This is a genomic window from Mucilaginibacter sp. (assembly GCF_025362475.1).
Lineage (GTDB): Bacteria > Bacteroidota > Bacteroidia > Sphingobacteriales > Sphingobacteriaceae > Mucilaginibacter.
Genome location: NZ_JANYGH010000058.1, coordinates 288356 through 346026 on the forward strand (window position 1 = coordinate 288356; position 57671 = coordinate 346026).

The following is a 57671-nucleotide window of genomic DNA, read 5'->3' on the forward strand; positions in this document are numbered from 1 at the left end:
TCTGTGGATATTTGGTTTTGATCTCATCCAGGATCCGTACATAATCCCACTGTAAACCAGTGTACACGTGTCCGTCGCCATTAAAGGGCATCTCTTCTATAAATCTTACACTTACGGGCAAATCTTTGGTCATTTCAACCAACGGAATAATATCCTGTGTGTTTTTACCATCCATTACCACAGCATTTATTTTCACCTCCATATCATGTTGCAGCAATGCATCCAAACCTGCCATTACATTGGCAAACTCGTCGCGGCGGGTAATGGCAAAAAAGCGATTGGCATCCAGTGTATCCAAACTTAGGTTTACAGAGCGTACACCTATTTTTTTAAGTTCGGGTACGTAAGGTGCCGTTAATACTCCATTTGTAGTGATACTGAGATCCTGTAAACCATCCAGTTGTGAAATAGAGCTGAGCAAAGTCATGATATCTTTACGTACAAAGGGCTCGCCACCGGTAATACGGATTTTTTGAATACCCATTTTTACTAAAAGGGCACAGCTTTGCAGCATTTCCTCGTAACTCATCAGTTCCTTACGCGACAGCCAGTTAAGGCCATCCTCGGGCATACAATAAAAACAGCGCAAATTGCACCTGTCCGTCACCGCAAGGCGAAGGTAATTGATCTTTCGGCCGTGATTATCTATCAGCAATTTATAAAATTTACGATGTATACAATTTAATTAACAAATTTGAGGTTTTTAAGTTTAATGATCGTTACTGTAAAAATAAAAATTACAAATTTGACCATTGTGGTTTAAATGTACTTTTTATAGCTTAGAATTGAGAATATTAGTCTATTCAAGAATATTATCGAATTTACTACGTGAAAGAATTAAAAGACATCGTGAACGCCTTTGATAAGGCAGATAAAATTGGCTTACAAACAGCATTGGCCACGGTTGTGCACGTGGAAGGCTCCTCATACCGCCGGGCCGGCGCCCGTATGCTGATCACTGAGGATGGGCAGCTTACCGGAGCCATAAGTGGTGGTTGCCTTGAAGGCGATGCCCTGCGCAAAGCCCGCCTGGTAATGGCCCAAAACAAGCCTATGCTGGTTACTTATGATACTACCGACGATGATGATGCTAAATTGGGTGTGGGCCTGGGCTGTAACGGCATTATCCATATTTTGATTGAACCTATTTTTTCCAAAAAACAGGATAACCCGATCAACCTTTTTAAGTTGTTTTTGAGCAAACGCGAGCCTGTTGTGCTCGTTACCCTTTTTACCATGAACAACAAACAGGCAGCACAACCCGGCACCTGTTTACTGCTTAATAAGGATGAACGGATAATTGGAGAGTTTCCTGACGATGAGATTAAAGATGCATTACTTACGGATGCAAAAAATGTACTGGTAAACGGCAACTCGGTAACCAAAACTTATTTATATGGCGATAAGTTCACCTGCTTTATTGAATTGATGCAACCTGCGGTTTCATTAGTGATATTTGGCGCAGGTAATGATGCTATACCATTAGTACAAATAGCGGCTACACTGGGCTGGCTGATATATATGGTTGATGGCCGGTCAAACTACGCCATTCCTGAAAGGTTTCCGCTTGCGGAAAAGATTATCATATCAAAACCAGAAAACGTGTTGCCACAGATTATTATTGATGAACGTACTGTAATTATGCTGATGACACACAACTATAATTACGATCAGTGCGTATTAAAGCAGCTGCTATCGCTCAGCATCTCTTACATAGGGATATTGGGACCAAAAAAACGCTTGCAAAGAATGCTGGATGAGTTTGCCGATGAAGGCGTAAAAATTACTTCAGAACAATTAGAAAGCGTATTTGGACCGGCAGGTTTAGATATTGGGTCAGAAAATGCTGATGAAATTGCGCTATCCATCATTGCCGAAATGCAGGCAGTTTTAAAGAAAAGAGCAGGTACATCGTTACGTTACAAAACCAATATCCATAACCGCGAACCGGAACAAATTATACGGCAGCCTATGCTATAACCGATAACCAATTAAGCCAATGACCGGGATAATTATACTCGCTGCGGGCTCTTCAAGCCGCTTTGGATCGCCTAAACAGAACCTTATCTACCAGGGGAAAACTTTACTGCAGCGAGCTATCCAAACTGCAATCACTTCTGCCAGCTGTGAATCGGTACTGGTAGTACTGGGAGCCAACGAAGACGAGATAAGACCCCATATATCTGACCAACAGGTGAATATCGTTTACAACCCCCAATGGCAGGAAGGTATGGCCTCATCTATCAGATTAGGGATATCAGAACTTCAAAGGCTTGAACCCTTAACAACATCAGTTTTGTTAATGTTATGCGACCAGCCATTTGTAGACCCCTTACTTATTTACCAGCTAACCGAACGAAAAACAGAAAACGATAGTGGTATTGTAGCGTGCGAATACAAAAGCACTTTTGGTGTGCCTGCTTTATTTGATGAAAAATATTTCCCTCACCTTAAAAGTTTAACAGGGAATGAAGGAGCAAAAAAACTGATCAATTCATATCCCGAAGATGTAGTATCGGTACCTTTTGCCCTGGGAGCTATTGATATCGATACTATTGAAGATTATGAACGATTAAATAACCGGTAACTACGCTGTAGCCACCAGTTTATTTACGCTTCTGTAAACGTACTCGTTATAGATATGCCTACGGGCAAACCTTCCAGGCGAATCGGCATTAATCAGTTTTATATAAACTGCCTTAGGTACATCAAAGTATTCATAGGCATTGCCATCTAAAAAAGTAATTTTTAACACCTGCGATTTATATTCAAAATCAGCAATATTTGATGAAGAAGTTGTAAGCGTGTATTCGTTTAACGATTGACCGCGGGTTTCTGGCGCAATACTTACCAAAAAGTGGTATGCTTCGATGATGGTTTTACTTTTCTCCTCAGCCTCAATCCTGCTTTCATCCTGGAATTTATCCGGATGCCAGGTTTTCATCATGTTGCGGTAGTTGGTTTTTAATTCCTGTAGTTCGGCAGCTTCGTTTACGCCCAAAAGTTTCCTGTAGTCGACAATTTTTTTCATGCTATTAATTTAATTTTATTGTCGTTGAAGCAGAAAGCGTAAAAATTAAGTGCTTTGTTTTCAAGAAAATAATGGCGCAAAGATACACTTTTAAAATAATAATTTATAGGCTGCGTTGCGAAATGATTTTAACTTGTTTTGAGGTTAATATTTAGGTTACATTAATGCTGCCGGGAGAAGTGCACAATTGCGTTTCCTGCTTGCAAATTCAACAGCTCCCCTATCGTCTCTGTACAGTTGGAGACGCAAATATGCGTCTCTACTATTTAAACAAACAAGTTGAGATTCCCCCTTAATAGAAAATGTTATTTATCCTGCTGTTTTAAAGCTACATTAATCAACAAAAAACACAAGGAGTGACATATAAAATCAAACTTTCCTGAAATAGATCATGGAGGGTAGTTTCCCAAATACATATTCAGTCACTTCGCACAGCCACATTTCCTGATTCAATATTTCGCCGTTGTATTCTTTTAACAGGTAGATGCCACCACCTATTTGCTGCGAATAATCGTGGATCAGTTGAAGCGTGTCTGCTCCATCAAAAGATTCTTCAGCCAATAAAAGTTCAACCTCATTGCTCCCACTACCAACATAGTCGAGCATAGTATCTGCGCCCTCCACCATTTCCAGGTCGGCATGTTGGCCTTGCCAGTCGGGGATATCGATGTACCATCTGTTGGTGGGTTCTTTGATAAATTTGTAGGAGGTTTGGGACATGGGGATAAAATTAATTAATAGGGGTTGAAAAACAAATTTTTTTTATGTTCAATCCGACTCACAGTAAAACAAAAAAGGTTCCACCCAACGGCAGAACCTTTTTAAGATCTAAAAAGCTATCAGCTTATTTAACTACCGAAAACTTGTATAGTGATTGTGTTTTGTAAGTTTCGCCAGTCTTCAATTCGGTTGATGGAAATTGAGGTTGGTTTGGCGAATCTGGATAATGCTGGGTTTCCATAGCAAATGAGGTACGGAACTCATCTTTTAAACCGCGTTTCATGGCATTTTTGGCTTGCATAAAGTTACCGCTGTAAAACTGTAAACCTGGCTCCTCGGTATATACTTCCATTTTTATACCGCTTTTATCGCCAATTACTGTAGCTATCGGAGTTGTAATATCGTGTTTGTTCAGTACATAGTTATGATCATAACCTTTGCCATTTTTCAACTGCTCGTTATTATCATTTATCCTTTTGCCAATAGTTTCGGCGCTGGTGAAATCAAACGGGGTGCCTTTTACACTTTCAATTTTCCCGGTAGGGATCAAACCCGCATCAACGGGAATATAGTTATCAGCATTAACCTGTACCAGGTGGTTTAATATGGTACCGCTGCCTTCGCCATTAAGGTTAAAAAACGCGTGATTAGTTAGGTTAACTACAGTATTTTTATCAGTATGCGCTTCGTAAACGCATTTAAACTCATTATTATCAGTTAAGCTGTATATAACTTTTACAGTTAAGTTGCCGGGAAAACCTTCTTCCATATCTTTAGACAAGTAACTAAGTTCCAATGTTGATGAATCAATCTGTTTGGCATCCCAAACTACACTCTGGTAACCATTTTTACCGCCATGCAGGGTATTTGGCGGATTGTTGATAGATGATTGATAATCCTTACCATCTAACTTAAAATGGCCTTTGGCAATACGGTTACCATAACGGCCAATAGTTGCACCATAATAAGGCTCGGTTGAATTTACAAAACCATCCACACTCTCAAATCCCAAAACAACATCAGTAAGCTTACCTGTTTTATCGGGCACTAATAAACTAACTATACGACCACCATAATTGGTGAAAGTGGCAGTTATCCCATTTTTGTTTTTAAGGGTATATAAGTGGGTTTGTTTTCCATCGATTGTTTTTTCAAATGCTGCAGCGGTGGTTTTGGTACTATCCGTCATGTCGTTTGTTTTCTTTTGGGTTGAAGTTTGATTACAGGCGGCCAAAGATAAACAGGCCGGCAACATTATTAATGATAGATTTTTAAATAAATGATTCATAAGTAGGTTTTTTATGGTTGGTTTAAAATTAGTATTTTTTGCTTATCCTTTAACCTTATAATGCACTTCACTCAAATTCCTTAATCTCTCGGCGGCATACTCAGCTGTGATATCACGTTGAGGATTAGCCAGCATTTCGTAACCAACCATGAATTTTTTTACCGTTGCAGATCGTAACAAAGGCGGATAAAAATGCATGTGCCAATGCCAGTAAGGGTGTTCGCCCATATTTACCGGCGATTGATGCATCCCGGCAGAGTACGGAAATGATGTTTCAAACATATTATCATACCTAACCGTTAGTCTTTTAATAGCATCAGCAAGGGCTGTTTTTTCCTCATCCGTAAAATAAACAATGCTGGTAATGTGCCTTTTGCTTACTATCATGGTTTCATAAGGCCAAACCGCCCAAAAAGGAACTAATATCACAAAGTGTTCATTTTCGAAAATAACGCGTTCCTGGCGTTTTAGTTCCAATGCAATATAATCGCCAAGCAGGCTGCGGCCTTTTTGTTCGAAATGATTTTTCTGCTGCTGGGTTTCTTTAGCTACCTCTACAGGGATACTATTTTGAGCCCAGATCTGGCCGTGTGGGTGCGGATTGCTACAGCCCATAATATCACCTTTGTTTTCAAATATCTGGATGTGTTTTATCCATGGGTATGATGAAAGATCCTCAAATTCAGATTGCCAAACATCAACAACCTTCCTGATCGCGGCTGTTTCCATCTGCGGCAAAGTAAGATCATGCCTGGGCGAAAAACTGATAACCCTGCAAATTCCCTTTTGGCTATTAGCCACTAATAACTCGTCATCATTTAAACCACCATCTGGTGTGTTCAGCAATAATGACGAATAGTCGTTTGTAAAAACAAAGCTTGCTTTGTAATCGGGATTTTCACTACCATCGGCCCGTTTGTTTGTGGGGCAAAGGTAACATTGCGCATCATACTGAGGTCTTTCATCGGCTTGCGTTGCCTCCACCTTACCCTGCCATGGGCGTTTGGTACGATGAGGCGATACTAAAATCCAGTCACCGGTTAAAATATTTAAACGGCTATGCGGATGCTCTTTCAGATCAAAACTGTTATTGTCCATTGTATTTTTGTACAGGTTTTATTGGCCACGGGTAATTGGTTTGTACCCTTTACGTTTCAAAAGTAAAAAAATAAATGTAAACCTTACATTTAAAATAAAAAAGTTGAAAAAATCTTCTGCCTGCACCTGTTAAATGCTAAGAACACATCAAAAAGCTAAGTAAGCAAAAGATTACTTACCAATAAAAAAAGCGTCGAATGTTCATCCAACGCTTTTCCTTATATATAATTAACAAAGCTTATTTAGTTGTACTGGTCTTTTTCTTAACGGCGGTTGCAGCTTTGGCTGCCACTGCTTTTTTAGCGCCTTTAATGTCGGCTTCTGCTTTGGCAGTAATAGCTTTTGCTTTGGTTTCTGCTTTCGCTTTAACATCAGCTGCTGCTTTTTTAGCTATTGCAGTTTCAGTTTTAGCTTCCTGAACAATTGCCTTAGCTTTTTCGGCAGCTTTAGTTTTCAAGTCGGTAGCCGCTACCTTAGCCTTATCAGCAGTTGCGGTAACTTTTGCTGTTATTGATGCTTTTTCATCTGAAACCTTTTTGCTGGCCGTCGCTTTTTTTGAGATTACTTTCTCTTTCAAATCTTCCAGTTTCTCCTCGGCTGCTTCTTTTACATCCTCTGCTGTGTCTTTGGTGCCATCCCAAAGACTTTCTATAGTTTCTTTAACCTTTTCAAAAAATCCCTTTTCTTCAGGTTTGGTTGCGTTGGTACTCATGATGTTTTTATAGATAAAAGGTAAATATTAATTTGTTATTTAATAATAACCGTTATAATTAAACTTTGTTTTACAGTGAATTAACAAATGATGATTCAATAAGCTGATACTGTGATAACTGTTTAAATTATAAACCGTACTTTTGCCGGCTATATATAAAATATGAAATTTCCGAAGTTTGCCGATCTGATACTGTTTGAGAATGATGATGTGATTGTAGTTAACAAGCCTCCTTTTTTAAGTTCGCTTGATGAACGCGAAGGAGGCGAGGTAAATTTACTAAGGTTGGCAAAAGGCTATTGGGAAGATGCCCAGATTTGTCACCGTTTAGATAAGGAGACTTCCGGCGCTTTGATCATCGCTAAAAATCCCGAAGCTTACCGGATGGTGAGCATGCAGTTTGAAAAACGGCAGGTAAAAAAAGTATACCATGCTATTATTGATGGCACTCATACTTTTGATAATTTACTGATAGATCTGCCTATATTAAATGTGGGCAAAGGCAATGTGACCATTAGTCGCCAAGAAGGCAAACGTGCTGAAACCTGGTTTCAGTCATTAAAATATTTTAAACACTATACATTAGTAGAATGCCGCCCGGTAACCGGCCGCATGCACCAGATAAGGATACACCTGGCAACTCAAAGGGCTTCAATAGCCGGGGACGAAATGTACAAAGGCGAGCCTGTTTTTCTATCCAAAATAAAAAGGAAATACCGTTTAGGTAAGGATCAGGAGGAGTTACCGATTATGAAACGCTTTGCTCTGCACGCTTACGAGGTAACATTTAAAATTAATCCTGAGACAGAGGTCACTATACATGCCCCCTATCCCAAGGATTTTGAAACACTTTTAAAACTACTGGAGAAATTTGATAGTTAGTTTCCCCATAATTTTATCCGCTTTGTTTTGCTACTACTCAGTAATTGTGTCTTTCCTGACAGTTAACCTTTCAGTAATTGTATCTCTCTTTAGAGATAATTCCTTCTTAATTGTAGTTTTTGAAGGAGCAGGAGCTGCATTGTCTTTTTTGCAGGAAAAGTAGCCTGTGGCAATAACTGCCATTAATAGAAATGTAAATTTTTTCATAATTTTAAAAAAACGGATAGTATTTAGTACAATAGTAATTATAATAAACGCCTCAATCAAATATTACGAAAAAAAAGATAACCACGGGGATAGTTTTAACCAACCGATAAGCAATATTAAATTATAGTTAATCGAATTAATTCATTTGCGCTGATTTTGAGGTAGATACCAGTAAAAAGCTTAATTAATATTTTTCTCTCAAACTTAATTGCGCTATACTTGGTGTTGCAAACACAAATTAAATATTGTTGCATATTATTGTAAATATTTGATAACTAACCCGTTAATTTTTATTATATGTTTGGTTTTATCACCGGCGAGTGTATTTTTATCCTAAATTGCTTCCACTTTGAAAAAAATTAGTCTTGCTATAATAATCTTATTACTGTGCTCATTTAAAGCGACTTTTGCCCAGCCCTCTGTTAAAAAAGACAGCCTGGCTGATTACATTTTACTGAAGGATCAGGAGAAACGGGAAAGAAAAGTAATCATGTACATTAAAACTTTTTTTCAAAACTCACCGCTGGATCAACTTGATGCTAAAAAGAAAGCCATCACCGATACTTTTACGAAATATAATTTCGAGCACAGGGAATCAATATCATACTTTATGGAAAGTATATATCAGAGACGGCTTGAAAACCTCCAGGAATCACAAAACGCCTTAATAAAAGCCATAGATGAGGCACACAAAAGCAGCGACCACCTGCTTCTTTTTGATTATTTTACCCATCTCGCCTTTTTACAAACCGACGAAGGAAATTCCATTGGAGCAGTATCAAGCTATGGGCTGGCAAAGAATGAAGTAAAAAAATTAAATGATCCTTATTTAGAGGCATTGTTAGATGTCAATATATCTGATATATATTATAAGAGTGGTCTTTACGGCCAGTCGCTATCCTACCTTAACCAGGCGCAACGCATTATTGACGAAAACAAGATCAATCGCCTTAACGCTTTGAGTCTGATAACGTATAATAAAGCCGAGAACTATTTCAGGACCAGAAATTACGATTCTTTAAGGCTTTGTCATGAAAAACTATTTGGTCCCAAAAACCGAACGTACAAATTACATACCTATCAAAAACGTACCAGCTACTATCTTGATTTATTAAAACACAACTATAAAGGCGCCATAAAGAAAATTAATACATTATTAAAAGATAGCCTTTATGTAAAAAGCGACCTGGAGGAGCAAATGCTTGCTGATGCCTATTATAGTAACGGACAAATAGATTCGGCCCAATACATGACCGAAAAGCAACTGGCTAAACCATCTCAAAAAAACCATCCCGAAATAAAATACCACCTATATGAAGTACTTGGCCAAATAGCCGAGCTTAAAAACGACGAAAAGCTTGCCGCCTACAACTTTAAACTGGCATTGGGAGAATTAAAACAAAACATCAACAACCTATTGCAGGTAGGTGATAAATCCTCCCAGATAAAAATCAATGAAGTGCAAAGCCTCTATTATGTAAACCTACTCAAATATGAGCGGGAGCGCTTATGGATGCTATTTGCTATTGCACTGGCAGTTTTAGCAGTTATAGTTGTTGCTATATTTTACCGCAACAGCCGACAGAAAAGAGATTACGAGCAATTGCTATTTGCAGCAAAAAAACAGGAACTGGCTTCTATAAACTCCCATGAGGTACGTAACCACCTGTCAAATATCTTAGGCCTGCTTGATTTGATGAAGGATAGTGAAACAAAAGAAGAATTGCTTAAAACACGCAAGTATTTATTGTATTCGGCCGAAGAGTTGGATAAAAATCTAAAAAACGTATCTCAAAAGCTAAGTGAAAAGGATTAATTAACTAAAAAAAGAATAGTTCTATCCGCATAAACAGCCCTTTTTGGCTTAAATGGCCAATACTTTACACTTTTCGTAAAAAACCACGATTTAAGAAATACAAAAATATAAAATTGCTAAAAAAGCCATTTATCGGGTTAATTATTATGTATTTGTAGTTAATTAATAGTGTTTGTTGAAAAAAATTATAAAAAAATCATTAAATCGTAGTGATTTTTGTAAAAATAATTTAAATTCGCCTTATTAATTGGCGAGATTAATACAAAAACTATCAATAGAACCCCAACTTTACAAATTAATTAAAAATGGCAACTAAACTCGAGTACATTTGGCTTGATGGGTACAAACCAACACAAAGCCTGCGTAGCAAAACAAAGATTGAAAAAGATTTCAGCGGTAAATTAGAAGATTGTCCGCTATGGAGCTTTGATGGTTCTTCAACCGAACAGGCACCAGGTGGTTCGTCTGATTGTGTATTAAAGCCTGTTTTTATATGTCCTGATCCTCAAAGAAAAGACGCGTACCTTGTTATGTGCGAAGTTTTGGATTCAAAAGGTGAGCCTCATGAATCAAACGGACGTGCACACATCATGGATGATGATAACGATTTTTGGTTTGGTTTTGAACAGGAATACTTTTTATGGGATCCTAAAACAAACAAACCTCTTGGTTTCCCGGCTGGTGGTTACCCAGGTCCACAAGGTCCTTACTATTGCTCAGTAGGCGCAAACAACGCATATGGTCGTGAAATTGTTGAAGAGCACTTAGACGTATGTTTAGATGCTGGCTTAAATGTTGAAGGCATAAATGCTGAGGTAGCTGCAGGTCAGTGGGAATTCCAGATCTTTGCTAAAGGTGCAAAAGAAGCTGGTGACCAAATCTGGGTAGCACGTTATTTATTAGAAAGAATTGGTGAAAGCTATGGCGTTTCTATCAACTGGCATTGCAAACCGTTAGGTGAATTGGATTGGAATGGTTCTGGTATGCACGCTAACTTCTCAAACACTACTTTACGTACTGCAAACAGCAAAGAAACTTTCACAGCTATCTGCGAAGCTTTCCGCCCTGCGGTTGCTGAGTGTGTTGCCGTATATGGTGCTCATAACGAATTACGTTTAACAGGTAAACACGAAACTGCATCTATTAATGATTTCAGCTATGGTGTTTCTGATCGTGGTGCTTCTATCCGTATCCCATTGTATACAGTGGATCATAACTGGAGTGGTTACCTTGAAGATCGTCGTCCTAACTCGGCTGCCGATCCTTACAAAGTTGCCGCGGTGATTATCAAAACTGTAAAATCAGCTAAAGTTTAATCCCCCACATATATAATTTTCTAAAATCCCCTGATCTTAAAAGAATCAGGGGATTTTTTTTGAACCCATTTATTTGGTTTTGGTATTGATGTATTGTACATAGTTGCCACCGGCAATTCGTTTAAGCCTGTTCTCCGGCCAGTTATATAAGTAAGCCCAGCAGGTAATTACTTCATCATCCTTTATAACCTTAATCAACTCCCTTGTATATTCATGTGGATGCAGTTCGTTTGCGCCAATACCCTCATATCTGTCAATTACATCCAAAACCTTTTGGGGATTGTCAATTAAATATATCCTGCCGTAAACATATTGGTTTGTGCTTGCATCGGCAATAGCGCCCGGATATTCACCGGCATTATAAAGCCTACCTTTAAATTTGCCTTGCCCAAGTAGTTTACAATGCGCTTGCAAATAATCGGCAAACTCATTTCCGCTCATGAGCAGCGTTCCGTAAACAAATAAATACTGGTTAATTGTTGCCATAAATAAAACCTACCTCAAACAAAGGTAAGGCCTAATTCGTATGAATGGATATAACATCCGGAGCAGTTTTTTTATGTTTACATCATAATGGCTATCTTGCTAAATTGAAACCGGCCGTATATTTTATACCATGAATCCAGAACAGATCAAAACATATTTAGAAGAAAATAACATCCAAAAAATAAAATTTGCCTTTGCCGATATTGATGGCGTTTTACGCGGTAAGGTGATCCACCCCAAAAAATTTCTCGAAGGCCTGCAAAGTGGTTATGGTTTTTGCGATGTAGTTTTTGGATGGGATAGCAATGATGTTTGTTATGATAACGTAAAGCTTACCGGTTGGCATACCGGCTATCCGGATAAACTTTGCCGTATCGATTTAAATACCCTTCGTAACATACCGTGGCAGGATAATATACCTTTCTTTTTAGCCGACTACAACGACCCTAATGGCACCGCATTGCCGGCATGCCCCCGCAGTTTATTAAAAAAGATAGTAAAGGAATGTGAAGACCTGGGTTACCATGCCGAATTTGCGCAGGAATTTGAGTGGTTCAACTTCAGGGAAACACCGCAATCTATCAACGATAAGGATTTCACCAATATCAATACCCTTACACCGGGAATGTTTGGTTACTCTATACTGCGCACCTCACAAAACAGTGATTTTTACTATGACCTGTTTAACCTGCTTACCCAATTTAATATCCCAATTGAAGGCTTACATACCGAAACAGGTCCGGGTGTTTATGAAGCTGCTATTGCCCATGATGAAGTTTTAGCCGCTGCCGATAAAGCGGTGCTTTTTAAAACCGCCGTTAAGGAAATTGCCTATAAACACGGCATTATGGCATCGTTCATGGCTAAATGGAATGAGAATTTACCAGGCTGCAGCGGCCATATCCACCAAAGCCTATGGAGTAAGGATAAGGCCGACAACCTTTTCTACAATGCCGATGACCCGAATAAAATGAGTGATCTGCATAAGCACTATCTTGCCGGCCAGCTGTACTGCATGCCGCACCTGTTGCCTATGTATGCACCAACCGTAAACAGTTATAAGCGACTGGTTGAGGGTGCCTGGGCGCCAACAACCATTACCTGGGGAGTAGATAACCGCACCACGGCACTGCGTGTTATAAACACCACACCCGGCTACACCCGGCTGGAAACCCGCATACCTGGTTCAGATACCAATCCTTACCTGGCTATTGCAGCCGCGCTTGCTTCTGGCTTATACGGCATAAAAAACAAATTGCCTTTAAACATACAACCTACTGTAGGCAATGGCTACCAGGATAAAAGCAATGGTGTGCTTGCCCAAAACCTGTATGAGGCTGCTACAGATATGAAAAACTCGCAGATAGCCAAAGAACTTTTTGGTGAAGGCTTTGTGGAGCACTTTACCCAAACCCGGCTGTGGGAACACCGCCAATATGCTAAACATGTTACAGATTGGGAGCTGAAGAGGTATTTTGAAATCATATAATGTTAGTCTGAACCGGGATTTGTGAAATTTATTGAATTAGCAGAATTTTAAAAGCGACTGGAAATTCTACCAATTCAATCAATTCGTTTAATTCCGGTTCAGATAAAAATTCCAGTTCATACAATTTGATTATTATTGCGCACATTTGCCCCCGCAAAATTCCAATTATAAACCAACGTTAAAAAAATGGATTATTCCATCATTGTTAAAAAAGCATGGGAAGGCTATGATGCCTCAAAAACCATCAAGCTCATTGAAGATATCAGCGCAATGGTATCTACTAATCATGTATACCGCATCACTTTTGATGATGATGATATCATCATAGCTAAACTATCTTATTTTGGTAAGTTTGAAAACTTTAAAGAAGATCATCGTATCATTCAAACTTTAGCCAACAACCTGCTCTACCCGTTTGAAAATTTACTGGCCCGTTCCCTGTTAAAAAATAACAGAGTATATATTTACCATTATAAGCACGGCAAAACAGATGCCTGGGTGGTTTTTTACAACCCGACTCGAATACTTAACAGGCTCCCGCGCAGGCTTGATGACAATCAGATTAAAAAGCTGGGCCAGCAAGTGGGCAAGTTTCATAAGGCTTGCTCAAGGGTAAAAAATGTATTACCTAAATCATCAAAAACCCTGCGTACTGATATTTCGGCCTTGATGAATCAGCTGGAGACTAACGAGCAACAGTTTGGCACTGCCATGCAAGCTGATTTCTTGAAATACCATTGCGAAACCTTTATGAAGAACCGCTCGAAATACAACATGAGCTCATTCGAGATCATCCCGGTATTTATCGACTGGAATATTGGCAACTTTTCGGTAACCCCAAGCCTGGAACTTTATTCCCGTTGGGATTATGATTGGTTCAGGATGAGTTACCGGGTGCTTGATTTTTATTTCTTCAGCCGCGTGGTATCTGATGTTGGCGATCGTACGGTGTTCAGCTATGTGATCAATACGATGATGGAAGACAGGTTCATCCTGTTTTTAAAAGAATATCACAAGATAAATCCCCTTACTGCAGACGAGATCAGGTTTATGAAGGAGGCTTACCGGTTTTTTATTTTAAACTACGTGATCAAAGATGGCAAGCACTTTTTTAGCGAACAGTATGCGCAGAAATTACAATCAGAGGCCTTTAATATCTACCTTCCATCGGTCGACAGGGATTTTGACGCGGAAAAAATTATTGAAGCACTTAAATTAAAATAGGCAATACTTTAATATTTAAGCATATTGCACCCTAATAACTACATTAAACTCAAGCATGAAAAAAATAGAAAACTTTAAATCCATTATTGACAGGTATAAGGTTATTTTTTTTGATGCATTTGGCGTATTAAAAACCTATAAGGGCCTGCTGCCGGGTATAGAGCGAACCTTTGATTACCTGGAACAGCAAAATAAAGAATATTACATCGTTACCAATGATGCTTCCAGGAGCCCCGCGCAACTGGCAGAATCATATAATACAAAAGGCCTGCTCGCCGTAACTCCTAACAGAATCATATCATCGGGCATGCTTACTAAGGATTATCTTGACCTAAAAGTGAACGACGGCATTGTAGCCTATTTGGGCACTCCCGATTCGGCGCATTATATTGATAGCTCGGGCTTGCACACGCTACCCGTAAGCCTTATAAACGAGGATAATATTGATAAGGTAAACGCCCTTGTATTTTTAGACGATGAGGGTTTTGACTGGTTTGATGATTTGAATAAGGCCGTAAATATTTTGCGCAAAAGAACCATACCGGCAATTGTTGCCAATACAGACCGGGCCTATCCACGAACCAAGCATGATGTATCCATAGCGGTTGGTGGTTTGGCCAGTATGATTGAGGCAATTGTTGGGAAAGAGTTTATCCGTTTTGGTAAGCCCGATTCGCAAATGTTCATGTTTGCTTATGATCTGCTGCGCGAGCAAGGCCCCATCAGTAAAAAAGATATAGTGATGGTTGGCGATACCCTGCAAACTGATATTTTAGGTGCCAATAAATTTGGGCTCGATACTGTTTTGGTACTATCGGGCAACACCCAGCCGCTTGATGCCGAAAACAGGATAATAGCAACAGGGATTGTACCAACTTATATTTGCGATTCGGCGGTTATAGAACGTGGCGAGCTGGGATTTTAAATCCCCGACCTACTTATAGCGCAGCGGCGTATGCCTGCAAACGCCAACATATCTATTATTTATATAATGCGCCAGGGCTATTGTTAACCCACCCAAAGGCACAATAATCGCTTCGGCTATATTGTTTAAGATAGCATGCCCCAGCATTATTATCACAAAGCCTGCAAGCAATAAAATTAAAGGTAGCGCCTTGCGATGGCTGCGCAGGTAAGATAACCCTATTGAATATCCACCTATCATCAGCGCTAAAACAATCATTCCCCACTCTACCCATGGTGTTGCTAAAAACCCAAGACCAATTAATGGCAAACTGGTAAGCAACAGTGGCACTACCGCACAATGAATGGCGCATATTGTTGAAGCCGTTATGCCAATACCATCCAACCTGGAAGATGTTTTATGAAGATGCATGCCGCAAATATAAAACAAATGCAACATAATTGCTTTTAAAATTTTATTATCTTAATTAAATACATTAACATTGATGTAACATATTTTTAATACAAGCGTCAATAATTACTTTTGCAAACTATTACTATGATTGAACTGTGACACTGATAGCTTTATATAGAATAAAACTTAACTGGCAAAACGCATTCGACACGAGTTTAAAACGCGTTAAGCTTATTATAGGCACGATGCTTATTGTAGCTATAATTAATATTATGCCTTCTTTTTTCAGGAGTATTGAACAAAGGAATGGTGTTGTATTAAATGATTGGGTTCTGGCTCATTTACCAGCCGTCGACGTGTCTGTCCCCATTTTCGCCATTATATGGGGTATGGGTATACTTATGATGGTAAGGGCCTTATATAAACCCGCCATCGGCATGACCTATCTTTGGACACTTATATTTGTTTGTATAGCCCGGTTTCTAACATTAAGTTTCGTAAAACTCGATCCCCCGATAGGGTTAATCCCGTTGGTCGATCCGCTTACCGGGTACTTTTACGGTCACGCTGCTATCACTAAAGATCTTTTCTTCTCTGGCCACACCGCATCCCTGGTTTTAATATATCTCCATCTGGAACGGAAAAACGATAAGCGCATTGCTCTTGCAGCCATGCTAATTGTGATGATGCTATTACTGGTGCAGCATATTCACTATACTATGGATATACTGGCCGCGCCGGTTATAGTTTATTGTTGTTACCGCTTTACCCGCGCGCTTGGCTTTAGATAAAACAGAATATTCAATAATTTAAATTTTATTTTGCATTCCCTATAATGCAACTTATATGCATTAGCGTTTATCAAACATCCATATTTTTCATGAGGTGCATTGACTCTTTTAAATCCGTGTAAAGCTTTTTAAACAGCACGAAATGTTTACTGTACATCTTGTGGTTTCCTTCATTCGGCTCTATAATCGTTTGGTTGTCAATGTGGGTTAGCCTGATGTAACTATCGGGGTCCAGCACTTGCATGGCAAGGTAAACGGCCCCAACTGCCGATGCATCCTCGGGTTGTAGTACTACCTGCTTTTTCCCGGTGATATCGGCCAGGATCTGTGTCCATGTGCCGGAGCTTACAAAGCCACCACTAATATTAACCTGGGTAATATTAACCGAGGCATCTTCAACTATTTTAAGCACATCATATAAAGCAAAACAAACGCCCTCAAGTGAGGCCCTTAAAAAGTGCGCGCGCGTGTGCATTGGCTTAACATTCAGGAATGCGCCGCTGCTCCTGGTATCCCAAAGGGGCGCTCTTTCGCCATATAAATAGGGCAAAAACAGTAAACCGTCACTACCAGCCGGTGTAGTTTCAATAGCGTTAAACAAATCACGGTAATCATCGGCCGTAATTTCAGTTTTTTGAAGAAAGTTGCTCAACAGCCAGTTAATTGCAATCCCCCCGTTATTCACCGCTCCACCACATAAATAAGTATCCTGGTTAAGCAGGTAATTAAAGGTCATACCCTGGTAATTATAAACCGGTTTGGGGCTGGTAATCCTGACAGCCCCGCTGGTACCAATAGTTAAAGCGGCAATACCTGGCCCGGTTGTATGGCTCCCCAGATTTGCGCAGGCCCCATCGCTTGCACCAATAATAAAATTTGTTTTCTGGGGGATGTTAAGCAGGCTTGCTTTAGCAGCATCCAAATTACTCCGATAGTAAGTAGTGTTTTCGGGCTTCGATAACTTGCCTGGAGATATACCCGCCAAGGCACAGGCCTCCCCGCTCCACTCCAATTTTAAAATATCAAATAACCCTGTTGCAGAGGCAATAGAATAATCTACCTGGAAAGTATTGAACAGGTTAAACCAGATAAACTCTTTAATAGAAATAAATTTATGGGTTTGAGCAAACAGATCCGGTTTATTTTCACGCATCCACATCAGTTTACACAGCGGCGACATAGCATGTATTGGAGTACCCGTTATCCGGTAAATCTCCTCTCCTTTTGCCGAGTCCCTTAAATGCTCCGCTATCTCCTCGCTTCGTGCATCTGCCCAGGTTATCATTGGCGCCAAAGGTATCCCGATCTCATTAACCGGAATAATGCTATGCATAGCACTGCTAAAGCTAATCGCTTCCGGTGCAAAGCCTACCTTAACAGTTATCTCTTGCAGGCATTTTACAAAGGCATCCCATATCAATACAGGATCCTGTTCGCTGTAACCGGGTTGAGGACTATTAATAGGGTAATGCTGTTGGGTAACACCCAATACCTCCCCGGTTAAAGCAACCGCAACAGCCTTGGTGCTGCCTGTGCCAATGTCGATACCTAAAATATATGCCTGCATATTGTTATCTGCGTCCAAAATAGGATTTATCTTTGGGATGCGGGAAATAAAAAATCGGCTTACTGATTTCTCAAAAATTTGCCCTAATTTTCGCCTCGTCTATGAATTACGCTGAACCACAACTCAGAACCATTAAAGTGATACGCTATGTAACCCCGTTACGGGAAGGCGGTTCGCTGCCAGCCATTGCCGAGGGTGACGATGAGTTTTTATACGTGCTTAAATTTCGAGGTGCCGGTCAGGGTGTTAAAGCCCTAATTGCCGAACTTATTGGAGGCGAAATTGCGCGCCTCCTGGGTTTAAAAGTGCCCGAGCTGGTATTTGCAAACCTTGATGAAGCCTTTGGCCGGTCGGAAGCGGATGAGGAGATCCAGGATCTGTTGAAATTTAGTGTTGGCCTTAACCTTGCCTTACATTATTTATCAGGCGCTATAACTTACGACCCGGTGGTTAATACATTAGATGCAACATTAGCTTCAAAAATAGTGTGGCTTGATTGTTTATTAACCAATGTAGACCGTACGCCCCGCAATACCAATATGCTCATGTGGCATAAGGAACTGTGGCTTATTGATCATGGTGCCGCTTTGTATTTCCATCACTCCTGGCATAACTGGGAAGAATCTGCCAAAAGACCTTTTGTACAGGTTAAGGATCACGTATTATTACCACAGGCATCCGAATTGGATGAGGTTGATACAGCATTTCGTTCCATTTTAACACCAGAACGGATCCGCGATATTGTTAATTTAATTCCTGATGATTGGTTGACAGATGGATCTGAAAATGGTACACCAACCGAACGCAGGGAAATTTATACCCAATTTTTACTAACTCGTATTGCATCGTCAGCAATATTTGTAAATGAAGCCAAACATGCCCGATCAATTATTTGAGTACGCCGTAATACGCGTTGTACCCAGGGTAGAGCGCGAAGAGTTCATAAACATTGGAGTGATTTTATATTGCCCCAAACAAAAGTTTTTAAAAACCATTTTAAAGGTTGATGAAGCAAGAATCACCGCTTTGGCGCCCGGTTTGGATATCGACTGCCTTAAAGATAATATCAATTCGTTTGAAAGAATAGCCAATGGCGATGCCAAGGCCGGCCCTATTGCCAAATTGGATATAGCCTCCCGTTTTCGCTGGCTTACCGCCACGCGCAGCACGGTGGTACAATCATCAAAAGTTCATCCCGGTTTATGTACTGATGCCGAAGCAACTTTGGTAAAATTGTTTAATCAGCTAGTTGGATAAGAATCTACTCATCCAACCAGGCTTTCAATCTTATCTTGCGGCAATCTTCTCTTTCAACACTACCCAGGGATAACTAAACGTATACTCTCCGGAGCCAAGTTGTATGGTGACACCGTCAACATCGGTACTGGCACCCGTTATAGGCTTACCATCCTGCTTTACATCTTCAGTATGAGCCTGTAGCAGGCTTACACTGGCTGTTGTATTGGCCGGAATTTTAACATGCACCTGCATTACGCCATCCTTAACTTCCCAGGCCGAAAGTATCTGCCCATACATGGTTTCGAAAGTGGCTTTGGCAAATGTGAATTTAGGGCTCGGCTGTGGTTTTAATATTATATACTTATAACCCGGTTTACCAATTTGTAAACCTGTTACATTCTGATACATCCAATCGCCAACTGCCCCGTACGAGTAGTGGTTAAAGGAATTCATGCTTTTATCCTGGAAAGTGCTGTCGGTTTTGATGCCATCCCAACGCTCCCAAATGGTAGTTGCGCCCATTTTTACAGGGTATAACCATGACGGATAAGTCTTTTGCAACAAAAGATCATAAGCTACATTAGCATATCCGTTTTGTGATAGCACCTGGCACAAATAAGGCGTACCTAAAAACCCGGTAGATAAGTGGTTGTTGCGGCTGCGCACATCCTCAACCAGGTAAGCTGCCGCTTTGTTCTTCAGGCTATCGGGCACGAGGTCAAACTTTAAGGCCAGTACATATCCTGTTTGCGAATCGGCAAATATGCGCCCGGTTGGCGTTATATAATTTTGGACAAATGCTTTCTTTACCTGCTGATAAACATCATCATATTTTTTTTCATCGGCTGTATTACCTAATGCACCTGCGGCCCGGCTTAGTAATTTTGATGAGTATGCGTAAAAAGCCGTTGCAATCATATCAGGATTGGTATAGCCATTGGGCTCCGAAAAATCATAAATACCGGGGCGATAGAATAGCCAATCGCCAAAAACACTACCACCACGCCATATATGGCTATCGCCGGCTCTTTTGATGATCTTATCTACATAAGCCTTCATGCTGGGGTATTGGGTTTGCAGAATACGTTTATCAGCATAAACATGGTACATTGTCCACGGTACAATAACGGCCACATCGCCCCAACCTGCCGATGTTGTACGGTTGGTTTGTAAAACATCGGGTACCACAAAAGGTACGCCTCCATCCGGGTACTGATCTGCAGCAACATCCTTCATCCACTTGGCAAAAAACGGCGCCACGTTCATGTTAAATGATGCCGTGCGCGAGAAAACCTGCGCATCACCTGTCCAACCTAAACGTTCGTCGCGCTGCGGGCAATCGGTAGGAATATCTAAAAAATTACCTTTTTGTCCCCATTGAATATTGTGCTGCAATTTGTTGATCATGGTATCTGAACAGGTAAATTCGCCTGTTACTTTCATATCTGAATGCACCACCACTGCAGTAAAATTTTCAGGTTTTAACTCACCGGGAAAGCCTTCTACAGCAATATACCTGAAACCCATAAAAGTAAAATGAGGCTCAAATACTTCATCACCGCCACCTTTTAAAGTGTAATTGATAGTAGCCGTAGCAGCACGCAGATTAGCTGTATAAAATTCACCAAATTTATCCAATACTTCAGCGTGTTTGATATTAACCGTTGTACCGGCCTTACCATTTACTTTAAGCCTAACCCAACCTGTCATATTCTGCCCAAAATCTACTATCTGGGTACCTTTGGCACTTTTAAAAATAGCTATGGGCTTTAGTTCAGCAATCCTTTGCACAGGAACGCTCTCCACACCTACCAGCGTTTTTTTATCTATATCAGCAACGTTTACGGCTGTCCAGGCAGCATCGTTAAATCCTTTATTAGCCCAGCCTGGTATTTCTTTGCGGGCATCATAATTCTCGCCATCGTAAATTCCATTAAGGGTTACAGGGCCCGCCAGGGTGCTTTTCCATGAGCTATCAGAATTAATATTTTCTACCGTCCCATCCGCATAGGTGATCTGCAACTGGCATAACAGCGCCAATTTTTTACCCCAAAAGCCCCATTGATTATTAAAGGCTATAGTTCCCCTAAACCAGCCATCACCTACCATTGCCCCTATCACGTTATCACCCTGCTGCAACATGGCGGTTATATCATAAACCTGGTATTGCAGGCGTTTTTTATATTCTGTCCATCCGGGGGTAAGTAACTGGTTGCCTACTTTGTGCCCGTTAAGGTATAATTCATACAAACCGTGTGCAGTTGCATAAGCCCTTGCCGATACTATCTTTTTAGAGGTAGTGAACTGCTTACGCAACATAATTGCCGGTATCTTGCGCACAGAATCATGCTTAGGCTGAATCCAGCTGGCCGTCCAGTCGCTTGTGGCAAGCAGGCCGGTTTCAAAATACGCGGGTTTGCTCCACGCCGATGTATGGCTGTGGTTATCCCATATCTTCACCCTCCAGTAGTAACGGGTAGCTGATTTTAAAGCAGCACCGTTATAAGTAACTAATACCGAAGAGTCTGAATTTACTTTGCCCGTGTTCCAAACCGTTTTTGAGGATGAAAACGAGGCATCGGTTGCAACTGTAATGTTATAGGCTTGCTGCAGGGTGTTATTTTGTGTTGCAACTATCTTCCAGCTGAGGCGGGGATGTGTGATATCAATCCCTATGGGATTTACCAGGTATTCGCTGGATAAATTGTCAACAACAGGACTTTGTGCCAGGCATGTAACCGGCAAAAAAAACAGGAGATAAAGAAAAATACGTTTCATGGTTATGATTGGATTCCCAATTATATTAATTGTGATTTAAGGCGGCAACCCCATCCATCCCTGCCCTAAAAGTGGTTACTTCAATTTCATTTTCATGCTGCTTTAGGTATAGCAATAATTTTTTATGCGCGGCAGCGGGAGTAGTAATATAATCGCCTCCTACACCGTGAAACATCAATACGCCCATACCACCGCTTTGCTGTACCTTTTTAACAAAGGCAATCAGTTCATCACCGGTAACGCCGGCATGAATTCCCCAGGCGGGTACTTGCAATGGGTCGAGTTTTTTAAAGTCGGTGATCACGGCGTCGGGGCCGCCACCAATCCTGGCGTACTTTACCAGGCCCGATTGCCTTAACGAATCAACATAATTAATACCACCAACGGCTACCTCGGTACAGGGGTAAGCATAAGTACGCGGGGATACTCCGCCATCAACAGCAAACAGAAGGTTATTCATTTCGCCAATTTCACGCAGCATCATATAAACCGAATAATTTGCCGAGTTATTTGCAGCATTGCCTTTTACCGTAGTAAGCAGGCAAGGATGGTATAAAGAATGATTGGCCAGCTCGTGCCCTTTTAAAGCCATCTGGCGCCAACGCGGGATAGTTTTTGGCCCTACATAGCCGGTAAGGAAGAAGGTGCCTTTAAACCCCAAAGAATCCAGTTGTGGAATGGCGATATCCAATTGCGATGCAAGACCATCATCATAAGTGAGTACGATTATAACTTTTTTACGCGACTGGGAATAGGCGGTGAAGTGCAGCACGATCATCAAAACTAAAAATACTCTGTTCATTTACTTAACGTTTATAGTTGCTGTTTTAAACCCCAAATTACCTTTCAGGTCTGTTCCCTGCAATATAAGGGTATACGATGTTGGTTGATCTGCCGCGTAAAAAGAAATCCGGGCCTCGCCGTTTTCGTCGGTGATAATATTGGGGTCCCAATGGATGGTGGATCGCAGATCGGGTAAGGTACTTTTTGTTATAGTGGTGTATTTAGGTTGATAAAATTGTTTGGCCATAGTTAAAGGAATTGGCCGGTAATGGTATACGCCAGGAGTATTATTATAAATATTCCCCTTACCGGTTCTGGTTGTAATTTCTATAAAAGCTAATTGAACCAAAATATTGCCAGCACCATACCGAGCCTCATAATTTGAGGCGTATATTTTAGAATAATTGATTTCGATGCCTTTCACATCTTCCGCGTTATGAGATTGGAGGAAAGTAGTTATATCATCAACACTATTTATAGGGATGCTTTTGTAAAGCGGTATCCCATCAACAATAAATAGCACGAACTTATCATTAATAAAATACCATCGAAAAATAACATTACTGTATACAGGTGTAGCATGAGCCACAAATACATGTGTGCCTAACCTAAAATCCTTTACCTTTTCCTGTAATAATCTAAGCAGCGATTTTTTAGCGACCTTCAACAGGTCATCTTCATCAAATACCAAATCAGCCTGTCCCGGACCATTAAGATTTTGGGATCCTTTTATTATCTTGGTGCTTTTTATTACTACTTCTTTAAGTACCCTCCCCCTAACTCCATATAGCATTTTGTCTTTTTCCTGCTGATATTTTTTCCTGTTATCACTCAGCTTTAGAGCAGTAGTATCGCTGTTAACATACCATGGCTTTATCAACGGATTAGCCATTTTGACAATAGCAGCAGGTTTAAACTCATCAACCGAAAGATCGACGCCATAATTACCACCTCCTTTTTTGGTTGCCTGTATCACGTAATCAATCGTATCAGCCTGTGGCAGGTGTGTGAACATAAACTGCCCGTTTTGATTGCTAACCGTATCGCGTATGAAATTAATAGCCGGCGAAAACAGCACTATTTTTGCATTTTTTAATGGTGAGTTAATGAGCTTCATTACCCGGCCACCAATGCCAAATTCAGGTTCGGGCTTATAAACTGCAGTAATATTATCTTTCAGCATACTTTTCCAACCATACCCTACCCACCCCTGGGTAAGCATCAGGTTGTCTAATGCCAGTTCTTTCAATTGATCGTTGCCAAAATACCATCCGGCGTCTTCCACACTACCTTTTAAATCGGATGTTAATAATATATTGCTAACAATGTTATTGCTGCTATCTGCTTTAACCTGCCCGTTATCCGTAACGGCTAATGAAAAGCTGCCAGTTACAGGTTTACCCCGCGCGTCGGTAACTTTGATGCTAACCGGGATGCTGTCATGAGGGTGATAAATCCTGTCTTCTGTCTTGAAATCAAACAAAAGATTATCATGCCTGTCAATAAAAACAAGTCTTTCGTTTATAGGTCGACCCGAATCTTCTAATACAACAAAGTGAGCGATGCCCGTTGGGAATAGCGCTTTTGCAATATGGGCCTCAATTTTATTTTGCTTGAGTATGAGTTTTGCGCCATAGCACGTTACCCCTCTCGCCAATCCAAGTAAATGGCAGGTTTGGTTATTGACCATCCCAGGCGAAATCTGTAGTGTGAGCAATAATGAATCTTTATTCAGATCATCTTCAATTTGCAGTACAGTACCTTCAGCGTTGGCCTTTGGCAAATTATAGATTTTTTGTTTCCCATCAGGAAGATTTAAAATTGCCAGATAAGTTTCACCTGCAACCGGCTTGAGCCTGAAACTGCCCATCCCTTTATGGATCGATTTAAAAACAGCCACCTGTTTATTTTTTGAATCGACAATCGCGCCCTGTACATCAACAGCCAGGCCATCTTCGCTAATGCCTTAAATCCTATCAATGACGTAATACCTGCAACCAGGTGGCCGCCTTCGGGCATAAATTGCAGATCAATGCTTTGAGAGCTGTTTATAGTAATCGGAATAATTGCGCCAAGTTTGGAATTTCGGCTACCCTCCACTAACAGGCTAAGGTTTTTATGATCATATTTTGATGGCAGTAAAAACGAAAAGTTCATAGTGCCATCAACGCCGGTTGTGAACTTATTCTTTGGCCAGGTTCTTTTGCCATCGGTTACCCTGAGCTCAAAGTCGTGCATGGCCAACTGCTTGTAATTGGCATCACTAAACTGGAGCGAGAAGTCGATATTGCGATCGCCCGCTTTATCTGTAACTTTGTGATTTTCCTTAACCAACAAATGCTCACCAGTACTTGCTATATACAATCTCTGCGTAAAGAAGTAAGTATCACCAAAATTCTGCATCCAATTGGTGTAAGCCCTTAACGTATATGGCCCTTCGGTTAATAAAGGGGCATTGAGCACTAATTGACCATAACCCAATCCCAATTTTAAGGGAAGAGATATCCGCTGAATCAATTTGCTGCTATCGCTTATTAGTTCGATGTATAACACCCCGCTCTGTTGCCCGTATGAATGTGTAATGCCATCTAATAAATAGGATTTAAACCAAATTGTATCACCAACAACATAATGCGGCTTATCCAGCTGTAGGTATAACTTTTCGGCAGGGAGCCGGGCGTTAAAGCTATCTAAACGCGAATAAATGGCTGACATACTTAAGCGCCGAACCTCTTGCGCAAATGACTGGGAAGACATGGCGACGACGGAAAGCACGCATATTATTTTCAGCATGGCTTTATAAGCAGCATTACAGCCAGTAAATTGCTTAAACAGGTTTTTATTCTGCATAAATAAAATATGAATAGACTGGTGAAGGATTAGGTTAATTGGTTTCTCAAGCAATTTACATATTCTTTAACATTTATTTTTTTTATAAAAACCTGCTGACATAGGGCTGTCACTACCCGATTGTTACTTTGAATTATAATCAAAACAATAAAGCTATGTCAATCATTCCAATGTTATTAAAAGAAATGGAGCAGGAAGCTCAAACTACCAGGAAAATGCTTGAGCGCGTACCAACAGAAAAATTTGGGTGGCAACCCCATGAAAAAAGTATGACTATACAGCGCCTTGCCGCACATATTGCCGAATTACCGGGTTGGGTAACTATTGCACTTACAACCGACGAACTTGATTTTGCCAGCAACCCATACATACCTGAGCCGATAGAAAATACACCAGATCTGTTAAAGTTTTTTGAAAAAACACTCGCTCAAGGCGAAGCCAGTTTAGAGAAAGCCGACGAAAAGGAATTTTCCAAAACATGGACACTCCGTAATGGTGATCAGATATTGAATAAATCTACAAAAGGTGAAATGATCAGGATGAGCTATTCGCAAATTGTGCACCACAGGGCGCAGTTAGGTGTGTATTTGCGCTTGTTAAATATACCCATACCGGGCAGCTATGGCCCAAGTGCTGATGAGCACACCTTTTAAATTATTGCTTTGTAGTTGATATTAATTTCGACAATGAAATATTCAGTTTTAACGCATTAAGGTGCTTATTACTATTTTATTATTTTAACTACCTAAAGTTGTATAGATACAAAAAGACGATTGTCCTTAAATTTGGACAATCGTCTTTACATAATGTGCTGTACACATACTAATTTCTGTGTTTAGACAGTTTCCCTTCGTTTATTTCTTCAAGAAAACCATTTTCATTAATAGCATAGCGGGCGTACGTAGTATCAGTATCAATCTTGTACTTTACTACATTTTTGGTTTTCCTGCGTGTTCTAGCACGAATAATAAATATGGGTAAAATGATTACGGCAAGCAGGGCGGCAATTTGAAATAAGATAATATACATAACGTTTAAAATAAATTTTTGAGATAGCACATCTAAAACGTTAGTTAAAGTAAAAATACTTATAGGTTTAAAATTTTAGCAGCAAATCATAATGATTATATAGCTAAATATGTGCCAACAATTTATTAACGCCGATAGATAACAGATTGTTACAATTTAATGGCAAAATAAAAGAAGATTTTAGATGCGCTGCTTTTATGCGGTAAATTGCCTCGAACTTGTTTCTAAATTGGCCTAAAAAAACAAGCAGGCTTGGTGTTGAATCCTCTTCTTTTACAGATGCAGAAACGAAGAAACGGGAAAAAGTTACAAAGAAAAAAACTTACGAAGTTTTGACACCCCGTAAGTTTTACACTCTCAAAATGAGAACAATATTATCAATCTGAAACGACTATAAGTTATAAAACGAAATAGCGTTACCTCCAAAAAATAATTCCTGCTCAATGGCTGATAGTTTTGCAATAAATGAGTGCAAAACATCTAATGAACTTTTGTAGGCTCCGGCCAACAGGCAAACCGGCCAGTCGGAACCGAACATGATGCGGTCTGCACCAAAAGCATTAAACACCACATCAAGGTATGCGGTAAAATCTGCAATTTTCCATTTTGCCCAGTCGGCCTCAGTTAACAAGCCCGAAATTTTGCAAAATACGTTTTGATGTTTTGCCAATGATTCTATATCAGCTTGCCAGTCTTTAATTTCCTGGGTTTTGATGGGTGGCTTGGCCATATGGTCAACCACAAATTTCTGATCAGGGAAACCACCAACCAATTCAGTTGCATAAGGCAAATGCTCTGGGTATATCAGGATATCATAAGTATAACCATGCCTTTGCAGCGCGGCAATCCCTTTTTGAAAAGCAGGCTGCAGCATATATTGCTTATCCGGCTCGGATTGTAAAATATGCCTGAAACCCTTAAGCTGATTGTACATTCTGTACTCCTTTAGCTTTTCTTCAAGATTATCAGCTTTCAGATCAACCCATCCTACTACACCTTTTATAAAAGAATGTTCATCAGCCAGATCTAAGAGAAACATGGTTTCATCATCTGTTTGATTGGCCTGAATAGCTACGCAACCATCCATTCCATTTTGCTGTAAAACAGGTAACAGCTGGGCAGGCAAAAAATCCTGCTTAATCGCAAGCATTTCATCATTGATCCAGTTGTCCCTAACCGGATCAAATAGCCAAAAATGCTGATGAGCATCTATTTTAGTCATACGCTATAACTTTTTGTTTTGATTCACCAAGACCATCAATACCAAGCTCAACCACATCGCCTGGTTTAAGATAAACAGGTGGCTTCATACCCAAGCCAACACCAGCAGGTGTACCTGTTGAAATAATATCGCCAGGCAACAAGGTCATAAACTGGCTGGTATATGATATTACTTGTGGTAAATTAAATATAAAGTTTGAAGTGGTGCCATACTGCATAATTTCACCATTAACTTTTAACCACAAATGCAGGTTATGTGGATCTTCTATTTCATCAACTGTAGCTAAAAACGGGCCGAGCGGCGCAAAAGTATCGCAACCCTTTCCTTTATCCCAGGTGCCGTTACGCTCTAACTGAAATTCGCGTTCAGATACATCATTATGCAATACATAACCGGCAACGTAATCCATCGCGTCGGCCTCATCTACATAAGATGCTTTTTTACCAATAACTACAGCCAGCTCAACTTCCCAATCTGTTTTTACAGAATTTTTAGGAATAACAATATTATCAAACGGACCAACTATCGCTGTGGTAGCTTTCATGAAAATTACCGGCTCTGGTGGTAGTGGGGCATTGGTTTCATGTGCATGATCGGCATAATTTAAGCCGATACAGATAATTTTTGATGGGCGGGCAATTGGGCTGCCTAAACGTACATCATCTGCAACCAGGGGCAGCGTGGCATCTTTTATAAAAGCTGCTAAACGGGCAAGGCCGTCCGTTTCAAAAAACTGCTCCGTATAATCTTCGCCAAAAGCCGAAGTATCGTATTTTTTATTATCAAGGATAACTCCTGTTTTTTCTTTGCCGTTTTCTCCAAATCGGATAAGCTTCATATTTAATTGTTATATGTTTTGGTTTTAATTATTCAAGGTTATAAATCCGCCATCGATTGGGTAATCTGTCCCGGTAATAAATCCGGCTTCGTCTGAACATAAATATAAAGCCAACGCGGCTACTTCTTCTGATTTTCCCATCCTGCCAATGGGCTGGCTTTTTGACAGTTTCTCAAAAATCTCTGCCTCCTGACCTGCATAATTCTTAGCAATAAATCCATCCACAAAAGGGGTATGGATACGCGCCGGCGAAATGCAATTGCACCTGATGTTATCATGCAGGTAATCACGTGCTACAGATAACGTCATAGCATGTATGGCGCCCTTGCTCATGGAGTACGCAAACCTATCGGTGATACCAACGCTGGCCGCGATAGATGCCGTATTTAAAATTACTCCACCACCGTTTGCTTTCAACATCGGGATTACCGCGTAAAGGCAATTATATGCCCCTTTTACGTTTACGTTGAACACTTTCTCAAAGTCGGCAGTACTGGTAGTATCCGCACGACCTATATGCGCTATCCCCGCGTTGTTTATTAAAATATCAATAGCACCTATCTGTGCAAAAACATTTAAAACCTGCTCCTGGCTGCTTACATCGCAGGCATAGCCTTTGGCTTTACCGCTGGCAGCTTCAATTTCAGTTACCGTATCGGCTGCTGCTTTATCATTTAATTCGATGATGTGTACGGTAGCGCCCTGCTGCGCAAAAAGTATCGACATTGCCTTGCCTATTCCGCTGCCGCCGCCAGTTATTACTACAGATTTATTGGTTAGTTTGAACATATTTTAAATGATGTTATTAAAACTTTGCCGTCCCTTTGTTGTGCAGGATTACAAAGAGTTTTATTAATTTCTATTTTTTTTTGTCATCGCGGCAAACGAATAACCTATTAGCAAACGTTACTTATTGGCAAATTGATATTTCGATGCTGTTAAATTGACAATTTTTTTTTAATACTGCAACCTATAATGACACTCCACGCTTCCATGGTATAAAATCATCCTGACCAAGCTTTACTGATTTCGGCTCTGCCTCACCGCTGGCAACCTGGATAACGTAATTTAAAATCCGCTCGCCTGCCTGCTGAATGGTTTCATCACCCTCGATGATGGTACCACAGTTGATATCAATAATATCGGGCATCCGCTCAAACATCACCGTATTGGTTGAAAGCTTAATCACCGGGGTAATCGGGTTGCCTGTTGGGGTACCCAAACCTGTGGTAAATAGTACGATGTTGGCGCCAGAACCCACTTCGGCTGTGGTACTTTCCACATCACTGCCGGGGGTACATAACAGGTTCAACCCGGGTTTAGTTACCTTTTCAGGATAATCTAATACGGCGGTTACCGGCGATGTGCCGCCTTTTTTGGCAGCTCCGGCAGATTTTATGGCATCAGTGATCAACCCATCCCGAACATTACCCGGCGAAGGATTGGCATAAAAGCCCGATCCATCAGCCTCTGCGCGGGCGTTATACGTGGTCATTAAGTGCATAAAACGATTGGCCGTTTCCTCATCGGCACAACGATCACTCAGTTCCTGCTCCACGCCACACAACTCCGGAAACTCGGCTAAAATTACCGAACCACCCATCGTCACCAACATATCTGACACATAGCCCAAAGCAGGATTTGCCGAAATACCCGAAAAACCATCAGAGCCGCCGCACTCCAGACCAATACACAATTTTGAAAGTGATGCAGGCTGGCGTTGGGTTTGGTTTGCCTGTACAAGCCCGGCAAATGTTTGCTTAAGGGCTTGCTGTAATAATTCGGTTTCGGTACCTACTTTTTGCTGCTCCAGCACTACCATTGGCTTATTGAAAGCAGGATCGCGCTTGGCGATCTCAGCCTGCAATATGCTCACCTGCGCATGTTGGCAGCCCAAACTCAACACAGTAGCACCCGCAACATTTGGATGGGTTATGTAGCCGGCTATCAATCCGCATAGTGCATCAGAATCATCCTTAGTACCGCCACAGCCCATACTGTGATTTAAAAATTTTATCCCGTCGATATTTTTGAACAACCGCTTGGAGTTTTGTTTATCGATACTTGCCTGGAAATCGGCATTCAATATTTCTTCAACTGATTTTCCCGCCTGGTAAAGCTCCATCAACTGCTCAACATCACCTTCGTAACTTTTGGCTTTCTTGTAGCCCAGCTTATCAACCAGTGCTTCTTTTAATACCTGGATGTTACGATTTTCGCAAAACACAAGCGGTACTACTATCCAGTAATTGGCCGTACCAACAGAACCATCTGTACGATGGTAGCCCATAAAGCTTTTGCCTTCAAAATTACTTGTATCTGGCTGATGCCAGTTCAATTTGCGTTCGCCTAAACGATAGCTATCAGAAGCATGATGTACATTTGCAGTGGTTAGTACGCCACCTTTTGGTATGGTACTGGTTGCTTTGCCAACCAATACACCATACATATATATTTCGGCACCTTGCACTAATTCATTTATAGCAAACTTATGCTTGGCCGCTACACGATCAACGAGCGGAAAAGTTGATCCCCCAAAATTTATCTCGGTTCCCTGCTCCAGGTTTTGCAGGGCTACCAGCACATTATCATGTGGGTGGATCCTTAAATATGTTTCTTTTTGCGACATTATATCAAATTCCTTTGTCTATATTCTTATGTTAGTCATTGAGGGTTAATTCAATAACCGGTATTTCATAATTTGGCTTTTTAGCCGGAAGAGTAACTTCCAGATCATCCGCACCCGATGTTTTGTATAACAACTCGGAGTGATCATTTAAAAACTGTGCATACTTCACTTTTCCGTTGTAGCCGGGCAAAATTAGTTTACCTTTTGGATAATCAAACAGCTGCACATATAAATGCTTGGTTGCCTTGTTATAGGTAAGTTTGGTACCTTCTGGTATTTTATAGGTATCGGGGGCGTAGGTACAGTTATAAATTGATTTATCATTGGCATGCATCCAATGGCTCAGGCTATCCAGCGCACTTGTAGCCCGGTAATCAAATTCGCCGCGGGCTGTTGGGCCAACATTCAGGATCAGGTTACCGCCATTACTTACCGAAGTAATCAACAGATCAAGCAATTGGCGATGTGTTTTCCAGGTATCTTCATCGCGGTAATATCCCCATGAGCCCGAAAATGTTTGGCAGGTTTCCCAGGTTTTGCCACGATATTTAGCCAATTCGGCAGTGCTTACCTGCTCTGGTGTTTCAAAATCGGCACCGTCTTTATATTCTTCCAGGTTAAGGCGGTTATCTACAATAATACCCGGCTGTAATTTCCTGATGAGTTTTAACAATTCAACAGAACCCCATTCGTCTTTACCCTTGCCATGTCCATCTTTACGGGGGAAAGAAAAATCCAACCAAAGAATATCAATCTTTCCATAGTTTGTAAGTAGCTCGGTGATCTGGTTGCGCATATATTGCCTGTATTTGGCCATATCCCTATTCTTGTTCAACTTAGCATAGGAAGCATCGCTTTTATCAGCAGGTGATTGCGGGTGAATCTCATCAATGGTATAATCAGGATGGTGCCAGTCTAACAAAGAATAATAAAAACCAACTTTTAGTCCCTGCCCTCTGAAGGCATTTACATACTCGCGCACCAAATCGCGTTTGGCTTTGGTGTTTGGCGCTTTATAATCTGTAAACTTTGAATCGAAAAGGCAAAAACCTTCATGATGTTTTGTGGTAAGTACCGCGTATTTCATACCAGCAGCTTTAGCCTGGCGGGCCCATTTCTGCGGATCAAAATAATCAGGGTTAAACTGGTCGAAATATTTTTGATATCCTGCATTATCAATTTTCTCGTTATGCTTTACCCATTCATGCCTCGCAGCTCCAGAATATATGCCCCAGTGAATAAACATACCAAAGCGGCTGTCTTTCCACCACTCCATACGTTTATCTTTTTGGGCGTCGGTTTCATTACCTATCATTTTTTGGGCCGATACCGACGATGCGGTTATAAGCACCAGCATCGCTAATAATTGAAGTTTTTTAAGCATGAGATGTGTATGTTTAGTTTTGTAATTGGCAATAATTTACAGCGCGAATATTTTATCCATTAAAACCCACTTTTCGCCTTTTAGGGCGCCTTTTACAGGTTGTTGATACTTCCACATCAGGGCTTCCCATTCCTGCACTTTAGCGTTGGCAGCATCGGCAGCAGCCTTTTTTTCAAAGCTAAAACTGTCATCTGTCTCCATGATCATGAACAATCGTACGTCAAAACGATAAATTTCCATGTTAGTGATACCGTAATCGGTGATGCTTTTATGAATTTCGGGCCAGATGGCTTCGTGGTATTTTTCATATTCGGCAATCAAGCTGTCATCGTCAACCAAATCAAGCGTTAAACAATATCTGTGACCCATAATTTTAGAAGCATTACATTGGTAATACAAAGAAATAAAGTTTGCAGTTAAATAATTAGCAGAAAATGGTCAAAACATTCAGCTTTTTTGGCATACAGCCTCATGCAACCCTCTCCTTTGGCGATGGCTTGGCATCGTTATCTTAAAAGATAAAATCCGGGGCACACAGAAGAGGGGAATGACGTGTTAAAAGATTTGTCGTCCTGAACGGAGTGAAGGATCTAATAGCAGACTATACAGGGCGAAGAAGCATGGCGAATAGTAGACCTTCACTCCGTTCAGGATGACAAAAAGTTTTTTTTGCAAAAAAAGTCACAGGTAGTTATCAAATTTAGGTAAACTCTGAAAGAGAAATGACCTTTTAAAAAGTTTGTCATGAAACGCAGTGAAGGATGACAATTTTTTTTTGTAAAAAACGTCATAGGTGGGTATAGCGGTTAATAGATGCTTCACTCCGTTCCAGCATGACAAAAGAGAAAATACTCATTACGGATTTTTGGTAAACTCCTTCTGGTACATCAGCGGGCTTTTGCCGGTTACCAGCTTAAAATGTTTGTGGAAGGTTGAAAAATTATTAAACCCGCTATCGTAACATAACTGCTTGATGTTGAGCTTATCTTCTATCAGTAGTTTACAGGCATGGCCTACTTTAATTTCAATAATAAATTGCGAAAATGTTTTACGGGTTTTTGATTTAAAATACCGGCAAAAAGAATTTGAGCTTACGCCCGCTATTTCGGCTATCTCATCCAGGTAAATCTTTTTCCTGAAATTCTGCATCGAGTATTCATAAATATTGTTCAAACGGTCGTTCTCAGAATCGTTATGATCATATTTAAAACCGATGGATGCCAGGTAGTTTGAAGGTAAGCTGGTAGCAATTGCATTTAACGCCTTTAGCAGCATAATAATTCGCTCCGCTCCATCTGTACTTAACATAGCCGCCATTTGGTTGGATACCCGCTCCTTGGTTCCCCCCATTATTTGCAAACCCCTTTTCGATTTTTCCAGCAATACCTTTATCAGCTTATTTTCTGGCAATTGTAAAAACTGTTCGCCCCAGAAATTTTCGCAAAAATGCACTACAAAAACTTCAACCCCTGCACCTTCATCCTGGTTAAAGTACGTATCATCAAAGCGCCAGTAATGCGGCAGGTTTGAGCCCACCAAAACCATATCGCCGGCCTTAAATTGCTTAATGCTATCGCCTATAAACTGTGTACCATTTCCCTTTTTTAAATAAATAAGTTCCAATTCCGGATGGCAATGCCAGCGGTTATTAATATCGGGTAATACATCGTACCTAACACTAAATGAATGTGCCGGGCCCGAAGAAACTTTTAGCAGCAGAGGTTTCATTCAGCTTAATTTACAATTGATAGGGTAAATGTAATTAATATTTGTAAAAAAAGCTGATTACATTACAATTCACCCGCTTAAAAAAGGGCTTATCATCTTTTTTTGATATCAAATAATATATTTGATACCTTGCTGCCCAATTAAACCTTATCTCTCTCAAAATGAACTATTTTTTCAAATTACTGCTGATAGCAGCATTAATTACGCCACTTTTTACTTTTGCACAAAGCAATTACAAACCTGGTTTTGTTGTTACTACCAAAGGCGATACACTGCAGGGTTTCATAAATATTAAAGAATGGAACGTAAATCCTAAAAAAATCAGTTTCAAAATATCCCGGGACAACAAGGAAAGCAGGGACTTTGGCACAAATGATATTACTTTTTTTAAAGCCACAAATTTAGAAACCTACCAGAGATATATTGGGTTATTAAATACCGATCCCACCAATATCTCCAGCCTCTCAAACGGCAGAAATACGGATACAAAAACTGACTCGGTGTTTCTAAAGGTCATTCAAAAGGGATCCAATATTACTTTATTTGAATATGCCGACGATTTGAAGAACCATTATTTTGTTGCCGAAGGCAAAGATGGACTGCCCGTTGAACTGGTTTACCGCGTTTATAAAAACGATGGCAAAACCGTAAACGAAAATGGTTATATGCAGCAATTATTTACCTTATCAGAAAAATATAACGGCAATGATGCTTTAAAAACACGCATAGAAAGAACGGATTATAATTTTACCGACCTGGTTGAAACTGCACGACTAATTAACCATAACGATAAAAAAGATGATGAATCAACAACCGGCAAAAAACAAGGAACTTTCTTATTTGCATCAGCAGGATTAAACATAAGTACAATGAGTTCAAATTTTGCCTTTGACGATTTTAAATCAAACGACGGTAGCTCAACACCAACATCCTTTTTTCCGAGGATTGCAATTGGGGCAAACGTATTGGCAAACCCCAACACAGGCAAACTGGTTTTCAGAGCGCAACTGGCTTACACCGCTAATAAATATAAAGGAACCAAGGCGTACAGCGATGGAGGCACGCGAACCTTTCCATTAACACAAAACAACATTTCTATAATTCCCCAAATCTTGTACAACTTTTATAACACCGATAGCTTTAAACTTTATGGGGCTGCCGGCACATCATTCAATATATCAAACTATAGCGGCAATAAGTATATTTTTAAAAATGGAAACATAACTAAGGAAGTTGACGGAATTATTGTACAATCCAGATGGTTCTCATTCCCCTTAAATATTGGCGCCGTTATCAGCAAAAAGTTTGATATCTCAGCGGCTTACATTCCTAATGCCATCTTCACCAGATACAATAACGACTACGTACAAGTAAGCGCTGTGCAAATAGGCATTAATTATATATTTAATTAAAAATAGCCTAATCAACTAAACCTTCTCACATGAAACTTTTTTTCAAACTATTATCGGCGGCCTTGCTGTCGCCACTTTTTACGCTTGCACAAAGCAATTACAAACCTGCATACGTAGTTACCATTAAAGGCGACACTTTAAAAGGCGAGATCAACCAAAAAGAATGGTTTGGTAACCCGCGCACTATAGAGTTTAAAAATTCGGCAGGCGTTAAAAATTATACGGTTGATAATATTCGTTTTTTTGAATTACTTAATTCGGTAAGCTATCAGCGATATGCGGGACCAATTAGTATAGATGAAACCAACACTGCAAAACTTTCAAATGGTAAAGATTCAACCACAAAACAGGATATCGTATTTTTAAAAATAGAGCAGAAAGGCGCTAATGTAACCCTGTATTCATACGTCGACGCTATAAAAACGAGGTTTTTTATAACTGAAAACAAACCGGATAATATTACCGAACTGGTTTACAGGATATATTTTTTACCAGATCACGGAGTTCAAACGCGCAGCGAAAATATTTTTATACCTCAGCTGTATGACATGGCAACTAAATATAATCCCTCGTCAGAACGTTTGAAACGTGAAATTGAGAGCGCAACCTATAGTTCTACAGACCTCAAAAGTATTTCGCAAAAAATAAACAAAATGGTGGCGGATAAAAAAAACTATGGAGGAAAAACCTCATGGAAACTTTTTGCCGGCGTAGGTGTCAACTCCACATCGTTTAAACACAGCGGAACTTTTTCATTTTTTAATGTACAGGATCACACCTCGGTTTTCCCTACGCTATCATTAGGTGTTAATGTAACTCCTAATCCTAATGTTGGCAAACTGGTGGTAAGGGGCGAAATACAGGCTACAGGGGCTACTTATAAAAGCATTGTTGACAGGTATATTAATGACCCTGCTTATAAAGCTGAATACAAAATTAACCAGTTCATTATTATTTTAACGCCACAGGTTATATACAATATCTACAATACAAATGCCTTTAAATTTTATGTTGACGGTGGATTAGCTATCAACATCGCTAAAGACTCCGGCAATTCGCTTTATAATCCCAAACTTGACAAAACAGATGAAAACTATCTTTCTCTGGCTAATAACTGGTTTAACTTTCCTATAAAGTTAGGCATCGTACTAAATAAAAAGATAGATATATGGGCATCGTACACTACACCGGCATCAATTACCAATAGTCGTAGTTATTCAATAGATGCCACCAGTGTAAAGGCAGGCATCAATTATCAGTTTTAAAAAAATAAAGCGTCCCGGTATCTCACCCCCGGGACGCTCAGTTATTGCTTAAATCAATAACATCAACTAAATCCAGATCACAACCTCATGTTTGATCTTTTCTCTCCATCTTTCTCAGGGATGGCAAGATTTTAAATATCTATTAAAAATCCCCCTACATTAAAACGGAGGAGGACCGCCTGGACCGCCACCGCCCGGAGGAGGGCCACCACCCGGGCCACCCATACTTGGTTTTTTGCCCGCAAATTTCTGTAACTTAAGCGTAAAGCTTAACAAATAGTATCTTCCTAATCTGTTGCTGCTGGTTTGCGTTGCGTAACTACCGCTCTGGGTACTGGTATAACCTGTATTTTGGTTAAACACATCCATTGCCGATAAACGAATAGTACCCATATTCCCCTTTAAAAAGCGGCGTTCCACATAGGTATTCAATATATTGGGGTTAGTTGCTCCCTTATAACCGTAATACAGTACTTTTGAATAATCGTAACTAAGGGTCCAGTCTTTCCAAAAATAGTTTTTACCATTGATGCCCAGGTTTAACGAACTGAAATTATTGTTAATATTAGCCAGCGTAAGCGAATTATTTGATTTGTTTACACTATAAGTAGTACTGGCTTCCGCATCGATGACATTTTCAATACTTACACGAAACTTTACCCCTTGGGATAGTACCAGGTTTTTAGCTATATTTTTTTGTGTTGTCATTAAATAACTTGCCGAATCAACATTACTGATATAAGAGATGTTATTGTTGTAAGCAATGTTGCCTATAAAGAATAAATTATATTTTCTTTTTTCCCAGGGTTTGGCAAACACATAAAACCCCTGTGCCGAATAATAGCCATCGGCATTTAAATATTGGGTTAAAATACTACCTGCCAGTTTACTGTTTGGCGCATAGTTTTTGGGATAAGTGATGCTATTGGCTACAATTTTATTATCGGTAGCAGTAAACGATAAATTGCTAAAAAACACATTTCCAGTCTCGAAGTTGAACTTATTATACTTTATAGATAGGTTGTTATTAAACTCCGGTTTCAAATCGGGATTACCCTCAACCGGATATGACGCGTTGCTGAAATCAGTAACTGGCTGCAACTCGGTATAGGTTGGCTGACTGCTGCTGCCATTATAGTTGAAGCTTAATGATTGATTGCGCGAAAAGTTGTAGATAAACCTGGCATTGGGTGCAAAATTAAAGGTATGATTATCTGTTGGCTCGCTTGCCGCACTCATTAATGATCGGCCGCGCAATATGGTAGGCTGAGCTACTACTCCCAAAGTGTAGTTGTATTTTTTATCGATATAACGAAAGTTTAAGCCAAAGCGATTGGTAATAAAAGTAGATGTGTAATTGTTACTCAATAAATCATATTGGTTTCTGGTTATGCCATCAACGTTAAGGGTATCTGTCAATTTATCGGCAGTGGTATAGGCATAATGATAGGCATAGGTAAGTTCAAGGTATCCTTTTTTACTTACCGGCTCCAAAAACGAAACACTGGTACCCACACTATCGGTGCGGCTGTTGGTATTAATAAACTGGTTTAAAGGCGCGTTTGCCGCTCCATCAATATAAGTGTAAACCGGGTTTTGAAATTTATCGATACGGTATGAGCCCGCCCCTACATTGATGCTAAAATTACGGCCGCGTTTGCTAAAACGATGGTTAAATAAAACGTTTGCTCCATAATTGGGCTCGGTTTGATTGCTCATGGTATTAAAGTTATAGTTTGATACCGTTTCGGAATTATTAACCAAAAGGCTGCTGCCTAATTGTGTGGTATTTACCCTTGCATAAGCAAATGATGGTGTAATTTTGATGTAATTAACTGTATCTGGCTTATACTCAATATTGAAATTGAACCTATGGTTAAGCTTTTCGTCGGTTTGGGTATTGTTATTGGTATTGGTGCTTGGGTTTGTTGCCGATATGTTGTTTTGAATAGTATTGCTTATTGTAAATACCGAGTTGTTGGCGAAACTATAGCTACCATAAGCGGTAACTTTTTTACCCCAGCTATCACGATAATTAAATCCGAATGAGCGGGCGGTTGTTATGCCATTAGCATTACTGTTATTTCCCCCCGGCGGGCCACCCGGACCGCCGCCCCTTGGCCCACCCCCACCAAAGCTGAACAGGTTGGTATTGGTGTTATTTAAATTGCCCAAAAAAGCAAGCTGCCTGTCGCCACTAAAACTAAATACATTGGCCGATGCCACAAAGCGGTCTCCCTCCTTACTATTTGCTATACCCGGTATGGCATCCCTGCCCCCGCCTAAACTGGCCTGCCCAAAATATCCGTAATTTTTACTTTGCTTAATGGTAATGTTTAATATCTTTTCGGGTTCACCGCTTTTCACTCCTGTTAAATTTGCCTGGTCGCCGTAATCATCAATAAGCTGTATGTTTTGTACAATATCTGCCGGCAAATTCTTAGTAGCCGATTTTACATCGCCCCCAAAAAAGTCTTTGCCATTCACCCTTACCTTGGTTACGCTTTTACCCTGCGCGGTGATGTTGCCATCTTTATCTATATCCACACCCGGCAATTTCTTTATTACATCTTCAACCGGGGCATTGTCACGCACCTTGTATGCGCTTGCATTAAATTCCACGGTATCCTCTTTTAGTTTTACGGGATTTACGTCAGCAATAGTTACCGTATTAAGCATGTATGTATCATTTTTTAAAATGACGGGATTAAGTACCGCCGGCGTATTGGCCTTATCTAAAATAAACCGGCGCTTTAATGGCTGGTAGCCAATAGAGTTTAAAACCAGACTAAACTGGTTAACTTTTACATTGTTAAATGTAAATCCGCCTTTATTATCGGTTATTACCATACTGCTGTCAGTTGCCGTTAAAAGCTTAACAGTAGTACCAGCCAGGGTTACCCCGGTTGAGTCTTTTACAATACCGGTAACCTGCCTGCCCGTTTGGGCAAAGGTGCTAAGGCTTATTAGTGATGAGGCTATTAAAAGGCAGATAAATTTCATTGTATGGGCTTATTGAACAGCCACAAAACAATAGCATCAGCATCGTTATAAAAAACAGAATAGACGGGGGCTATATAAACGTAGACAAAAGCATGCTTTTTCCCCTATAAAGCCCTGTATTTAAGTAATGGATGCTCTGCAATCAGTTTCAACGGGAAATTCCATCCATCTATCGGTAAATTTTGTCTCTTCGGCGATTATGATTGCATTGCATTCATATTGATTTGTAATATTGAAGGGATTTTTGAAAAAGGGACTATCAGGCAACGGAATTTTGAAAATTGGCCAAAGGATAAAACACGATTGAACGTGCTTGATAACACGGCTTTCAAAAATGCGATGGATCTTTTGCCTGCCTAATTTTGTAAATCCCCTTCTTTTATCTAAAAATTCTTTGTTCCGTTGTCTATTCGTCCTTTGTATAATAATTAATTAAATTTATCGGCTACAGCCAGTAATTAACCTGCTAAATGAGTCTTAAATCAAAAAGTAATACTATTACTATCCTTATCCATATATTAACCTGGGTGGTACTGGGTTTCTCGTTGTTTTTGTACCAGCCGCTTACATGGGATATTGTGTTGCCCTACCAATTCTGGATAAAACAGGCCTTGATCATTATTATGCTGGTAGCTTCATTTTATGTCAACTCTATTGTACTTGTACCTGCATACCTATTAAAAAATCGCACAGGAATGTACTTTGTGTTTGTAATTGTCCTCATTGCAACGGTACTTGTATTGAACAACTTTTTTGATCGTTCGCTCAATATGCACCAATTGATGGATACTGCTATTCACAAACACGGGCAACCGAGGCATGGCGATAAAAATCGCATTTTTGACTATGCAATTATCTTTATAATGGCACTGGTGTTGGGCATAAGTACCAGCATAACAGCCATACAAAAATGGCAAAGCGATATCAGGCTGCGCGAAGCTTTGGAGCAGGACAAGATCAGTTCGGAGTTATCGTTCCTGAAAGCACAGATCAACCCGCATTTCTTCTTCAATACGCTGAACAACATTTATGCCTTAACACATATTAATGCCGAAACATCCCGCAAGGCAATACACCAGCTTTCGCGCATGATGCGGTACGTATTGTATGATACCCAGCACGGCACCGCTTTGCTGAGCCAGGAGATAGCCTTTATAAAAGATTATATAAACCTTATGGAGCTAAGGCTAACTGATAAGGTAACAGTAACCTTCAATTCGCCCACTACTGTAAACGATATGACTGTTGCCCCCATGATATTTTTACCGTTTGTTGAAAACGCTTTTAAACATGGCATCAGCGCCACATTGCCCAGTAGCATACTCATCAGCGTTGAACAGCACGCCGAAAAGCTGGAATTACGTGTAGAGAACAGCATCTATAAAGACAATAACACCAACCTGGAAGAAAACAAGGGTATTGGTCTTACTAATACCATCCGCAGGCTTGATTTGCTTTATGCCGGTAAATACACGCTGGATCTTAAGGAGGATACTACCGCTAATAATTATAAAGTTCACCTAACCCTCAACCTGTCATGATATTAAATTGCATAGCCGTTGATGACGAGCCGTTGGCCCTTGGCCTGGTTTGTGCCTTTATTGAGCAAACACCTTTTTTAAAACTTACGGGCAGGTACAGCAGCGCGGTTGAGGCGCTGGTTGGCTTACAGGATCAAAAGGTTGATCTTATTTTCCTGGATATACAAATGCCCAATTTGAACGGCATCGAGCTGGCGCGTGTGTTGGATAGTCGCGGCGCCAACAAACCCCGCATTATTTTCACCACGGCATATAATCAGTTTGCGCTGGAGGGATACAAGGTTGATGCATTGGATTACCTGCTTAAACCCTTTAATTATGAAGAGTTTTTGCACGCGGCAAATAAAGCGCTAACGTATGTTGAATTATTACAGCGATCAACCAATGTTACACCTGCACCCGCAGCAGCCGCGGAACACCGTATTGAAGACGATTACCTGTTTTTAAAGATTGAATATCAACTGGTGCGCATAGCGCTTAAAGATATATTATACATTGAGGGCTTAAAAGATTATGTAAAAGTATATCTGCAGGATATAGAAAAGCCCTTACTTTCGCTCACCAGCCTAAAAGCGCTGGAAGAAAAACTACCTGCAAAACGCTTTATGCGGGTGCACCGCTCCTTCATCGTATCGTTAGATAAGATTAACTCAATCACCCGTAATGCCCTCCAAATTGGAAAGGTGAACATAACCGTTGGCGATCAGTATAAAGAAGCCTTTGGCGTATTTTTAAGTAAGTGGGTGTAAATAGAATTTTTCTGAACCGGCATTAAACCGATTACTCAGATTACAGGATTTTCGCATTTTTAAGCATCTCGTGTCCTCTTTCATATGATAGGATATGCAAAATATTGCGTCACATAAAAAGGAAATCCTGCCTATCCCTTAATCCCCTAAATCCCGGTCCGGACAACATCGTTTTGCAATTTTTTCCCCTGCCATTCAACAATTAAATAATAATCCCTAATTTTATTTCATGCAAGAGGTAACCGTATCCTGGCTTAAATCGCTCGAGGCTTTAATAAATGTCCCGGATGATCAGCTGCAATGGCTGATAGATAGTTGTGAATATCACGTATATGAAAATGGCACCATGTTAAATGAGCCTGGAAAGCCAATGACAGGGCCACATATTATCATTGAAGGTAGTATGCGTTTTTATATGCTGCAAAGCAGGGGGCGCAGGGATTTTGTGAATGTTGGCCCAGGTAGTATTACAGGCTATCTGCCTTTCTCCCGTGGTTTAATTTCAAAAGGCTATGCAGAAGCTATAGGCGAGCTGCATGTACTCAGTTTCCCTACCGAGCGGATAAATGAAATGATAAAAGGTCATTTTGAGCTTACCCAGGCGCTGGTACATATCATGACTACCCGTGTACGTGATTTTACTGCACTACAACAGCAAAACGAAAAAATGATGGCTTTAGGCAAGCTATCAGCCGGCCTTGCGCATGAGCTTAATAACCCGGCATCGGCCATTGTACGTGATTCTATTTCTTTAAGCAAACACCTGCGTTTAGTACCGCAAAACCTTAAAAGCATGTTCGCCATTAAAATGGACTCTGAACAGGTTGATGGGGTAACCAACGAATTATTTAAGGTATTATCAAACAAAGGTACAGCCCGCTTAAGCCTTAAACAACGCACCCAGCTTGAAGATGAAATAAACGATTGGCTCGATGACAACGAAATTGAAAACGGTTACGATATTGCAGAAAGTTTTGTTGATTTTAAATTTAACGCCGATAGCCTCGAGACTTTAAAAAAACATATCCCTAAAGAGTTTTTATCAACCATTATCAACTGGATAAGCAGTAAACTGGTAGCCGAAAAAATGATAGAGGATATCCAGGAATCATCAAAGCGAATAGCCGAACTGGTGAGTTCTGTTAAAACCTTTACCCACATGGACAGGGGCCAGGACAAACAGTATGCCGATATCCACATTGGCATTACCAACACGCTTACCATGCTGGGTTACAAAATAAGAAAAGGAAATATAACCGTTGTTGAAGATTTTGACCGAACTTTGCCTGAAGTTAAGGCGTTGATAGGCGAACTTAACCAGGTATGGACAAACCTCATAGATAATGCCCTTGACGCCATGGAACCGGCAGGCAAAGGTACGTTGACTATCAAAACCCGCCGCGACCGCGAATTTGTGGAGGTTTTTATAATTGATGATGGCCTGGGCATTCCCGAAGATATCCAGGGCCAGGTCTTTGATCCGTTTTTTACTACTAAAGATATGGGCAAAGGTACCGGGATGGGGCTTGAGGTAGTACAACGAATAGTAAAACAGCACCGTGGCTCTATCAAAGTAAAATCAAAGCCCGGGTGCACCGAATTTAGTGTTTGCTTCCTCATTGATGGATAGCAACACTTTTCAAGAATAAAAATTTTAAATTACCTGTAGCAATCCACCATGAGTAAACCAATAATATTTTCAATTGATGATGATCCGCAGGTACTCCGGTCAATCAGCCGCGATCTCAGATCGCAATACGGTAAAGAGTACAAAATACTGAGTACAACATCGGCAAATGAAGCGTTTGAAAGCCTTACCGAGCTAAAAAGTGGCTCGGATGTGGTAGCCCTGTTCCTATGCGACCAGCGCATGCCCGAAATGGAAGGTGTTAAATTTTTAGAGAAAGCAAAAAAAATATTCCCTGATGCTAAGCGCGTACTGCTTACCGCCTACTCAGATACCGAAGCCGCCATTAAAGCTATTAATGATGTGCAGCTTGATTACTACCTCATGAAGCCATGGGATCCGCCAGAGGAAAAACTTTTCCCGGTAATAAATGATCTGCTTGACGACTGGCAAAACAATTATATTCCTGAGTTTGTGGGTGTAAAAGTAATAGGCTATCAATTTTCACCACAATCACACGTGATCAAAGATTATTTGGCCGGTAACCTGATACCCTACCGCTGGTTAGATATTGAGAGGAACGTTGATGCAGGTAGTTTATTAGCGCTCAATAGCCTTACAACAGATTGCCTCCCAACCGTTTTTTTTGAAGATGGAAGCTTTTTAGAAAAACCATCAATACAAGGCATAGCAGCAAAACTTGATAAAAACCCGCAAACCCTTACCGATGTTTACGATGTGGTAATTATTGGAGCCGGGCCGGCTGGGCTTGCCGCTGCTGTTTACGGCGCATCCGAAGGATTAAAGACCTTACTGATTGAACGTAAAGCACCTGGTGGACAAGCAGGCACCAGTTCGCGTATAGAAAACTATCTTGGGTTTCCGGCAGGTTTAAGCGGTGCCGATTTAACCCGCCGTGCTATTAGCCAGGCGATGCGTTTAGGCGCCGAATTTTTGTCGCCGCAATCTGTTAGCGATATCAAACAAAAGGATGGTTATAAAACCATTATTTTGGATGATGGTCCCGAGATCATCAGCCGTACTGTAGTAATCACAACCGGCGTTGATTACCGCAAACTGGAAGTTAAAGGGGTTGAAAACTTTACCGGAGCGGGCATTTATTATGGCGCCGCAACTACCGAAGCATCGGCATGTACTGGTAAAAATGTCTATGTTATTGGCGGAGGAAATTCTGCTGGCCAGGCGGCTATGCACCTGTCAAAATATGCCGATAAGGTACATATAGTCATCCGTCGGGAAGACCTGGTGCCAACCATGTCGGCCTACCTGATAACCCAGATAAGTGAAACACCCAATATAGAAATTGTACCCGACACCGAAATTATAGAGGCGCACGGAAGTAACTGTCTGGAAAAATTGACTTTAAAAAACTGCAAAACACAGGAAACAGTTACTAACAAAGCCGCAGCCTTATACATATTTATTGGTGCCAAACCCTATACCGATTGGATAAAACTCGACATTATTAAAAACAACAAAGATTTTATTGAAACCGGCCGTGAGTTGCGCAGCTATGAAAACTTCAACAAAATATGGAAGCTTAAAAGAGATCCATTTTTATTGGAAACCAGCTGTTCTGGCATATTTGCTGCGGGCGATGTTCGTGCGGGGGCAATGAACCGGGTAGCATCTGCCGTAGGCGAAGGCTCTATGGCTATTAGTTTTGTACACAAATATTTAGCTGAAGTTTAAATTTATGCAAGAGGATGAAATTTGCCCGCACCTGGAGGCTGTTATCGATATAAAACAGCCACAGGATTATGTATGTGAGGAATGCATGAAAACACATTCATCGTGGATGCACCTGCGTACCTGCCAAACCTGCGGTGTAACGCTTTGCTGCGATAGTTCGCCCAATACCCACATGACCAAACATTTTGAAGCCACAGGCCACCCGGTAGTAATCTCTGCCGAACCTGGCGAGCGGTGGTTATGGTGCTACGTGGATGAACTGGTGGTGGAATATTGATTCAGATGTGTAGATTTCAGATTACAAATGTGCAGATGATAGCTTGCAGATTTCAGATGTGTAGATTTCAGATTACAAATGTGCAGATGATCGCCGGAAGCAGATGTGCAAATTTCAAATTTCAGATGTGCAAATGATAGCTGGAAAAAGATGTCCGAATTTTAGATTTCAAATGTGTATAAGAAAACCATCTGCACATCTGAAATCTGCACATCTGAAATCTGCACATCTGAAATCTGCACATCTGTAATTTGCACATCTAAAATCATTCTGACGCTAAATATCTATCTAAAGAAATCGGTCCCGAGCCAAGGATAATGAATATTACAAGCAGGATGAGTGCCGTAATAGATGGCCAGGCCATGGTGTTTATGGGTTCCTGAAAAATACTGGTTAAAAATACAGCGCCTAAAACAATCGGAATCTGGATAATGGACGCCAGCCTGGTATATATGCCAAGTGCTATCAGTATGCCACCAACCATGTGGGCAAAAGTTACATAGTAAACCAAAATCATCAACAATGTTGGCGATAGGTCTACTACATCCTGGTCTTCAATAAGGTGCCTTAGGTATGCTGTGTTTTGCATAAATGCAATGCCTTTTAATAGCAAAAATACGCCAAGTGCTATACGGACAAGATCAAGAATTTTAGGGTGATGAGTATCGCCCCAGTTTTCTATTTTATGAACTAAGTTCATCACAGCCTCCATTTTAAAGGTTAAAATTGGTTTAGTTAACAGCCGTTTTATTGGGTTAAAAAGAACTGTTTACTTCATATAAATATAGTAATAAACCTGTTACAATTACAAATTGTTTTTTTCAGGAATATTTAAGTTACCCTTAAAATTACTGCCGGCACTATAGATCATTTTCTTTCAGCCATCCCCTCAAAGTAGTTAGGTCTTTTTGTACTGCAGCCGTAAAAGCCTCTTTGCTAATAGTTAATTTCCTTGCACCATCCTGCGCGCCGCCAAGGTCGTACTCGCAATGCAAACTTAGCGGACCATTAATTTGATATTGCTTAAGCATGGCGAAGTACTTTTTAAAGTCAACCATTCCCTCGCCCAATGGCACGCTTTTTACCTGCCATTTTCCATCCTTTTTCTCCCAGTAAAAATCCTTTACGTTGGTGGTTTTAATATGCGGGATCAGCAATTGCATTGATGTTGCCCAGGTATCGGCGCCTTCGGTAGTGGCATGCCTGATATCATATTGGCAGCCTATCAAATTGGGGTCAAGATCCTTCATCGCCAGCCAAAGATCCCAAACAGAAGCGCCAAACAGTTCGCCCGAATGATTTTGATAGGCTCCATGTATTTTATATTGTTTATTTAAGCTGGTTAAAGCAGCAAACTGAGCACTGATTACTTTTAAGTTTTCGGGGATACTGATGTTTTTATTATAATCAAACCAGGCCGTACGGTAATATTTTATCCCCAATGCAGATGCAGCTTTTAAAATATCATGTGTATATTTTTCATCTGGCGATTTGATGTTGGAGACTATTGAATATACCTTTAAACCGGCCTTCTCCACAGCCGCTACGGCCTTTGGTAAATCAACAGCTACATTTTCGGGCAACACATGTCCATCCGGCCTTACGGTAATATCTACGCCATCAAAGCCCATACCGGCAGCTAATGATGCCATATCGGTATAATTAAGCCAATGCAGATGTTTGGAAAATATGCTTACCTTAATTTTTTCTGTCGCAGATGATTGCGTTGCGGGTTGGTTATCACTTACGATCTCCGGCCCTACCCTATCCTTACCCAATGCGTTTAAGCCGAATGCCATACCGGCAGTAGCCATAGTAGCGGCAGCAATAAATTTTTTGCGACTAATAGTTTTCATAAGCTTTATAGTTGGTACCGCAATATAATAAAGCTGAATGGGATTTGTGCAGCAACGACGCTGTTACTGAGCCGATATCTTAATTAATCAAAGCCTAAATATTCTTTTTGTTTTACCTCAACAGAGCCCGAAGAATTATCACGACTGATGAGCATCACGATATGAAAAAAATCATTATCAAAAAGATAGATATTATTTACAGAATCTGCCCCCTGAAACTTCATATCCAGGCCCAGCCTTTTGGCCTGAGTTATCAGGTTGAAAATATCTTTAGTAATTGCCGAGGTATACGTAACTGTACGTAATATAGTGCCGCTGCTCAGTTTAGTACCAACACCTATCACTACAGCCTCGCCCTTATTTACCGGCCCACCCTTGTGTAAATGCTCAACTATATTGCCGCCAACATCCTGTGTGTACTCTTTCTTAAATCCCTTTGATAATACCAGGTAATTATGAGCGTCGGCATTTGAAAGGTTTACTAAATTGGTAAGGTCATTAACAGTTACACTCTGGCCAAACAAATCAACGCAGCAAAAACACGTTACCACTAAAAACAGGTATTTTTTCATTTTAATATTGTATCCAAATATACTTTTTAAAACAATTTAATCAATTACCCGGATGATAGGTTCTTTGAGCATGTTTAAGCACATCCTCTTTATAAAATAAAACATCTTTAAATTTACCATCAATGATGCCCGCCGCCTGATCGGTAAAGTTTTTCGATTCCGCATCAAATGATTGCCCGCCGGTCATGATGCTTTTTGCCTTTATCTTTGATCCAAATTCAACAGCTGCTATAAAGCTGTTGCCCGAGTAGCCGTACCGCTTCAACGTATTCATTGTACGGCTTTGAAAAGAGGGTAGCTGTCCAAATCCAGACCCGGTTAAGCCCACCGGGATACTTGGCAGCTTATCATCAAACGTGATACCATCCGCGGGGCGCTGGTATCGGTTCATATCGCCCCATTGTACCTGCCAGGTGCCAAACTTACTTTGCAGGGTTTTCAAAACAGTGGTTAAAATAGCCAATTGCTGGCTGCTGGGAGTTTGTTCGGCAAGTAATTTTATGCGCTGGGTAATAAAGGTACTTTGTTGGTCTGTTTTGGGTGGCGGAAGCAATTTCACCATCAAAGTGCCCCACTCTATGGCCAGCGCGGTGGCTACTGAATTTGCGGATGTACGTTTATCCCACTGTCGCAATATATTTATGGGCTCGGCAAGTGATTTTTTTATCGAATCGGGCGCATTATCATAAGCTTTAAATAAAGGTGGCAGCAAATCATCAAAGGCAGCCAGGTAATGATCATAGCCTTTAGCTATGAGGCCATCAAGCGTTAGGTGATCGGCATTTTTCAATATATTAATAGCTGTTATAGCACGGTAATTTTCGCCATCGGGCGCCATATAAACCGGGTACTTATTTTTATCAGGACTGCTTGCACCGGCATCTGTATATGGCGTTGAGTTACAATTCTGAATCCAGCCGGTAGCAGGATTTGTAGTTGTAATTATATCTTTAAGCTGATGAACACCCTGCCACTCTGTTGCAGAAGTACTGCCATCAACCGGCAAACTCCAATCATATTTAGGATTGCGTTTAGGAATATAGTTACCATACCAAAAAATAGTATTGCCTTTATCATCAGCATAAACTGTGCTATTGGTAGCATTTGATACAAGGTCCATCGCTTTTTTATACTCTGCAAGCGTGTTGGCTTTTGTAATTTGCCATGACTCCAGCAAGGCGTTGTATGATCTGTTATTGGCCTTTAACGCCAACCATTTACCGTCACGGCTTCCTAATACCGGACCATGATGGGTATAATACGCTGTTATTGTTCTTTGTTCAACTTTATCGCCATTTTTTATGTTAATGGCCAGTTTACGGATAGTTACCGGTTTAAGCACCCCATCGTATTCATAAAACCAGCCGCCATCTTTTTTTACCATCTTTTCTGCATAAAGGTCGGCTACATCCGCATAGCTGCTCGTGTGCATCCAGCCGCAATGCTGGTTAAATCCCTGGTAAATAAAAAACTGCCCCCAGGTAACAGCGCCATAAGCATGCAATCCTTCCTGGCTCACCAACTCCACCTCGCTGCGAAAGTAGAACGGAACATGTGGGTTGATGTAAAGTAAAGCGTGCCCCGATGCCGATTTGGATGGCGATATGGCAAAACCGTTTGACCCGGTTTCGCGTTCATTTACAAACTCATAGGCTTTTCCGGGGTGATTGGGTACAGCGCCCAGCTTTTCGCCGCCATCAGCGTAAAAATCTTTCGTTTCTTCCAGTTTAATCCCTCCCGTTTCGGTTGCAGCCACACTGCCATCGGTAAACATTAGGGCATACCATGGTTCAAAATGTTTAAATACTTTAGGTTTCACCTCGGGATGATTATACAGGTAATAGTTTATCCCATCGGCAAAGGCATCCAGCAATTTCCTGAAAGCAGGCGCACTTTTTTTATAATCCCTGATAGCATCGGCGCTGTCAGCTATCAACTGAAGCTGTATATCTATAGCGAGGCTACTTTCGCCATCAACTTCGGTTTGTTTGCCAAGCTGATAAAGATAATTGCGCTCAATGCCTTTAAAATTATCTTCGCACTGGGTATACATCAACCCAAAAACCACATCAGCATCAGTTTTGCCATAAATATGTGGCACACCATAATTATCACGAATAATGGTTACTGCATTGGCATGCACTTTAGCCCTCTGTATTGCCTCCTGGTTAAATTTCTGAGCAAATACAATGAAAGGAGAAAATATTAAAACGAAAATTAAATTATGTTTCATGGTAACAATAATTTTACCGGTGTGTCTAATCAATTAGATTGAAAATCAATAGCGAAATATTAATAATATGAAGTAAATTTGAGCTTTTAAACACAATATTCACATCACACCTACGTTTCTTTTCAATTATTCATAATTCTTTTGAAACCAGGTCTGAATATTCGCCATTATTAGGGCGCAAACACAAAGTAATAAATTTTTTGTTTACTGGTTATTAATAGCAGTAAATATATAAGAGCTTGGATGTTCATTTTATATGAGATCTGAGGTTTAGTTGATACAATATCATTTGAGACATGATATTGCAGTGCGTTCCGGGGTGAGATACGGAACGCATTTTTTTTACTGATCAACAAGTGATCGTTTTAGCTCAACGACCCATCCCTAATGATTAATGATTGGCGACCAATGGCTGCGCTCCCAGGCCATAACCAGTAACACCATCCGGTTATAAGTTCCCAAACCCTGGGGTTGGTTATTAGCCTTCAGAAAGTTATCGTAAAAAACACTGCTAATAGCACTGAGTTTATTTTCGTAAGCCATCCAGTAGGCACGTTCTGTTACAAAATCCTGGTGAACATCTTTTGATATCATCGCCTTTAATTCTTTATGGGCAACTGTATCCCTGCGGCGCAGTGTGTGCATAAACTCATCAACCGCCAAATGATAGGCTGAGTAGCGCAGCAAACGATCATGTGATTTAATACCGATGATAAACCCGGCAAAATCAGCCTCATCTTCGGCTCCATAACCTACCTGGTGCGACATTTCATGACAGGCAACAAATGGCCGGTTAAAAACAGGCATTTCATAATTAATCTGAGCCTCTGTTGTAAAGGGATTATAATAACCCGAGGTACCAATATAGTTCATAAAAAATGTAATCATAGATGGCTTAATTCCAGGATGAAAGGCCCTGAAGTTAGCTGAATCGGCAGATAACGAACTCACTGCATTAACGGCGGCTTTATAAATGGCGCTATTGCTCTGCGCTAAATCTGCAGCGGTGACACGTGCACGGCAAATATTGGCGCTATCTATCAACAATTTAGTTACAGCCTTGAGGTCGGCGGTAGTGAAAGCTGTATCTCTTAGATTAAGGCGCTCAGCTGCTGATGGCCTAAAATAATTCATCCCCCAAAACAAATAAAAAACAAGTATGCCCGCCTGTACACCTATAACCCATCCCAAAAAATGTATACCAACGATTTTAAACTGCTTTTTAAATAGCAGCTTAATCATCCTGATAACACCAAAAATTATAGCAATTACAATTGCGGTGTATAACAAATCGCCTACACTAAAAGGAAACAGGTTTAATATGGGATGAAATATCCAGCAGATAAGCTTATAAAACCCACCAGAATAATAGCGTTCAACCAATGCCGGATGATTGCCAAACTGCATTAACAGAAAAATAGCCAACGTAAGCAACAATATAATTATGATTCTTTTTAATAATGGTTTTTTGCTGATTAGGGTACGCATTAAGTAAATATAAGGCTAATGGAAGGTTGTTAAAATTATAGAAGGCAGCTGGATATAACAAGTTAAATATCGATACACAAAAAAAGCTCCGGTTAAGGAGCTTTTTTATGTATCGATATTTTATTATACTTATTTTATTGAAACAGGAACCTCAAAAGTATCCCATTTTAAGCTGAAGCCTTTTGGTGTAATTGTATAAATAAGGCTTTCGGTTTTAGGAGCTGTCTTCCCTTTAACTGTTACCCTTAACTGATCATTAGCTTCTTTATAAGTATAGGCACCCCATTGTTTTGGATTTTTATCAAAAATAAGAGTCCAGGTGCCGCTTTCTGATGGAATTACAAAGAAGGCATAACGGCCGGCCGGAAGTGTTTTACCTTCAACCTTAATGGCTTTACTTGTTGTAATGCTGGTTGCCGAATCGGCTCCTGCACGCCATACCTTACCAAAAGGCACCAATTCGCCCAGTACTTTACGACCTTTTACATAAGGACTTCCGTATTTAATTTTAATTAACGAACCAGCTACTTTAGCGCTTGTGCTATCATGCGGGCTTGCTGGCTTTTTATCCTGGGCAAATGTTAGGCTGCTTATAAACAGCGCAAATACAAAAAGCAATGCTGCTTTCATTTTAATAGATCTTTTCATAGTATTTCTCATGATTTATTTGGTATAAATATAGGGCGAAATTTGTTCTGGTAGCAATTAACGGAGTAAATAAAACTTAATTGCTTTTGTAAAAAATATTTCAATTAAAAAACAGTTGATATATAGTAATGTTATAAATAATGAGACGGCCGCATTGCAATTAGGAATTGACCTTAAGGTTAAAATGGCCAAAAGGTTAAACAATTGTTGTGGTTTTTTTTAACCCTTGCCTCAAGGCAGGGGTTTTTTATTTAGCCTTTTACTCCACCTTATAAGTATAAACATTGCGGCCTACATTACCGTTTTCGTCTATCCCCTCAACTACTATACGGTAATTACCTTTGCCATCTGCATTGTAAAAATCAAATGAAGCGCCACCATCTTTATCCGTAACAATATCAGGGTTCCAGTATATTGTGCTGCGTTCATCAGGTTTACTACTTTGGGTAGCTGAGCCACCATAAACGGGCGAGTAAAATACACGTGCTTTATAAAAGCCTTTAGGAGCATAGGAAAGCAACCCCGGTGAAATCTTTTTATTTACAGGTATCCCCTTATTTTTAACTGTTGTAATTAATAAAACCCCATTGGCTCCCTGGGAACCATAAATAGCAGCATCAACATTTTTAAGCATTTTAACACTTGCTACATCAGCTACACTTAAGTTGTCAATATTTGAACTCGACTGTGCGCCATCTATGATCACCAACATGGGGCCCGCTCCCGTTAAACCAACTCTTTCTCTTAAATACGGCACACCGCCCATTAATGCCACTCCGGGTAAGTGCCCCTCGAGGCCTCGAGATATTCCTGTTTGATCTTTAAACTGATCAATTGTGTTATTGTGAGATTCTAAATATTTATCTTTAATAATCACTTCCTTCAATGATTTTCCGCTTGCATCTGCCATGAACGTAGTTGAAGCGAGGGGTTTACCATTGTTTTTAAGAGCAACGTCATCAGCTAAACCCTGGCTATTAATTGTTGTGATATTAACTTTTTCGGGCTGGTCTATTATGATTTGCGTATTACTCTTCCCAGTTTCTGTTTTAGCCTGAATTACAAATGAGGTATAGCTTGTGTAAATCAAATTTGCAAAAGTAAACCTGCCATTGGCATCAGTTACCTGGTTTAACATAGTGCCCCCGTTTTGGGTAAGCAACGTAACGCTACCATTAGCAACCGGCGCCCCAGCCATAGTTTTTACCGTGCCCGATATATCCAGTCCTTTTTCTACAGGATAAGTTGACGCCATTTTAGCATCGTCGCCAAGCAATTGCTTCCAAACAAACCTCCGGTATCCTTGTGTAAGCATCAATATATCCAAATCGGCACGTGTATCACTGGTAACATTGGCAAAATAATAATTGGGCTGCTCAACAAATCCCCGCAATGCCGATGTTAATAAAAGATTGGTTAATATGGTAGTTTCGGCACTTTCATTCACCGGTATCCGGGTAGCATCGATAACCGATGCCGAGAAATAACCTGTAATAGGTTTATCATCCTTTTTTGCACTAACAGTAACATGTACTTTACCCCTGGCCTTGTAAGCAGCTTTATCAGTGCCGGTTTGTATATTTATAATATCATTGTTTTGTATAAACGAAAGGCGCTCATTCATAGGTTCGCCGGTTTTAGAAAACAGGGTAACCTGCACTAAACCGGTTTGAAAATCCTTTTTATCAAGATTAATATCAAGCACCTGGTTATCAAGTGTTGTTTTAAGTGAACGTACCGACCCGTTTGAATAAATAACAACGCCAATTTCTTTATTCTTATTTTCAAGATAGTAAGGCCTGTTTGCATTAATTTCTATCATCAGCTTATCTGGCTTATCATTGTTTACCAGCAAGGTCATCCCTTTACTATCGGCTTTAGGTAAATCAATAACGGCTTTGGTGCCATCAGCATAAGTGAGGTTTGCCTTGTAGCTTCTTCCTTCAACCGGGGTAATGTAAATAACGCCCATACCCAGGTGTTTGGCTTCAAACTTAGTTACTTCTGCGTTTAGGTTATCAACAACTACTCCTTTAACATTTACGCCCTGCCCATTATGGTCAATAGCCTTAAACGCGAGTTTAACCGGTATATCGTTAATAAAAGTTCCGCCCTCGGCAAAAAACTGAACGTCAAACTTATTACGGGTGTCTGTATTTTGCCGTGTTGCCAATACCGCGGTGGCGGGCACAGCACTGTTAACTGCTATTGGCTGATCAAATATGCCCGGATCGACGTTATTAAGCATCCATTTGGTATACGCTTTTACATGATAAATGCCTTTTGGCAGCCTGGCTGGTAACGCAAAATCGCCCCAGGTTAAGCCATTAGTAACTTGTAATGATATATTTTGTACCAGCGAATCGGCGGCATTTACCAAATCGACGTGCAGAACGCCACTTAATTTCGATAGTTGATGTTGTTCGCCCAGCGTAACGTAGGCTTTAAAAAACACTGTATCGCCGGCGTTATAAAGGGCTTTATCAAAGTGAAGGTATACCTTTTCAATAGCTTTTGTTGTTGATAGGGTTTGCAAACGCGAAACAATATCATCCAATGATAATGATTGTTTAACGCCTTGCGAAAAAGCTGGTATATAAAAACAGGTTGTACACAAAAGTGCAAATAGTAACTTTTTCATGCAGGAAATGGCAAATAGAAATGGGTTTATAATTGGCAATTAAATATACCTAATTTCCGCACACAAAAACAAATTAAAATACTGGTATATAATTCATTAAATCGTATCCATATTAAAGTCTGCATTTTCCCGTATCTCCTCCCAATACACAGTTTCGCAATAAATACGATTCTGAATTGCCACGCGGTTTTTTATCGCTTGCAATTCCTTTTTGATCTCTTCTGTAGTGAGGTCGCTGCTTAGTGAGTAGTAATAAATTGCATAACCAGTTTTACTGTTTATAAATCTATAGTGTTTATCAGCGGATTTCATGATATTTAACTTATATAAGTTAACAATATATTTAAGAGCAATATTGTTTTAGCGCAAAGCAATTGTTACATATAATTTATTTACCTTACCTGTATATAGTAGTTGAAAACACAATGCAAACACACTTAAATTTGATAACATTTAATTAACATTGAGTTAACAATTACATGACTTTTCACTGCAAATTAATAGCTACATTTAGCCGCATAAATATATGTGCATAGTGGACGCTAATTAATTAGTATACACGCTTTTAACTTAATTGTCATTTAAAAAGTCATAAAAAGTTCAAGTCAATGTCGATATTTCCCAATTCAAATCAGGTTTTTTATGATTTATTTAACCGTGCAGTTGCCAACGCTACCGAAATGGCAACTTTACTTAACACGGCGGTAAACTCTGCCGATACCTATGAACAAAAATTTCAGTTTACACTTGTTGATAAACTGAAGGCAAAAAGTTACGAAATTACCCACCAGGTATTTACAGAATCGGGCAGAATGTTGATTTCACCTTTTCAGCGCAAGGATATGTGCGATCTGGCTGCTGCAATTGATGATGTTGCCGATAGTATAGCCATGGCATCGCGCAGGATAAACCTGTATGATGTACCTAAGATCACTTCTCCTATTATTAGCCTGGCAGATCTTATCCTTAAAACCACCAAAGGTCTTCAGGAAGCTGTTAACGCCATGAACAATTTAGGTAACTCAGCCCATATATTTGAACTTTGCAACAATATAAAAAAATTGGAATACCAGGCTGATACAGTATACAATGAGGCTTTTGCTGATTTGCTGGCTAACGAAACTGATGCCATACAACTTATAAAATACACTGATGTTTTTATGGCGATGGAAACCGCTACAGATAGCTGCGAAGATGCTACACTGGTAATTGAGAGCATCCTGATTAAAAACGGATAGAATCATTCCTACCCGCTGCAAACCTGAGGGTAGTAAAAGAAAACATATTTATATAAAAAAAGCGATGAGTTTAATTCATCGCTTTTTTATGGGTATTGATTAGCCAATTCGTCAATCAAATACCCTCTCCTTTGAAGAGGGTTGTATTAGGCCTTACTTTCCTTTATCAGCAGGACCTTCATCCTGTTTATTACCGCCGTTATCATCTTTTTCTTTATCCTTCTTAAACTCAAGCTTGCCAAACTTGTAGCTCAGGCTGATACCAAATGATTGTACCGGTATGTACCTGATGTTGGTTTGGTTAAAGCCGGCACCATATGTTGTTGAACTTTGGCTTACATATTTAGCAAACGGATTTGACGCGGTAACCCCTATGCTGGCCTTTTTGTTCATGAACATTTTACGCATCGCGAAGTTGTAAAACACAAACTTGGGTTGTGTTCCCTGGATGCTTTTTTGTGATGAGTTATAGTTGCCAAAAAACTCGGCGCTTAAATCATGTCCAAAACTGTATTGGGCATTCAGGTTTAAACGGTAAGTAAAGCCGGTTACGCTTGGGCTACCCGGATTATTACTGGTCCGTTCAGAAAATATCATATTGGTACGCAGGTTAAATTCCTTTGTAACAGGCAGCGACGCGTAGATGTTTATTCCCGCCCGATCTTCTGAGCCAAGATTATATCGCTTAGTTAACGATACGTTGGTGTATTTACTACCGTCAATCCGCAACGTATCATAAAAAGTAGTAAAACGTTGCAGGTCGTCGGTATTTTTACGGTAAAATGCAGCTATGTTGATGTTTGCGCCCTTATCAAATGATTTATTGTAACCCAACTCAAAATTATCGCCACGCTCAGGCTTCAGGTTAGGATCGCCGGTACTGATGTTGTGGGTATCGCTGATGTTGTAGAATGGATTAAGGTCGCCGTAATCGGGGCGTTCTATCCTGCGGGTATAACTCAGTTTTACAGATTGCGATTCAC

General features: G+C 40.3%; 51 protein-coding genes (2 of these 51 running past the window's edge). 20 read left to right on the plus strand and 31 right to left on the minus strand.

All coding sequences use genetic code 11. From position 1 onward, the window contains the following. Nucleotides 1-655, minus strand: the 5' portion of a protein-coding gene (moaA, locus tag Q0R88_RS19890; protein WP_295719534.1) for a GTP 3',8-cyclase MoaA. The gene continues 335 nt to the left of window position 1, outside the view; the window shows 655 of its 990 coding nt (coding positions 1-655); it begins with the start codon at nt 653-655; its stop codon lies beyond the left edge, outside the window. Nucleotides 656-828: 173 nt separating this feature from the next. Between moaA and Q0R88_RS19895 the strand changes: the two genes are divergently transcribed. Together Q0R88_RS19895 and Q0R88_RS19900 are read left to right on the plus strand one after the other, a co-directional pair. Further along, on the plus strand, nt 829-1980 hold the full coding sequence (locus tag Q0R88_RS19895) for an XdhC/CoxI family protein (protein ID WP_295719536.1): 1152 nt from the start codon (nt 829-831) through the stop codon (nt 1978-1980). A gap of 19 nt (nt 1981-1999) precedes the next feature. Further along, nucleotides 2000-2587, plus strand: a complete 588-nt coding sequence (locus Q0R88_RS19900; RefSeq protein ID WP_295719538.1) for a nucleotidyltransferase family protein — start codon at nt 2000-2002, stop codon at nt 2585-2587. Here the strand turns inward: Q0R88_RS19900 and Q0R88_RS19905 are convergent, their stop codons facing one another. The 5 genes from Q0R88_RS19905 to Q0R88_RS19925 form a co-directional block, all read right to left on the minus strand. Beyond that, nucleotides 2588-3031, minus strand: coding sequence for a KTSC domain-containing protein (locus tag Q0R88_RS19905; RefSeq protein WP_295719540.1), 444 nt, complete (start codon nt 3029-3031; stop codon nt 2588-2590). 369 nt (nt 3032-3400) lie between these two features. Beyond that, nucleotides 3401-3751, minus strand: coding sequence for a DUF6717 family protein (locus Q0R88_RS19910; RefSeq protein WP_295719543.1), 351 nt, complete (start codon nt 3749-3751; stop codon nt 3401-3403). A gap of 124 nt (nt 3752-3875) precedes the next feature. Then, nucleotides 3876-5039: an aldose epimerase family protein gene (locus Q0R88_RS19915; RefSeq protein ID WP_295719545.1), complete on the minus strand. Its 1164-nt coding sequence runs from the start codon at nt 5037-5039 to the stop codon at nt 3876-3878. Nucleotides 5040-5081: 42 nt separating this feature from the next. Continuing rightward, complete coding sequence (locus tag Q0R88_RS19920) at nt 5082-6137, minus strand: UDP-glucose--hexose-1-phosphate uridylyltransferase (RefSeq protein WP_295719547.1); 1056 nt, start codon at nt 6135-6137, stop codon at nt 5082-5084. Nucleotides 6138-6375: 238 nt separating this feature from the next. After that, on the minus strand, nt 6376-6849 hold the full coding sequence (locus Q0R88_RS19925; protein WP_295719550.1) for a hypothetical protein: 474 nt from the start codon (nt 6847-6849) through the stop codon (nt 6376-6378). Nucleotides 6850-7011: 162 nt separating this feature from the next. Between Q0R88_RS19925 and Q0R88_RS19930 the strand changes: the two genes are divergently transcribed. Further along, nucleotides 7012-7731 (plus strand): RNA pseudouridine synthase, encoded by a 720-nt coding sequence (locus tag Q0R88_RS19930; RefSeq protein WP_295719552.1) that lies wholly within the window; start codon nt 7012-7014, stop codon nt 7729-7731. A 33-nt stretch (nt 7732-7764) separates the two neighbouring features. On the opposite strand, the gene Q0R88_RS19935 is transcribed toward Q0R88_RS19930, so the two are convergent. After that, entirely contained in the window at nt 7765-7938 is a 174-nt protein-coding gene (locus tag Q0R88_RS19935) for a hypothetical protein (RefSeq protein WP_295719554.1), read from the minus strand. 349 nt (nt 7939-8287) lie between these two features. Between Q0R88_RS19935 and Q0R88_RS19940 the strand changes: the two genes are divergently transcribed. Both Q0R88_RS19940 and Q0R88_RS19945 read left to right on the plus strand, forming a co-directional pair. After that, complete coding sequence (locus tag Q0R88_RS19940) at nt 8288-9754, plus strand: hypothetical protein (protein WP_295719555.1); 1467 nt, start codon at nt 8288-8290, stop codon at nt 9752-9754. Between the two features lie 305 nt (nt 9755-10059). Then, nucleotides 10060-11070 carry a glutamine synthetase beta-grasp domain-containing protein gene (locus Q0R88_RS19945; protein ID WP_295719556.1) on the plus strand — a complete coding sequence of 337 codons (1011 nt, stop codon included), beginning with the start codon at nt 10060-10062 and terminating at the stop codon, nt 11068-11070. Between the two features lie 69 nt (nt 11071-11139). Here Q0R88_RS19945 and Q0R88_RS19950 read toward each other — a convergent pair whose 3' ends face one another. Continuing rightward, a complete protein-coding gene (locus tag Q0R88_RS19950; protein WP_295719558.1) occupies nt 11140-11556 on the minus strand; it encodes a gamma-glutamylcyclotransferase family protein in 417 nt (138 codons plus the stop codon). 130 nt (nt 11557-11686) lie between these two features. On the opposite strand from Q0R88_RS19950, the gene Q0R88_RS19955 reads away from it, so the two are divergent. From Q0R88_RS19955 to Q0R88_RS19965, 3 genes are all read left to right on the plus strand, one after another. Continuing rightward, nucleotides 11687-13045: a glutamine synthetase family protein gene (locus Q0R88_RS19955; protein ID WP_295719561.1), complete on the plus strand. Its 1359-nt coding sequence runs from the start codon at nt 11687-11689 to the stop codon at nt 13043-13045. A gap of 186 nt (nt 13046-13231) precedes the next feature. Further along, entirely contained in the window at nt 13232-14269 is a 1038-nt protein-coding gene (locus Q0R88_RS19960) for a hypothetical protein (RefSeq protein WP_295719564.1), read from the plus strand. A gap of 55 nt (nt 14270-14324) precedes the next feature. After that, nucleotides 14325-15194: an HAD-IIA family hydrolase gene (locus tag Q0R88_RS19965; protein ID WP_295719565.1), complete on the plus strand. Its 870-nt coding sequence runs from the start codon at nt 14325-14327 to the stop codon at nt 15192-15194. 9 nt (nt 15195-15203) lie between these two features. On the opposite strand, the gene Q0R88_RS19970 is transcribed toward Q0R88_RS19965, so the two are convergent. Then, nucleotides 15204-15605: a MerC domain-containing protein gene (locus tag Q0R88_RS19970; protein ID WP_295719568.1), complete on the minus strand. Its 402-nt coding sequence runs from the start codon at nt 15603-15605 to the stop codon at nt 15204-15206. 137 nt (nt 15606-15742) lie between these two features. On the opposite strand from Q0R88_RS19970, the gene Q0R88_RS19975 reads away from it, so the two are divergent. Continuing rightward, a complete protein-coding gene (locus Q0R88_RS19975) occupies nt 15743-16378 on the plus strand; it encodes a phosphatase PAP2-related protein (RefSeq protein ID WP_295719571.1) in 636 nt (211 codons plus the stop codon). Between the two features lie 70 nt (nt 16379-16448). On the opposite strand, the gene Q0R88_RS19980 is transcribed toward Q0R88_RS19975, so the two are convergent. Further along, nucleotides 16449-17963 (minus strand): gluconokinase, encoded by a 1515-nt coding sequence (locus Q0R88_RS19980; protein WP_295719574.1) that lies wholly within the window; start codon nt 17961-17963, stop codon nt 16449-16451. 83 nt (nt 17964-18046) lie between these two features. Here Q0R88_RS19980 and Q0R88_RS19985 point away from each other — a divergent pair, with 83 nt between their 5' ends. Together Q0R88_RS19985 and Q0R88_RS19990 are read left to right on the plus strand one after the other, a co-directional pair. Beyond that, entirely contained in the window at nt 18047-18841 is a 795-nt protein-coding gene (locus Q0R88_RS19985) for a HipA family kinase (protein WP_295719577.1), read from the plus strand. Further along, entirely contained in the window at nt 18822-19202 is a 381-nt protein-coding gene (locus tag Q0R88_RS19990; protein ID WP_295719579.1) for a DUF3037 domain-containing protein, read from the plus strand. The genes Q0R88_RS19985 and Q0R88_RS19990 overlap by 20 nt, the downstream gene beginning before the upstream one ends. Nucleotides 19203-19232: 30 nt before the next feature. Here the strand turns inward: Q0R88_RS19990 and Q0R88_RS19995 are convergent, their stop codons facing one another. Genes Q0R88_RS19995 through Q0R88_RS20010 form a run of 4 tightly spaced genes read right to left on the minus strand, consistent with a single transcriptional unit; the run spans nt 19233 to nt 25595 of the window. Next, nucleotides 19233-21962 carry a glycoside hydrolase family 78 protein gene (locus tag Q0R88_RS19995; RefSeq protein WP_295719580.1) on the minus strand — a complete coding sequence of 910 codons (2730 nt, stop codon included), beginning with the start codon at nt 21960-21962 and terminating at the stop codon, nt 19233-19235. Nucleotides 21963-21987: 25 nt separating this feature from the next. Beyond that, nucleotides 21988-22764, minus strand: coding sequence for a polysaccharide deacetylase family protein (locus Q0R88_RS20000; RefSeq protein ID WP_295719582.1), 777 nt, complete (start codon nt 22762-22764; stop codon nt 21988-21990). Further along, nucleotides 22765-24645, minus strand: coding sequence for a carboxypeptidase-like regulatory domain-containing protein (locus Q0R88_RS20005; RefSeq protein WP_295719584.1), 1881 nt, complete (start codon nt 24643-24645; stop codon nt 22765-22767). Beyond that, nucleotides 24561-25595, minus strand: coding sequence for a hypothetical protein (locus Q0R88_RS20010; RefSeq protein WP_295719586.1), 1035 nt, complete (start codon nt 25593-25595; stop codon nt 24561-24563). The genes Q0R88_RS20005 and Q0R88_RS20010 overlap by 85 nt, the downstream gene beginning before the upstream one ends. A gap of 155 nt (nt 25596-25750) precedes the next feature. Here Q0R88_RS20010 and Q0R88_RS20015 point away from each other — a divergent pair, with 155 nt between their 5' ends. After that, a complete protein-coding gene (locus Q0R88_RS20015; protein ID WP_295719588.1) occupies nt 25751-26248 on the plus strand; it encodes a DinB family protein in 498 nt (165 codons plus the stop codon). 767 nt (nt 26249-27015) lie between these two features. Here Q0R88_RS20015 and Q0R88_RS20020 read toward each other — a convergent pair. The 7 genes from Q0R88_RS20020 to Q0R88_RS20050 form a co-directional block, all read right to left on the minus strand. Beyond that, a complete protein-coding gene (locus tag Q0R88_RS20020) occupies nt 27016-27846 on the minus strand; it encodes an amidohydrolase family protein (RefSeq protein WP_295719589.1) in 831 nt (276 codons plus the stop codon). Further along, complete coding sequence (locus Q0R88_RS20025) at nt 27839-28684, minus strand: fumarylacetoacetate hydrolase family protein (protein WP_295719592.1); 846 nt, start codon at nt 28682-28684, stop codon at nt 27839-27841. The genes Q0R88_RS20020 and Q0R88_RS20025 overlap by 8 nt, the downstream gene beginning before the upstream one ends. 24 nt (nt 28685-28708) lie before the next feature. Then, nucleotides 28709-29473, minus strand: a complete 765-nt coding sequence (locus tag Q0R88_RS20030) for an SDR family oxidoreductase (RefSeq protein ID WP_295719595.1) — start codon at nt 29471-29473, stop codon at nt 28709-28711. A gap of 181 nt (nt 29474-29654) precedes the next feature. Continuing rightward, entirely contained in the window at nt 29655-31313 is a 1659-nt protein-coding gene (locus Q0R88_RS20035) for an altronate dehydratase family protein (RefSeq protein WP_295719597.1), read from the minus strand. Nucleotides 31314-31344: 31 nt separating this feature from the next. After that, nucleotides 31345-32697 carry an alpha-L-fucosidase gene (locus Q0R88_RS20040; protein WP_295719598.1) on the minus strand — a complete coding sequence of 451 codons (1353 nt, stop codon included), beginning with the start codon at nt 32695-32697 and terminating at the stop codon, nt 31345-31347. Nucleotides 32698-32733: 36 nt separating this feature from the next. Next, nucleotides 32734-33066: an L-rhamnose mutarotase gene (locus Q0R88_RS20045; protein ID WP_295719601.1), complete on the minus strand. Its 333-nt coding sequence runs from the start codon at nt 33064-33066 to the stop codon at nt 32734-32736. 486 nt (nt 33067-33552) lie between these two features. Beyond that, complete coding sequence (locus Q0R88_RS20050) at nt 33553-34425, minus strand: AraC family transcriptional regulator (protein ID WP_295719603.1); 873 nt, start codon at nt 34423-34425, stop codon at nt 33553-33555. Between the two features lie 161 nt (nt 34426-34586). Between Q0R88_RS20050 and Q0R88_RS20055 the strand changes: the two genes are divergently transcribed. Next, nucleotides 34587-35837, plus strand: coding sequence for a hypothetical protein (locus Q0R88_RS20055; RefSeq protein ID WP_295719605.1), 1251 nt, complete (start codon nt 34587-34589; stop codon nt 35835-35837). Between the two features lie 29 nt (nt 35838-35866). Further along, on the plus strand, nt 35867-37102 hold the full coding sequence (locus Q0R88_RS20060) for a hypothetical protein (protein ID WP_295719608.1): 1236 nt from the start codon (nt 35867-35869) through the stop codon (nt 37100-37102). 159 nt (nt 37103-37261) lie between these two features. Here the strand turns inward: Q0R88_RS20060 and Q0R88_RS20065 are convergent, their stop codons facing one another. Beyond that, a complete protein-coding gene (locus Q0R88_RS20065; protein ID WP_295719609.1) occupies nt 37262-40105 on the minus strand; it encodes a TonB-dependent receptor in 2844 nt (947 codons plus the stop codon). A gap of 470 nt (nt 40106-40575) precedes the next feature. On the opposite strand from Q0R88_RS20065, the gene Q0R88_RS20070 reads away from it, so the two are divergent. The 5 genes from Q0R88_RS20070 to Q0R88_RS20090 all read left to right on the plus strand — a co-directional run bounded on the left by Q0R88_RS20070 (nt 40576) and on the right by Q0R88_RS20090 (nt 46012). Further along, entirely contained in the window at nt 40576-41646 is a 1071-nt protein-coding gene (locus Q0R88_RS20070; RefSeq protein WP_295719610.1) for a histidine kinase, read from the plus strand. Next, nucleotides 41643-42395: a LytTR family DNA-binding domain-containing protein gene (locus Q0R88_RS20075; protein ID WP_295719612.1), complete on the plus strand. Its 753-nt coding sequence runs from the start codon at nt 41643-41645 to the stop codon at nt 42393-42395. The genes Q0R88_RS20070 and Q0R88_RS20075 overlap by 4 nt, the downstream gene beginning before the upstream one ends. A gap of 229 nt (nt 42396-42624) precedes the next feature. After that, on the plus strand, nt 42625-44025 hold the full coding sequence (locus Q0R88_RS20080; protein ID WP_295719615.1) for an ATP-binding protein: 1401 nt from the start codon (nt 42625-42627) through the stop codon (nt 44023-44025). Between the two features lie 48 nt (nt 44026-44073). Then, nucleotides 44074-45735: a response regulator gene (locus Q0R88_RS20085; RefSeq protein ID WP_295719617.1), complete on the plus strand. Its 1662-nt coding sequence runs from the start codon at nt 44074-44076 to the stop codon at nt 45733-45735. Nucleotides 45736-45739: 4 nt separating this feature from the next. Next, nucleotides 45740-46012 carry a UBP-type zinc finger domain-containing protein gene (locus Q0R88_RS20090; RefSeq protein WP_295719620.1) on the plus strand — a complete coding sequence of 91 codons (273 nt, stop codon included), beginning with the start codon at nt 45740-45742 and terminating at the stop codon, nt 46010-46012. A 265-nt stretch (nt 46013-46277) separates the two neighbouring features. Here the strand turns inward: Q0R88_RS20090 and Q0R88_RS20095 are convergent, their stop codons facing one another. From Q0R88_RS20095 to Q0R88_RS20130, 8 genes are all read right to left on the minus strand, one after another. Then, on the minus strand, nt 46278-46712 hold the full coding sequence (locus Q0R88_RS20095; RefSeq protein WP_295719622.1) for a DoxX family protein: 435 nt from the start codon (nt 46710-46712) through the stop codon (nt 46278-46280). A 160-nt stretch (nt 46713-46872) separates the two neighbouring features. Beyond that, the gene (locus Q0R88_RS20100) at nt 46873-47868 is read right to left on the minus strand and encodes a sugar phosphate isomerase/epimerase family protein (protein WP_295719625.1); all 996 of its coding nucleotides are present in this window, start codon (nt 47866-47868) and stop codon (nt 46873-46875) included. Nucleotides 47869-47951: 83 nt separating this feature from the next. Continuing rightward, the gene (locus Q0R88_RS20105) at nt 47952-48440 is read right to left on the minus strand and encodes a hypothetical protein (protein ID WP_295719628.1); all 489 of its coding nucleotides are present in this window, start codon (nt 48438-48440) and stop codon (nt 47952-47954) included. Between the two features lie 40 nt (nt 48441-48480). Next, nucleotides 48481-50673: a penicillin acylase family protein gene (locus Q0R88_RS20110; RefSeq protein ID WP_295719631.1), complete on the minus strand. Its 2193-nt coding sequence runs from the start codon at nt 50671-50673 to the stop codon at nt 48481-48483. A gap of 384 nt (nt 50674-51057) precedes the next feature. After that, nucleotides 51058-52161, minus strand: coding sequence for a DUF3810 domain-containing protein (locus Q0R88_RS20115; RefSeq protein WP_295719633.1), 1104 nt, complete (start codon nt 52159-52161; stop codon nt 51058-51060). 129 nt (nt 52162-52290) lie between these two features. Beyond that, nucleotides 52291-52809, minus strand: a complete 519-nt coding sequence (locus tag Q0R88_RS20120; protein WP_295719635.1) for a DUF2911 domain-containing protein — start codon at nt 52807-52809, stop codon at nt 52291-52293. Nucleotides 52810-53068: 259 nt separating this feature from the next. Further along, nucleotides 53069-55450 carry a carboxypeptidase regulatory-like domain-containing protein gene (locus Q0R88_RS20125; RefSeq protein WP_295719637.1) on the minus strand — a complete coding sequence of 794 codons (2382 nt, stop codon included), beginning with the start codon at nt 55448-55450 and terminating at the stop codon, nt 53069-53071. Between the two features lie 96 nt (nt 55451-55546). Beyond that, entirely contained in the window at nt 55547-55762 is a 216-nt protein-coding gene (locus Q0R88_RS20130) for a hypothetical protein (protein WP_295719640.1), read from the minus strand. A 296-nt stretch (nt 55763-56058) separates the two neighbouring features. Between Q0R88_RS20130 and Q0R88_RS20135 the strand changes: the two genes are divergently transcribed. After that, nucleotides 56059-56688 (plus strand): DUF47 family protein, encoded by a 630-nt coding sequence (locus Q0R88_RS20135; protein ID WP_295719643.1) that lies wholly within the window; start codon nt 56059-56061, stop codon nt 56686-56688. Nucleotides 56689-56841: 153 nt separating this feature from the next. On the opposite strand, the gene Q0R88_RS20140 is transcribed toward Q0R88_RS20135, so the two are convergent. Then, on the minus strand, nt 56842-57671 hold the 3' portion of the coding sequence (locus tag Q0R88_RS20140) for a TonB-dependent receptor (RefSeq protein ID WP_295719646.1). Its footprint extends 1642 nt past the window's final position; only the last 830 of its 2472 coding nucleotides appear in the window; its start codon lies off the right edge, out of view; it ends in the stop codon at nt 56842-56844.

Coding starts and splice junctions, on each gene's coding strand:
- Q0R88_RS20000 (WP_295719582.1), bottom strand. CDS start 22,764: ATGAACAGAGTATTTTTAGTTTTGATGATCGTGCTGCACTTCACCGCC.
- Q0R88_RS19905 (WP_295719540.1), bottom strand. CDS start 3,031: ATGAAAAAAATTGTCGACTACAGGAAACTTTTGGGCGTAAACGAAGCT.
- Q0R88_RS20095 (WP_295719622.1), bottom strand. CDS start 46,712: ATGAACTTAGTTCATAAAATAGAAAACTGGGGCGATACTCATCACCCT.
- Q0R88_RS20130 (WP_295719640.1), bottom strand. CDS start 55,762: ATGAAATCCGCTGATAAACACTATAGATTTATAAACAGTAAAACTGGT.
- Q0R88_RS19965 (WP_295719565.1), top strand. CDS start 14,325: ATGAAAAAAATAGAAAACTTTAAATCCATTATTGACAGGTATAAGGTT.
- Q0R88_RS19900 (WP_295719538.1), top strand. CDS start 2,000: ATGACCGGGATAATTATACTCGCTGCGGGCTCTTCAAGCCGCTTTGGA.
- Q0R88_RS19950 (WP_295719558.1), bottom strand. CDS start 11,556: ATGGCAACAATTAACCAGTATTTATTTGTTTACGGAACGCTGCTCATG.
- Q0R88_RS20025 (WP_295719592.1), bottom strand. CDS start 28,684: ATGAAGCTTATCCGATTTGGAGAAAACGGCAAAGAAAAAACAGGAGTT.
- Q0R88_RS19925 (WP_295719550.1), bottom strand. CDS start 6,849: ATGAGTACCAACGCAACCAAACCTGAAGAAAAGGGATTTTTTGAAAAG.
- Q0R88_RS20035 (WP_295719597.1), bottom strand. CDS start 31,313: ATGTCGCAAAAAGAAACATATTTAAGGATCCACCCACATGATAATGTG.
- Q0R88_RS20110 (WP_295719631.1), bottom strand. CDS start 50,673: ATGAAACATAATTTAATTTTCGTTTTAATATTTTCTCCTTTCATTGTA.
- Q0R88_RS20080 (WP_295719615.1), top strand. CDS start 42,625: ATGCAAGAGGTAACCGTATCCTGGCTTAAATCGCTCGAGGCTTTAATA.
- Q0R88_RS20100 (WP_295719625.1), bottom strand. CDS start 47,868: ATGAAAACTATTAGTCGCAAAAAATTTATTGCTGCCGCTACTATGGCT.
- Q0R88_RS20105 (WP_295719628.1), bottom strand. CDS start 48,440: ATGAAAAAATACCTGTTTTTAGTGGTAACGTGTTTTTGCTGCGTTGAT.
- Q0R88_RS19960 (WP_295719564.1), top strand. CDS start 13,232: ATGGATTATTCCATCATTGTTAAAAAAGCATGGGAAGGCTATGATGCC.
- Q0R88_RS20075 (WP_295719612.1), top strand. CDS start 41,643: ATGATATTAAATTGCATAGCCGTTGATGACGAGCCGTTGGCCCTTGGC.
- Q0R88_RS19995 (WP_295719580.1), bottom strand. CDS start 21,962: ATGAAACGTATTTTTCTTTATCTCCTGTTTTTTTTGCCGGTTACATGC.
- Q0R88_RS19915 (WP_295719545.1), bottom strand. CDS start 5,039: ATGAATCATTTATTTAAAAATCTATCATTAATAATGTTGCCGGCCTGT.
- Q0R88_RS20090 (WP_295719620.1), top strand. CDS start 45,740: ATGCAAGAGGATGAAATTTGCCCGCACCTGGAGGCTGTTATCGATATA.
- Q0R88_RS20040 (WP_295719598.1), bottom strand. CDS start 32,697: ATGCTTAAAAAACTTCAATTATTAGCGATGCTGGTGCTTATAACCGCA.
- Q0R88_RS20085 (WP_295719617.1), top strand. CDS start 44,074: ATGAGTAAACCAATAATATTTTCAATTGATGATGATCCGCAGGTACTC.
- Q0R88_RS19920 (WP_295719547.1), bottom strand. CDS start 6,137: ATGGACAATAACAGTTTTGATCTGAAAGAGCATCCGCATAGCCGTTTA.
- Q0R88_RS20010 (WP_295719586.1), bottom strand. CDS start 25,595: ATGCAGAATAAAAACCTGTTTAAGCAATTTACTGGCTGTAATGCTGCT.
- Q0R88_RS20125 (WP_295719637.1), bottom strand. CDS start 55,450: ATGAAAAAGTTACTATTTGCACTTTTGTGTACAACCTGTTTTTATATA.
- Q0R88_RS19970 (WP_295719568.1), bottom strand. CDS start 15,605: ATGCATCTTCATAAAACATCTTCCAGGTTGGATGGTATTGGCATAACG.
- Q0R88_RS20135 (WP_295719643.1), top strand. CDS start 56,059: ATGTCGATATTTCCCAATTCAAATCAGGTTTTTTATGATTTATTTAAC.
- Q0R88_RS19935 (WP_295719554.1), bottom strand. CDS start 7,938: ATGAAAAAATTTACATTTCTATTAATGGCAGTTATTGCCACAGGCTAC.
- Q0R88_RS19910 (WP_295719543.1), bottom strand. CDS start 3,751: ATGTCCCAAACCTCCTACAAATTTATCAAAGAACCCACCAACAGATGG.
- Q0R88_RS19930 (WP_295719552.1), top strand. CDS start 7,012: ATGAAATTTCCGAAGTTTGCCGATCTGATACTGTTTGAGAATGATGAT.
- Q0R88_RS20045 (WP_295719601.1), bottom strand. CDS start 33,066: ATGGGTCACAGATATTGTTTAACGCTTGATTTGGTTGACGATGACAGC.
- Q0R88_RS20050 (WP_295719603.1), bottom strand. CDS start 34,425: ATGAAACCTCTGCTGCTAAAAGTTTCTTCGGGCCCGGCACATTCATTT.
- Q0R88_RS20030 (WP_295719595.1), bottom strand. CDS start 29,473: ATGTTCAAACTAACCAATAAATCTGTAGTAATAACTGGCGGCGGCAGC.
- Q0R88_RS20060 (WP_295719608.1), top strand. CDS start 35,867: ATGAAACTTTTTTTCAAACTATTATCGGCGGCCTTGCTGTCGCCACTT.
- Q0R88_RS19955 (WP_295719561.1), top strand. CDS start 11,687: ATGAATCCAGAACAGATCAAAACATATTTAGAAGAAAATAACATCCAA.
- Q0R88_RS19945 (WP_295719556.1), top strand. CDS start 10,060: ATGGCAACTAAACTCGAGTACATTTGGCTTGATGGGTACAAACCAACA.
- Q0R88_RS20065 (WP_295719609.1), bottom strand. CDS start 40,105: ATGAAATTTATCTGCCTTTTAATAGCCTCATCACTAATAAGCCTTAGC.
- Q0R88_RS20055 (WP_295719605.1), top strand. CDS start 34,587: ATGAACTATTTTTTCAAATTACTGCTGATAGCAGCATTAATTACGCCA.
- Q0R88_RS20020 (WP_295719589.1), bottom strand. CDS start 27,846: ATGACTAAAATAGATGCTCATCAGCATTTTTGGCTATTTGATCCGGTT.
- Q0R88_RS20015 (WP_295719588.1), top strand. CDS start 25,751: ATGTCAATCATTCCAATGTTATTAAAAGAAATGGAGCAGGAAGCTCAA.
- Q0R88_RS20120 (WP_295719635.1), bottom strand. CDS start 52,809: ATGAAAAGATCTATTAAAATGAAAGCAGCATTGCTTTTTGTATTTGCG.
- Q0R88_RS20070 (WP_295719610.1), top strand. CDS start 40,576: ATGAGTCTTAAATCAAAAAGTAATACTATTACTATCCTTATCCATATA.
- Q0R88_RS19990 (WP_295719579.1), top strand. CDS start 18,822: ATGCCCGATCAATTATTTGAGTACGCCGTAATACGCGTTGTACCCAGG.
- Q0R88_RS20115 (WP_295719633.1), bottom strand. CDS start 52,161: ATGCGTACCCTAATCAGCAAAAAACCATTATTAAAAAGAATCATAATT.
- Q0R88_RS19985 (WP_295719577.1), top strand. CDS start 18,047: ATGAATTACGCTGAACCACAACTCAGAACCATTAAAGTGATACGCTAT.